47 protein-coding genes are annotated in these 52123 nt (G+C 71.4%); 11 read left to right on the top strand and 36 right to left on the bottom strand.

Annotated elements, in window-relative coordinates:
* Nucleotides 1-479 precede the first annotated feature (479 nt).
* The gene (locus tag AB0G32_RS32890; protein ID WP_361171801.1) at nucleotides 480-1682 is read left to right on the top strand and encodes an amino acid deaminase/aldolase; all 1203 of its coding nucleotides are present in this window, start codon (nucleotides 480-482) and stop codon (nucleotides 1680-1682) included.
* Between the two features lies 1 nt (nucleotide 1683).
* Here the strand turns inward: AB0G32_RS32890 and AB0G32_RS32885 are convergent, their stop codons facing one another.
* Genes AB0G32_RS32885 through AB0G32_RS32875 form a run of 3 tightly spaced genes read right to left on the bottom strand, consistent with a single transcriptional unit; the run spans nucleotide 1684 to nucleotide 5206 of the window.
* A complete protein-coding gene (locus AB0G32_RS32885; protein ID WP_361171798.1) occupies nucleotides 1684-2466 on the bottom strand; it encodes a 3-oxoacyl-ACP reductase in 783 nt (260 codons plus the stop codon).
* Nucleotides 2463-3836 carry an aldehyde dehydrogenase family protein gene (locus AB0G32_RS32880; RefSeq protein WP_361171795.1) on the bottom strand — a complete coding sequence of 458 codons (1374 nt, stop codon included), beginning with the start codon at nucleotides 3834-3836 and terminating at the stop codon, nucleotides 2463-2465. The genes AB0G32_RS32885 and AB0G32_RS32880 overlap by 4 nt, the downstream gene beginning before the upstream one ends.
* An 8-nt stretch (nucleotides 3837-3844) precedes the next feature.
* Nucleotides 3845-5206 (bottom strand): glutamine synthetase family protein, encoded by a 1362-nt coding sequence (locus tag AB0G32_RS32875; RefSeq protein WP_361171792.1) that lies wholly within the window; start codon nucleotides 5204-5206, stop codon nucleotides 3845-3847.
* 83 nt (nucleotides 5207-5289) lie between these two features.
* Between AB0G32_RS32875 and AB0G32_RS32870 the strand changes: the two genes are divergently transcribed.
* Together AB0G32_RS32870 and AB0G32_RS32865 are read left to right on the top strand one after the other, a co-directional pair.
* Nucleotides 5290-6024: an FCD domain-containing protein gene (locus AB0G32_RS32870; RefSeq protein WP_361171789.1), complete on the top strand. Its 735-nt coding sequence runs from the start codon at nucleotides 5290-5292 to the stop codon at nucleotides 6022-6024.
* 139 nt (nucleotides 6025-6163) lie between these two features.
* Entirely contained in the window at nucleotides 6164-6802 is a 639-nt protein-coding gene (locus tag AB0G32_RS32865; protein WP_361171786.1) for a gamma-glutamyl-gamma-aminobutyrate hydrolase family protein, read from the top strand.
* A 289-nt stretch (nucleotides 6803-7091) separates the two neighbouring features.
* Here the strand turns inward: AB0G32_RS32865 and AB0G32_RS32860 are convergent, their stop codons facing one another.
* On the bottom strand, nucleotides 7092-8003 hold the full coding sequence (locus AB0G32_RS32860) for a LysR family transcriptional regulator (RefSeq protein ID WP_361171783.1): 912 nt from the start codon (nucleotides 8001-8003) through the stop codon (nucleotides 7092-7094).
* 103 nt (nucleotides 8004-8106) lie between these two features.
* Between AB0G32_RS32860 and AB0G32_RS32855 the strand changes: the two genes are divergently transcribed.
* The gene (locus AB0G32_RS32855; RefSeq protein ID WP_361171780.1) at nucleotides 8107-9210 is read left to right on the top strand and encodes a TDT family transporter; all 1104 of its coding nucleotides are present in this window, start codon (nucleotides 8107-8109) and stop codon (nucleotides 9208-9210) included.
* Between the two features lie 29 nt (nucleotides 9211-9239).
* Here the strand turns inward: AB0G32_RS32855 and AB0G32_RS32850 are convergent, their stop codons facing one another.
* The 3 genes from AB0G32_RS32850 to AB0G32_RS32840 all read right to left on the bottom strand — a co-directional run bounded on the left by AB0G32_RS32850 (nucleotide 9240) and on the right by AB0G32_RS32840 (nucleotide 13901).
* Nucleotides 9240-9809 (bottom strand): XRE family transcriptional regulator, encoded by a 570-nt coding sequence (locus AB0G32_RS32850; protein WP_361171778.1) that lies wholly within the window; start codon nucleotides 9807-9809, stop codon nucleotides 9240-9242.
* 395 nt (nucleotides 9810-10204) lie between these two features.
* Complete coding sequence (locus AB0G32_RS32845; RefSeq protein WP_361171775.1) at nucleotides 10205-12820, bottom strand: ABC transporter permease/substrate binding protein; 2616 nt, start codon at nucleotides 12818-12820, stop codon at nucleotides 10205-10207.
* Entirely contained in the window at nucleotides 12813-13901 is a 1089-nt protein-coding gene (locus AB0G32_RS32840; RefSeq protein ID WP_361171772.1) for a glycine betaine/L-proline ABC transporter ATP-binding protein, read from the bottom strand. The genes AB0G32_RS32845 and AB0G32_RS32840 overlap by 8 nt, the downstream gene beginning before the upstream one ends.
* Nucleotides 13902-14115: 214 nt before the next feature.
* Here AB0G32_RS32840 and AB0G32_RS32835 point away from each other — a divergent pair, with 214 nt between their 5' ends.
* Both AB0G32_RS32835 and AB0G32_RS32830 read left to right on the top strand, forming a co-directional pair.
* Entirely contained in the window at nucleotides 14116-15048 is a 933-nt protein-coding gene (locus AB0G32_RS32835) for a 5'-3' exonuclease (protein WP_361171769.1), read from the top strand.
* Between the two features lie 80 nt (nucleotides 15049-15128).
* Nucleotides 15129-15980, top strand: a complete 852-nt coding sequence (locus tag AB0G32_RS32830) for a siderophore-interacting protein (protein WP_361171766.1) — start codon at nucleotides 15129-15131, stop codon at nucleotides 15978-15980.
* Nucleotides 15981-16317: 337 nt separating this feature from the next.
* Here the strand turns inward: AB0G32_RS32830 and AB0G32_RS32825 are convergent, their stop codons facing one another.
* A complete protein-coding gene (locus tag AB0G32_RS32825; protein WP_361171763.1) occupies nucleotides 16318-16896 on the bottom strand; it encodes a GNAT family N-acetyltransferase in 579 nt (192 codons plus the stop codon).
* Nucleotides 16897-17078: 182 nt separating this feature from the next.
* Between AB0G32_RS32825 and AB0G32_RS32820 the strand changes: the two genes are divergently transcribed.
* The gene (locus AB0G32_RS32820; RefSeq protein WP_361171760.1) at nucleotides 17079-18185 is read left to right on the top strand and encodes an RluA family pseudouridine synthase; all 1107 of its coding nucleotides are present in this window, start codon (nucleotides 17079-17081) and stop codon (nucleotides 18183-18185) included.
* On the opposite strand, the gene AB0G32_RS32815 is transcribed toward AB0G32_RS32820, so the two are convergent.
* From AB0G32_RS32815 to AB0G32_RS32740, 16 genes are all read right to left on the bottom strand, one after another.
* On the bottom strand, nucleotides 18179-19675 hold the full coding sequence (locus AB0G32_RS32815; RefSeq protein WP_361171757.1) for a cytochrome P450: 1497 nt from the start codon (nucleotides 19673-19675) through the stop codon (nucleotides 18179-18181). The genes AB0G32_RS32820 and AB0G32_RS32815 overlap by 7 nt on opposite strands.
* Nucleotides 19676-19732: 57 nt before the next feature.
* A complete protein-coding gene (locus tag AB0G32_RS32810; protein ID WP_361171754.1) occupies nucleotides 19733-20353 on the bottom strand; it encodes an ATP/GTP-binding protein in 621 nt (206 codons plus the stop codon).
* Nucleotides 20334-20753, bottom strand: coding sequence for a DUF742 domain-containing protein (locus tag AB0G32_RS32805; RefSeq protein ID WP_361171751.1), 420 nt, complete (start codon nucleotides 20751-20753; stop codon nucleotides 20334-20336). Before AB0G32_RS32805 ends, AB0G32_RS32810 begins: the two co-directional genes overlap by 20 nt.
* Nucleotides 20750-21157 (bottom strand): roadblock/LC7 domain-containing protein, encoded by a 408-nt coding sequence (locus tag AB0G32_RS32800; protein WP_361171748.1) that lies wholly within the window; start codon nucleotides 21155-21157, stop codon nucleotides 20750-20752. The genes AB0G32_RS32805 and AB0G32_RS32800 overlap by 4 nt, the downstream gene beginning before the upstream one ends.
* Nucleotides 21154-22782 carry an ATP-binding protein gene (locus AB0G32_RS32795; protein WP_361171745.1) on the bottom strand — a complete coding sequence of 543 codons (1629 nt, stop codon included), beginning with the start codon at nucleotides 22780-22782 and terminating at the stop codon, nucleotides 21154-21156. The genes AB0G32_RS32800 and AB0G32_RS32795 overlap by 4 nt, the downstream gene beginning before the upstream one ends.
* Nucleotides 22783-23142: 360 nt before the next feature.
* Nucleotides 23143-25995: a DEAD/DEAH box helicase gene (locus AB0G32_RS32790; RefSeq protein ID WP_361171742.1), complete on the bottom strand. Its 2853-nt coding sequence runs from the start codon at nucleotides 25993-25995 to the stop codon at nucleotides 23143-23145.
* Nucleotides 25996-26092: 97 nt separating this feature from the next.
* On the bottom strand, nucleotides 26093-27040 hold the full coding sequence (gene tatC / locus AB0G32_RS32785) for a twin-arginine translocase subunit TatC (RefSeq protein ID WP_361171739.1): 948 nt from the start codon (nucleotides 27038-27040) through the stop codon (nucleotides 26093-26095).
* Between the two features lie 48 nt (nucleotides 27041-27088).
* On the bottom strand, nucleotides 27089-27373 hold the full coding sequence (tatA, locus tag AB0G32_RS32780) for a Sec-independent protein translocase subunit TatA (protein WP_361171736.1): 285 nt from the start codon (nucleotides 27371-27373) through the stop codon (nucleotides 27089-27091).
* A 291-nt stretch (nucleotides 27374-27664) separates the two neighbouring features.
* Entirely contained in the window at nucleotides 27665-27859 is a 195-nt protein-coding gene (locus tag AB0G32_RS32775) for a hypothetical protein (protein ID WP_361171734.1), read from the bottom strand.
* 10 nt (nucleotides 27860-27869) lie between these two features.
* The gene (locus AB0G32_RS32770; RefSeq protein WP_361171731.1) at nucleotides 27870-28163 is read right to left on the bottom strand and encodes a hypothetical protein; all 294 of its coding nucleotides are present in this window, start codon (nucleotides 28161-28163) and stop codon (nucleotides 27870-27872) included.
* Nucleotides 28160-29350, bottom strand: a complete 1191-nt coding sequence (locus tag AB0G32_RS32765; RefSeq protein WP_361171728.1) for a WYL domain-containing protein — start codon at nucleotides 29348-29350, stop codon at nucleotides 28160-28162. Before AB0G32_RS32765 ends, AB0G32_RS32770 begins: the two co-directional genes overlap by 4 nt.
* Before the next feature lie 18 nt (nucleotides 29351-29368).
* Nucleotides 29369-30346, bottom strand: a complete 978-nt coding sequence (locus tag AB0G32_RS32760; protein ID WP_361171725.1) for a WYL domain-containing protein — start codon at nucleotides 30344-30346, stop codon at nucleotides 29369-29371.
* 214 nt (nucleotides 30347-30560) lie between these two features.
* Complete coding sequence (locus AB0G32_RS32755) at nucleotides 30561-30932, bottom strand: FKBP-type peptidyl-prolyl cis-trans isomerase (protein WP_189418682.1); 372 nt, start codon at nucleotides 30930-30932, stop codon at nucleotides 30561-30563.
* A 60-nt stretch (nucleotides 30933-30992) separates the two neighbouring features.
* A complete protein-coding gene (locus AB0G32_RS32750) occupies nucleotides 30993-31988 on the bottom strand; it encodes an FKBP-type peptidyl-prolyl cis-trans isomerase (RefSeq protein ID WP_361171722.1) in 996 nt (331 codons plus the stop codon).
* A gap of 126 nt (nucleotides 31989-32114) precedes the next feature.
* Nucleotides 32115-33476: a Pup--protein ligase gene (pafA, locus tag AB0G32_RS32745; RefSeq protein ID WP_361171719.1), complete on the bottom strand. Its 1362-nt coding sequence runs from the start codon at nucleotides 33474-33476 to the stop codon at nucleotides 32115-32117.
* Nucleotides 33477-33485: 9 nt separating this feature from the next.
* Nucleotides 33486-34745 (bottom strand): MFS transporter, encoded by a 1260-nt coding sequence (locus tag AB0G32_RS32740; RefSeq protein WP_361171716.1) that lies wholly within the window; start codon nucleotides 34743-34745, stop codon nucleotides 33486-33488.
* 63 nt (nucleotides 34746-34808) lie between these two features.
* Here AB0G32_RS32740 and AB0G32_RS32735 point away from each other — a divergent pair, with 63 nt between their 5' ends.
* Nucleotides 34809-35861 (top strand): LacI family DNA-binding transcriptional regulator, encoded by a 1053-nt coding sequence (locus AB0G32_RS32735; protein WP_361171713.1) that lies wholly within the window; start codon nucleotides 34809-34811, stop codon nucleotides 35859-35861.
* Nucleotides 35862-36150: 289 nt separating this feature from the next.
* Here the strand turns inward: AB0G32_RS32735 and prcA are convergent, their stop codons facing one another.
* The 6 genes from prcA to arc all read right to left on the bottom strand — a co-directional run bounded on the left by prcA (nucleotide 36151) and on the right by arc (nucleotide 42300).
* Nucleotides 36151-36885 (bottom strand): proteasome subunit alpha, encoded by a 735-nt coding sequence (gene prcA, locus AB0G32_RS32730; protein WP_361171710.1) that lies wholly within the window; start codon nucleotides 36883-36885, stop codon nucleotides 36151-36153.
* 71 nt (nucleotides 36886-36956) lie between these two features.
* Complete coding sequence (prcB, locus tag AB0G32_RS32725) at nucleotides 36957-37802, bottom strand: proteasome subunit beta (protein WP_361171707.1); 846 nt, start codon at nucleotides 37800-37802, stop codon at nucleotides 36957-36959.
* Nucleotides 37754-38371 carry an endonuclease VII domain-containing protein gene (locus tag AB0G32_RS32720; protein ID WP_361171704.1) on the bottom strand — a complete coding sequence of 206 codons (618 nt, stop codon included), beginning with the start codon at nucleotides 38369-38371 and terminating at the stop codon, nucleotides 37754-37756. Before AB0G32_RS32720 ends, prcB begins: the two co-directional genes overlap by 49 nt.
* A gap of 8 nt (nucleotides 38372-38379) precedes the next feature.
* Nucleotides 38380-38598, bottom strand: a complete 219-nt coding sequence (locus tag AB0G32_RS32715; protein ID WP_361171701.1) for a ubiquitin-like protein Pup — start codon at nucleotides 38596-38598, stop codon at nucleotides 38380-38382.
* A 185-nt stretch (nucleotides 38599-38783) separates the two neighbouring features.
* Complete coding sequence (dop, locus tag AB0G32_RS32710) at nucleotides 38784-40295, bottom strand: depupylase/deamidase Dop (RefSeq protein ID WP_361171698.1); 1512 nt, start codon at nucleotides 40293-40295, stop codon at nucleotides 38784-38786.
* Between the two features lie 238 nt (nucleotides 40296-40533).
* Entirely contained in the window at nucleotides 40534-42300 is a 1767-nt protein-coding gene (arc, locus tag AB0G32_RS32705; protein WP_361171695.1) for a proteasome ATPase, read from the bottom strand.
* A 242-nt stretch (nucleotides 42301-42542) separates the two neighbouring features.
* On the opposite strand from arc, the gene AB0G32_RS32700 reads away from it, so the two are divergent.
* On the top strand, nucleotides 42543-42848 hold the full coding sequence (locus tag AB0G32_RS32700; RefSeq protein ID WP_361171692.1) for a ferredoxin: 306 nt from the start codon (nucleotides 42543-42545) through the stop codon (nucleotides 42846-42848).
* A gap of 86 nt (nucleotides 42849-42934) precedes the next feature.
* Here the strand turns inward: AB0G32_RS32700 and AB0G32_RS32695 are convergent, their stop codons facing one another.
* The 3 genes from AB0G32_RS32695 to AB0G32_RS32685 all read right to left on the bottom strand — a co-directional run bounded on the left by AB0G32_RS32695 (nucleotide 42935) and on the right by AB0G32_RS32685 (nucleotide 46299).
* Nucleotides 42935-43510, bottom strand: coding sequence for a hypothetical protein (locus AB0G32_RS32695; protein WP_361171689.1), 576 nt, complete (start codon nucleotides 43508-43510; stop codon nucleotides 42935-42937).
* Nucleotides 43511-43727: 217 nt separating this feature from the next.
* Nucleotides 43728-44630: a tRNA (adenine-N1)-methyltransferase gene (locus AB0G32_RS32690; RefSeq protein WP_361171686.1), complete on the bottom strand. Its 903-nt coding sequence runs from the start codon at nucleotides 44628-44630 to the stop codon at nucleotides 43728-43730.
* Between the two features lie 43 nt (nucleotides 44631-44673).
* Entirely contained in the window at nucleotides 44674-46299 is a 1626-nt protein-coding gene (locus tag AB0G32_RS32685; RefSeq protein ID WP_361171683.1) for a site-2 protease family protein, read from the bottom strand.
* Between the two features lie 172 nt (nucleotides 46300-46471).
* Between AB0G32_RS32685 and AB0G32_RS32680 the strand changes: the two genes are divergently transcribed.
* Together AB0G32_RS32680 and AB0G32_RS32675 are read left to right on the top strand one after the other, a co-directional pair.
* On the top strand, nucleotides 46472-47419 hold the full coding sequence (locus AB0G32_RS32680) for a RecB family exonuclease (protein ID WP_361171680.1): 948 nt from the start codon (nucleotides 46472-46474) through the stop codon (nucleotides 47417-47419).
* Nucleotides 47420-47486: 67 nt separating this feature from the next.
* The gene (locus tag AB0G32_RS32675; protein ID WP_361171677.1) at nucleotides 47487-48158 is read left to right on the top strand and encodes a response regulator transcription factor; all 672 of its coding nucleotides are present in this window, start codon (nucleotides 47487-47489) and stop codon (nucleotides 48156-48158) included.
* 94 nt (nucleotides 48159-48252) lie between these two features.
* On the opposite strand, the gene AB0G32_RS32670 is transcribed toward AB0G32_RS32675, so the two are convergent.
* The 3 genes from AB0G32_RS32670 to AB0G32_RS32660 all read right to left on the bottom strand — a co-directional run.
* Nucleotides 48253-49857 carry an ABC transporter substrate-binding protein gene (locus tag AB0G32_RS32670; protein ID WP_361171674.1) on the bottom strand — a complete coding sequence of 535 codons (1605 nt, stop codon included), beginning with the start codon at nucleotides 49855-49857 and terminating at the stop codon, nucleotides 48253-48255.
* A gap of 463 nt (nucleotides 49858-50320) precedes the next feature.
* Nucleotides 50321-51022, bottom strand: coding sequence for an HAD family phosphatase (locus tag AB0G32_RS32665; RefSeq protein ID WP_361171671.1), 702 nt, complete (start codon nucleotides 51020-51022; stop codon nucleotides 50321-50323).
* Between the two features lie 105 nt (nucleotides 51023-51127).
* The coding region (locus AB0G32_RS32660) for a vitamin B12 dependent-methionine synthase activation domain-containing protein (RefSeq protein ID WP_361171668.1) at nucleotides 51128-52123 on the bottom strand (996 nt) is incomplete at its 5' end.

Here is a 52123-nt window from a genome sequence, read left to right as displayed (position 1 = left end):
CCGCGGGCGTCGGCGGCGGGGTGGGCTGCGGTGGGGTGGGGGGAGGGGGCGGCACGGTTCCGGTGCTGGTCGGCGGGACGGTGGGCGGGAGGGGGCCCGGCTGTGGTCCCGGCGTCCGGCGCTGGGCCGGCGCGGCGGGCGGAATGGGGGGACGGGACGGTGGCGGGGGAACGGAGGCACGTCGCGCTTCCGTGCTCATGCACCCCCCGTTTCCTCGTGCCCGTGCCGTCCTCGTCGGCGGGCCGTGTCCTGCTGCCCTGGCCCGGCCCGGACACCTCGCGTCCGTCCCGGGTATGTACCCGCACGGCCGGAAGAACCCTCCCGGTGGCGGCGCCGGACCCGTGCCCGAACGCCTGAGACGTGCGTGCGCGTCACTCTACGGCGTGACCCCGTACCGCGGGGAACCAGTCCACGCGCTCGCGGCATTGGCCCGGAACGTCCCCCTACCCTGCGGTAATCCGGTCTGGCAGGCTGCCTTTATGACCCCTCGCTCCGCCGACCGGGCCCGTTACGACCGGGCCACCGCCGAGCTCGACGCCCCGCTCGCGATCGTGGACCTGGCGGCGTTCGACGCCAATGCCGAGGACCTGGTGCGCCGGGCCGGCGGCAAGCCGGTCCGGGTCGCCAGCAAGTCCGTCCGCTGCCGCGCGCTGCTCGAACGCGTGCTGGCCCGGGACGGGTTCGCCGGCCTGATGTCGTTCACCCTGGCCGAGTCGCTGTGGCTGGCCCGCTCCGGTTTCGAGGACGTACTGCTCGCCTACCCGTCGGCGGACCGCGCCGGGTACGCCGAGCTGACCGCCGATCCAAAACTGGCCGCCGCGGTGACCGTGCTGATCGACGACCCCGCGCAGCTGAACCTGATCGACGCGGCCCGCGACGGCGGCCGCGAAGTCGTACGGGTCTGCCTGGAGTTGGACACCTCGCTGAAGCTGTTCGGCGGGCGGGTGCGGGTCGGTGCCCGGCGCTCCCCGCTGCACTCCCCCGCCCAGCTCGCCGACCTGGCCCGGGCGGTGGCCCGGCGGCCCGGGTTCCGGGTGGTGGGGATCATGGCGTACGAGGGTCATGTGGCCGGCGTCGGGGACGCGGTCGCCGGGCGTCCGCTGCGGTCCCGGGCGGTGCGGCTGATGCAGGCCGCCGCCCGCCGCGAACTGGCCGAGCGGCGCGCCGAGGCGGTGCGCGCGGTGCGGGCCGTCGTACCGGATCTGGAGTTCGTCAACGGCGGCGGCACCGGCAGTGTGCAGCACACGGCGGCGGAGGACGCGGTCACCGAGATAGCCGCCGGGTCGGGGCTGTACGTGCCGCGGCTGTTCGACAACTACACGTCGTTCCGGGGCCGTCCGGCGGCGCTGTTCGCCCAGCCGGTGGTCCGGCGGCCGGGGGTGGGCGTGGTGACCGTGCTCGGCGGCGGTTACCCGGCCTCCGGCGCGGCCGGCGCCGACCGGCTGCCGGTGCCGTATCTGCCCGAGGGGCTGCGCTACGACGGTCAGGAGGGGCCCGGCGAGGTGCAGACGCCGCTGCTCGGCTCCGCCGCCGACGACCTGCTCATCGGCGACAAGGTGTGGTTCCGGCACGCCAAGGCCGGGGAGCTGTGCGAGCGGTTCGACGCGCTGCACCTCGTCGAGGGGGACCGGGTGACGGCGACGGTGCCGACGTACCGGGGCGAGGGGCACACCTTCCTGTGATCTACAGGGGTGTGACGTACGCGCCCGAGATCCCGCCGTCCACCAGGAAGTCGGTGGCGTTGACGAAGGAGGAGTCGTCGCTGGCCAGGAAGGCCACCGCGGCGGCGATCTCCGCGGCCTCGGCGAACCGGCCGACGGGGATGTGCACCAGCCGGCGCGCGGCCCGCTCGGGGTCCTTGGCGAACAGCTCCTGGAGCAGCGGGGTGTTGACCGGGCCGGGGCAGAGCGCGTTGACCCGGATGCCCTCCCGGGCGAACTGCACGCCCAGTTCCCGGGACATGGCCAGGACGCCGCCCTTGGAAGCGGTGTAGGAGATCTGCGAGGTGGCCGCGCCCATCCGGGCCACGAAGGACGCCGTGTTGATGATGGAGCCCTTGCCCTGGCGCCGCATGTAGGGGATCGCCGCCTTGCAGCACAGGTAGACGGAGGTGAGATTGACCTCCTGGACGCGCCTCCAGGCCTGAAGCCCGGTCTCCAGGATCGAGTCGTCGTCGGGCGGCGAGATACCGGCGTTGTTGAAGGCGACGTCGACGCTGCCGTAGGTGTCGTACGCCGTCTGGAACAGCGCCTCGACCTGCTCGGGATCGGTGACGTCGGTCCGCGCGAAGAGGCCGCCGGTCGCCTCGGCCGCCGCCTTGCCGCGCTCCTCGTCGACGTCGGCGCAGACCACGTGCGCGCCCTCGGCGGCGAGCCGGCGGGCGGTGGCCAGTCCGATGCCGCTGCCGGCTCCGGTGACGACGGCGGTACGGCCGACCAGGCGGCGGCAGACAGGGGTGTCGGTCACTTGGGGGAACCCTCCGTGCTGAGGAAGACGTTCTTGGTCTCGGTGAAGGCGGTCAGCGCGTCCGGGCCGAGTTCGCGGCCGATGCCGGACTGTTTGAAGCCGCCGAACGGGGTCCAGTAGCGGACGCTGGAGTGCGAGTTGACGGACAGGTTCCCGGCCCGGACTGCGGCCGAGACGCGCAGGGCGCGGCCCACGTCCCGGGTCCAGATGGAGCCGGACAGGCCGTGGTCGATGTCGTTGGCGAGGGTCACGGCCTCGGTCTCGTCCGCGAAGGGCAGCACGACGGCGACCGGTCCGAAGACCTCCTCGACGGCCACCCGGGCGTGCGGGTCGACGCCGGTGAGGACGGTCGGCGGGTACCAGAAGCCGGGGCCGGCCGGGGCCTTGCCGCGGATGCCGGCGGCGCCCTCGGGGACGTAGGAGCGGACCCGGTCGCGCTGGGCGGCGGAGATCAGCGGGCCCATCTCGGTGCGCTCGTCGGCCGGGTCGCCGACGACGACCGACTCGACGGCGGGGGCGAGCAGGTCCAGGAAGCGGTCGTACACCCGGCGCTGGACGAGGATGCGGGTGCGGGCGCAGCAGTCCTGGCCGGCGTTGTCCAGGAAGGACATGGGGGCGGCGGCCGCGGCGGCCTCGAGGTCGGCGTCGGCGAAGACGATGTTGGGGCTCTTGCCGCCCAGTTCGAGGGTGACGCGTTTGAGGTGGGCGGCGCTGCGGGCCAGGACCGCCTTGCCGACCGCCGTGGAACCGGTGAAGACGATCTTCGCCACGTCCGGGTGCTCGACCAGCGCGTGGCCGGTGATCGGGCCGTGGCCGGGCAGGACCTGGAAGAGGTGCTCCGGGAGACCGGCCGCCAGGGCGAGTTCGGCCAGCCGCAGGGCGGTCAGCGGGGTGGTCTCGGCTGGCTTGAGGAGGACGGCGTTGCCGGCCGCGAGCGCGGGAGCGGTGCCCCAGGCGGCGATCGGCATCGGGAAGTTCCAGGGGGCGATGACGCCGACCACGCCCAGTGGTTCGAGGATGGTGACGTCGAGGCCGCCCGGCACCGGGATCTGCCGCCCGGTCAGCCGCTCCACTCCGCCTGCCGCGTAGTCGAGCAGGTCACGGACGTTGCCGGCCTCCCAGCGGGCGTTGCCAAGAGTGTGTCCGGCCTCGCGGACCTCCAGGCGGGCCAGTTCCTCCAGGTGCTCGTCGACGGCGCCGGCGAACCGGCGCAGCAGCCGGGCGCGGTCGCCGGGGGCCAGCGCCGCCCAGGCGGTCTGGGCGCGGGCGGCCCGGGCGACGGCCGCGTCGACGTCGGCGGGGGTGGTGGCCGGGACGGTCGCGACCAGTTCCTCGGTGGCGGGGTTGAGTACCTGCAACTCGTCGGTCACGGCGGGCCTCACATGCGTTCGAAGGAGCGGCGCAGCTCCCAGTCGGTGACGGCGGCGTCGAAGGCGTCCAGCTCGACGCGCGCCATGTTGCGGTAGTGGTCGACCACCTCGTCGCCGAAGGCGGCCCGGGCCGGCGGGCTGTTCTCCCAGCGCGCGGCGGCCTCGCGCAGGGTGGTGGGGACGTTGGCGTAGCCGGCCGTGTAGGCGTTGCCCGCGCAGGGCTCGGGCAGTTCGAGCCGCTGTTCCACACCGTGCAGGCCGGCGGCGACCATGCCGGCGACCGCGAGGTAGGGGTTGACGTCGCCGCCGGGGAGCCGGTTCTCGAAGCGCAGGGAGCGGCCGTGGCCGACCACGCGCAGCGCGCAGGTGCGGTTGTCGTGCCCCCAGGCGACGGCGGTCGGGGCGAAGGAGCCGGGCTGGAACCGCTTGTAGGAGTTGATGTGCGGGGCGTAGAGGAGGGCGAAGTCGCGCAGGACGGCGAGTTGTCCGGCGAGGAAGTGCCGCATGAGCGGGGACATGCCGCCGTCGGGGCCGGGCATCGCGGCGGCGCCGTCCGCGTCGGTGAGCGAGAGGTGGATGTGACAGGAGTTGCCCTCGCGCTGGTCGTACTTGGCCATGAAGGTCAGCGAGACGCCCTCCTGCGCGGCGATCTCCTTGGCGCCGGTCTTGTACAGGGCGTGCTGGTCGCAGGTGACCAGGGCCTCGTCGTAGCGGAAGGCGATCTCGTGCTGGCCCGGGTTGCACTCGCCCTTGGCGGACTCGACGGTCAGGCCGGCGCCGGCCATCTCGTTGCGGATGCGGCGCAGCAGGGGCTCGACGCGGCCGGTGCCGAGGACGGAGTAGTCGACGTTGTACTGGTTGACCGGGGTGAGGCCGCGGTAGTTCGCGTCCCACGCCTGCTCGTAGGTGTCCTTGAAGACGATGAACTCCAGCTCGGTGCCGACCTGGGCGGTCAGGCCGTGTTCCGCGAGGCGGTCGAGCTGGCGGCGCAGGATCTGGCGGGGCGCGGCGCGGACCGGGGAGCCGTCCGCCCAGGCGAGGTCGGCGTGCACGAACGCGGTGCCGGGGTGCCAGGGGACGCGGCGCAGGGTGGTCAGGTCCGGGCGCATGGCGAAGTCGCCGTAGCCGCGGTCCCAGGAGGACATGGCGTAGCCGTCGACGGTGTTCATCTCGGCGTCGACGGCGAGGAGGTAGTTGCAGCCCTCGGTGCCGTGGTGCAGTACCTCGTCGAGGAAGAACCGGGCGGCGAACCGCTTGCCCTGGAGCCGCCCCTGCATGTCCGGGAAGGCCAGCACGACGGTGTCGATCTCGCCGCCCGCGACGAGGGCGTGCAGTTCCTCGACACCGAGCGGGGGTGTGCGGTCTGCCACGGAGGACTCCTCGGGCTTCCTTGTCGGGCCGGGAGCCATAAGGTATTGCCCACGACCATTGGTTGGGAAGGGGGCACGGCCGCATGCCGGGAACGACCGGGGGCGCGGGGGCGGACCGGCTGGCGGCGGTGCTCCGGCCGGTGCGCGCGGGCAACGGCTTCGAGGAGGCGCTGGAGCAGATCCTCCAGGTGGTCCGGCTCGGGCTGGTGCCGGCCGGTGAGCGGCTGCCGGCCGAGCGGGAGCTGGCGGAGCGGCTGGGGATCAGCCGGGTGACGCTGCGCGAGGTGCTGCGGGTGCTTCAGGACGAGGGGCTGGTGACGGCCCGGCGCGGGCGGTACGGCGGCACGTTCGTGCTGCCCCGCGCGGCCACCGGCGGCGCGGACGAGCTGCGGCGCCGGGTCGCCGAGGTCGACCTGGAGGACGTCCTGCGGTTCCGGGAGGTGCTGGAGGTGGGCGCGGCCGGGCTGTGCGCGGCGCACGGGGTGGCCGGGGAGCGGGCGGCGCGGCTGCGGGCGGCGCTGGCCCGCACGCGCGACGCGCCGCTGACGGAGTACCGCCGGGTGGACACGCTGCTGCACCTCACCGTGGCCGAGCTGTCCGGTTCGCCGTCGCTGAGCGCGCAGTACGCGGCGGTGCGGGCGAGTGTGAACGGGCTGCTGGACTGCATCCCGCTGCTGGTGCGCAACCTGGAGCACTCGCAGCGCCAGCACACCGCGCTGGTGACCGCGGTGCTCGACGGCGACCCGGCCGGGGCGCGGGCGGTGATGCGGGAGCACTGCGCGGGCACGGCGGCGCTGCTGCGGGGGTTCTTGACGTGAGGTCCGTCCCGCGAGCACCGCGTTCAAAGGCTCGACACGAGTCCTTTGGACAGAGTCCGTCCTTCACGTCCTTCACACGAGTACACGAGTACGCGGGTCCTTGCACGAGTCCTTTGACGATCTTTACGGGAGGCACCGGATGCCGGACAGGCCGCTGATCGGGGTCAGTACGTATCTGGAGGCGGGGGTGCGCTGGGGGGTGTGGGAGCTGCCGGCGGCGCTGCTGCCGCCGGACGCGCCGGAGCACGCCGCGGCGGTCGTCGCCCGGCTGGACGGACTGGTGATCGCGGGCGGCCCGGACGTGGACCCGGCCCGCTACGGCGCCGAGCGCGACCCGCGCACCGGCCCGCCCGCCGCGGCCCGGGACGCCTGGGAGCTGGCGCTGATCGAGGCGGCGCTCGCCGCCCGGCTGCCGCTGCTGGGCATCTGCCGCGGCATGCAGCTGCTGAACGTGGCCCTGGGCGGCACTCTCGTCCAGCATCTGGCCGGGCACGCCGAGGTGGTCGGTGTCTTCGGCGGCCACCCGGTCGAACCGGTGCCGGGCACCCGCTACGCCGGGATCGTCCCGGAGACGGCGCCGGTGCCGACGTACCACCACCAGGCGGTCGACCGGCTCGGCGCCGGTCTGGTGCCGTCGGCGCACGCGGCGGACGGCACGGTGGAGGCGGTGGAGCTGCCGGCCGCCGACGGCTGGGTGCTGGGCGTGCAGTGGCACCCGGAGATGGGCGAGGACGTGCGGGTGATGCGGGCACTGGTGACGGCGGCCGCCGCCGGCTGAGGTCAGCGGGGGTCGAACCGGACCCAGGTGGTGAGCAGGGCGCTCGGGTCGGGCCCGGTGGGGAGTCCTCGGGGTCCGCGCCGCGCCCGGTCCGTGCCGTGCCGGAACAGGGCGCCGCGGCGCGGGTCTCGCCCAGGTGGCTGCGGTCGGCCGGGGCGTCGGCGTCCTGGTAGTGCGGGTTGATCTGGCACGGCAGCAGGCGCAGGGTCGGGCACGCCAGGTTGGCGCCCGCGCCGGACCCGAGGCAGACGGTGCCGGCGGCGACCCCGGCCCCTTGAGGCCCCCCGCCTCACCCCCGCGTCAGCGACAACAACTGCCGGGCCGGTCCGGCGGGCCGGTGCCCCGTCGGCCAGACCGCCTTCAGGTCCCGGGCGAGCGAGACGTCCTCGACCGGCACCCGGACCAGGCGCCGCAGCGCCAGTTCGTCGCCGAGGGCGAGTTCGCTGAGGACCGCCGGGCCGGCGCCGCCGACGGCCGCGGCCTTCACCGCGGTGGTCGACGACAGCTCGATCAGCGGCCGGGCCAGCCCGCCCAGCGCGGCGTCCAGCACCTGCCGGGTGCCGGACCCCTTCTCCCGCAGGATCAGCGGTGTCGCGGCCAGCTCGCGCGCGGCCAGCGGACGCCGGCGGCGGGCCCAGGGATGGCCGGGCGCGGTGACCACGATCAGCCGGTCGTGGCCGATGACCGCCGAGTCCAGGCCGCCCGGCACGCTCACCCCCTCCACGAACCCCAGGTCGGCCTCGCCGGCCAGCAGCCGCTCGGCCACCACCGACGAGTTCCCGGCCAGCAGCGACACCGCCGTGTCCGGGCGCTGGCCGCGCAGCGCGACCAGCCAGCCGGGCAGCAGGTACTCCGCGATGGTCATGCTCGCCGCCACCCGCAGCCGCGAGTCCCGCCGGTCGCGCAGCGCCTGCGCCCCCGCGTCGAACGCCTCCGCCGCCTCCACGATCAGCCGCGCCCAGTCGGTGACCAGCGCACCGGCGTCGGTGAGCCGGGAGCCGCGCGGCGACCGGTCCACCAGGGCGACGCCGAGCTGGCGTTCCATGGACCGGACCCGGCTGCTGGCGGCCGGCTGGCTGATGCCCAGTTCCCGCGCCGCCCCGCCGAGGCTGCCCAGCTTGGCCACCGCCAGCAGCAGCTCCAGGGCGCCCAGATCGGGCACCCGGTGCGCCAGTCCCGCCGTGTGCGGCCACCCGGACATGTCCTCACCACCCCGACTCTCCGCACCGCTCATAACTCCAGCTTATGCCCTCATAGGGAAGTGCTCCCTGGTCAGCGTGGTCCGCCCCGGCGACCGTGGGGTCATGGTCACCGCGATCCGTCCCCTTCGTCCGCACCCCGGTCCCCTTGCGTCCGCGCCCCGCTGCCCCGCCGTCCGCGGGCTCGGCCCCAACTGGTACTCCTGCGTCATGGGCACCGCCATGGTCGCCTCCGCCGGGGCCGGGCTCCCCTGGCAGCCGCCGGGGCTGCGCACCGGGTGCGCCGCCGTCTGGACGCTCTCCCTGGCGCTGCTGGTGACCCTGCTCGCCGCCCGGGCGCTGCACTGGCGCCACCATCGCGACCGGGCCCGTGCCCAGCTCCGGGACCCGGCGTCGGCCCCGTTCTACGGCTGCCTGGCGATGGCGCTGCTGTCCGTCGGCGGCGGCGCGCTCACCGTCGGCCGGGACTGGATCGGTCTGCCCGCCGCGGTGGCCCTGGACACCGTGCTGTTCGGCGCCGGTACGGCCGTCGGGCTGGCGGCGGCCGTCGCCGTCCCGTACCTGATGGCCACCGGCCGCCGGACCGGCCCCGGGCAGGCGGCGCCCGCGTGGCTGCTGCCGCTGGTGGCGCCGATGGTGTCGGCGGCGCTCGGGCCGCTGCTGGTGCCGCACCTGCCGGCCGGGCAGCCGCGCGAGACGCTGCTCGCGGCCTGTCTGGCGCTGTTCGGAGCGAGTCTGCTCGCGACCCTGCTGACGCTGCCGCTGATCCTCGCCCGGCTGCTCACCGGCGACCCGCTGCCGCCCGCCCTGACCCCGACCCTGTTCCTGGTCCTCGGCCCGCTCGGCCAGTCCACCACCGCCGTCGGCAACTTCGCGGACGCCGCGCCCGGCCGGGGCACCGCCCTGCTGGCCGTCCTCTACGGCGTCCCGGTGATGGGCTTCGCCCTGCTGTGGCTCGCGTCGGCCACCGCGCACGTGGTCCGGGCCCGCCGGCACGGCATGCGGTTCTCGCTGACCTGGTGGTCGTTCACCTTCCCGGTGGGCACCTGCGTCACCGGCGCCGGCGCCCTGGCCCGGCACACCGGTCTCGCCGGCTGCGCGGCCCTCGCCCTGCTCCTGTACGCGGTGCTGGTCGTCGCGTGGTCGGTGGCGGCCGTGGGGACAGTGCGCGGGATCGCCGGCGGGGGGCTGCTCGCGGCGCCCAGGTGACCCGCCGGCGCGGCGCCGGGACCGCTCGCTCAGCGGTGCGGCCGGTCCCGTACCGCCTCGATGTGTTCGGCGACCGCCACCACGATCAGCCGGGTGTCGGGGACGGTGGCCCGCCAGCGGTGCCGGACCCCGCCGGTGAGGTACAGCGTGTCGCCGCGGCCCAGGCGATAGGCGCGGCCCTCCGCCTCGATCTCGACGGCGCCCTCGGCGACGTACATCAACTGGTCGTTGCGGTACTGGAGTTCCCGGCCGGCGTCGTGGTCGCCGGTGAACTCCGAGGCGTGCATCTGGTGGTGGCCGCGCACCAGCGAGCGCACCCGGGGCTCGGGCTCCGGTCCGCCGTCCTCGGCCCGGACCACGTCCACACTGCACGCGGGGTCGGCGGCGGCCAGCAGTTCCACGGCGGTGGTGCGCAGCGCGTCGGCGACCTTCTCCAGGGAGCCGGTGCTGGGCCGGGCCCGGTCGTTCTCGATCTGGCTGAGGAAGGGCACCGACAGGCCGCTGCGCGCGGCCACGACGGCGAGGGTGAGGTCCAGCGCGCGGCGCCGGCGGCGGACCGCGGCGCCCACCCGAAGGGGCTGTTCTTTGTGGTCGCCCATCGCTCCGGCTCCCTCCTTCACCCGTCGTGTCGGTGTCGTTGTTCCAGTGTCCTTGATGAGTTCTCTGCACCCTACGCATGTTCGGCAAACCGTTTCATGCCGCCGTCACATCGCTGTCATGTCCCCGTGGCACGAACCCACCGGTTCACGCCAGCTATTCCGTCCGGCCCGGGAGCACCTCCGTGCCTCGCCGGCGGATTCCCGTCCCGTATCCCCCGTCCCGGGTCCGGCCCGGATCCGGGACGGGGGAGGCTCGGGCGCGGGCATGGCGCTCCGTGGTTGGCCAAATCCTTACCGTGCCGGCGCCGCCGGGCGCGGGACGGCCCGAGGGGCGGGCCGTCCCGCGCGGTCGATGCGCGGGCGGCCCGCCCCTCGGGCGGCGGTCACCTGGTCGGTTACGCGGCGGTCATCCGCTGCGCGACCTCCGGGTTCTCCTTCAGCCAGGCGGCCACCGCTTCCTCCTCGTGGCCCTGGCCCCGGTCCTTGATCTCGCTCTCCAGGCTGCCGAGCTCGGCCTCGCTCATCTTGAAGTTCTTGATCCACTTCGTGAGCTGCGGGTACTGCTCGGGGAACGACTTGCTGGCGATCGTGTGGATCGTGTTGTTGTCGCCCCAGAGCTTCTTCGGGTCCGCGAGCTTGGTCAGCTCGTAGTCGCTGTACGCCCAGTGCGGCGACCACAGGACGACCGCGACCGGCTCCTCCTTGGCGATGGCCCGCTTCAGCTCGGCCAGCATGGCCGGCGTGGAGCCGTCGACGACGTCGTACTCCTTGTCCAGGCCGTAGCCGGGCAGGACGTCGTTCTTGAGCAGGTTCATCTCACCGGTGCCCGGCTCGATACCGATGATCTTCCCGTCGAAGAGATCGGCCTTGCCCTTGAGGTCCGCCATGGACTTGACGTCCTTGACGTAACTGGGCACCGCGACCTCCAGCGAGGTCGGTGAGTACCAGGTGCCCAGGTCCGTGAGGTCGTCCTTGCTCTTCTCCCAGAAGTTGGCCTGGGCGTGCGGCAGCCACGCGTCGAAGTTGAGGTCCAGGTCACCGGTGGCGAGGCCGGTGTAGACCGGGCCGACGTCCATCTGCTTGGTGTTGACCTGGTAGCCGCGCTTCTCCAGGACGTTCTTCCAGAGGTAGGTGACGGCGACGTCCTCGTCCCACGGGAACCAGGCCACGTCCAGCGCGCGCTTGGCCTCCGCCGGGTTCGAGCCGGCGCCGGACTCGACCGGGGCCATCTTGTCCACGAACCCGGGGTTGTCCTTCAGCCAGGTCTTGACGGCGTCCTGCTGCTTGCCCTTGCCGGACTTGTTGATCTCGGCCTCGAGGCTGGTGAGCTGGTCCTCCGTCATCTTGAAGCTCTTCAGCCACTTGGCGACCGTCGGGTCGTCGGCGGCGAAGCCCTTGCGGGACAGCGTGTGCACCCCGTCGCCCGAGCCCCAGGCGCCCTTGGGGTCCTTCAGCTTCTTGAGGTCGTAGTCGTTGTACGCCCAGTGCGGCGACCACAGCGGTACGACGATCGGCTCCTGCTTGCTGATGGCCCGCTTCAGCTCGGCCAGCATCGCCGGGGTGGAGCTGTCGACGACCTTGTACTCCTTGTCCAGGCCGTACGCCTTGAGGACCTTGCTCTTCAGCAGGCCCGTCTCACCGGCGCTGGACTCGATGCCGGTGATCTTGCCGCCGAACAGGTCGCCCTTGCCCTTGAGGTCGGCGAGGGTGTTGATGTCCTTCATGTACGCCGGGACGGTCAGCTCCAGCGACGTCTTGTCGTACCAGGCGCCGAGGTCGTCGAGCTTGCTGCCGTACTTCTTCCAGTACTGCGCGTGGGTGGTCGGCAGCCAGGAATTGGTGGCGAAGTCGATGTCGCCCTGCGCGAGGGAGGTGTAGAGCGGCCCGGCGTCGAACTGCTTGGCCTCGACCTCGTAGCCGCGCTCCTCCAGGATCTCCTTCCACAGGAAGGTGGAGGCGACGCCCTCGTCCCAGGGGACGTAGCCGAGGGTGATCTTCTTGCCCTGGCCGACGTTGTCGCCGCTCGCGACCGACTCGGAGTCGCCGGAGCCGCCGAACACGCCCATGCCGCCGGCCACCAGGGCCAGGATCACGACACCGACGACGGCGATCTGCGGGCGCGGCCGGTAGGACCAGATCTTCATGCCGTGCAGGGACCGGGCCCGGGCCACGGCGCGCCGGCCGAGCGGCGAGACCTGGGTGCCCAGCGCGCTGGTCATCCGGTCGAGGTAGATCGCCAGGATCACGATGGCGACGCCGGCCTCGGAGCCGAGGCCCACGTTGAGCTGGCCGATGGCCTCGTTGACATCGCCGCCGAGGCCGCCGGTGCCGACCATGCCGGCGATCGCGGCCATCGACAGGCCGAGCATGATGACCTGGTTGACGCCCGCCATCACGGTGGGCAGCGCCAGCGGGAGCTGGACCCGCAGCAGGGTGTTGCGGGGCGTGGTGCCGAATGCCTCGGCCGCCTCGACCAGTTCCTTGTCGACCTGCCGGATGCCCAGCTCGGTCATGCGCACACCGGGGGCGAGCGCGAAGATCAGGGTGGCGACGATGCCCGCGGAGGCGCCGGTGCCGAAGAACAGGATCGCCGGGATCAGGTAGATCATCGCGGGCAGCGTCTGCATGAAGTCCAGCACCGGCCGGACCACGGAGCTGACCCGGTCCGAGCGGGCCGCCCAGATGCCCACCGGCACGGCGATCACCAGCGCGATGATGGTGGCGACGAGCACCAGCGAGAGGGTGATCATCGCGTTCTCCCACAGTTCGAGGGAGTCGATGAACGCGAATCCGACGAAGGTGAGAACACCGGCGAGCGTGCCGCGCAGCCAGAACGCGATCACCGCGAAGATGCCGGCCAGCAGGAGCGGTTCGGGCGCCTGGAGGACGGCGTTGATGCCGTCGTAGGTGCCGGTGAAGACGGTCTTGAAGAAGTCGAAGAGCCAGGCCACGTGGTCGAGCAGCCAGTCGACCGCGTCGTTGACCCAGGTACCGAGCGGAATCCTAGGCACGGGCCATCACCTTCTCGCCGCCCTTGTCCCGCGGGGTGTCGCACACCCCGGGGTCGGCCTGCTCGTCGCCGAGGAAGCCGACGAGGCGCTGGCGCGGCACGACGCCGACGAGTTCGCCGTCGGCGTTCAGCACGGCCACCGGGTGCGGCACCCGGGCGCTGATCGCGCACAGGTCGGTGAACGACGTCTCGGGCGTGGCGGTCTCGCAGCCGCAGTCGGCCTCGTCGCCGCGCGTCTCGGTCTCCATCACCGCGCCGGCGGTGAGCACCCGGGAGCGGTCGACGTCCTGGGTGAAGGAGGCGACGTAGTCGTTGGCCGGGCGGATCAGGATGTCCTGCGCGGTACCGATCTGCACGATGCGGCCGTCGCGCATCATGGCGATGCGGTCGCCCAGCCGCATGGCCTCGTTGAGGTCGTGGGTGATGAAGACGATGGTCTTCTTCAGCGTCTTCTGAAGTTCGAGCAGCTGGTCCTGCATGTCGCGCCGGATCAGCGGGTCCAGGGCGCTGAAGGACTCGTCCATCAGCAGCAGGTCGGCGTCGGTGGCGAGCGCGCGGGCCAGCCCCACGCGCTGCTGCATACCGCCGGACAGCTCGTCGGGCCAGGACTTCTCCCAGCCGGCCAGGCCGCACAGGGCGAGCGCCTCGTCGGCGCGGCGTTCGCGCTCGGCGCGGGGCACGCCCTGCACTTCCAGGCCGTAGCCGGCGTTGTCGCGGACGCTGCGGTGCGGGAAGAGCGCGAAGTGCTGGAAGACCATGCTGATCTTCTGGGAGCGGACCTCGCGCAGCTTGCGGTCGCCGAGCTCGGTCAGGTCCTCGCCACCGAAGCGGACATGGCCGCCGGTCGGCTCCAGCAGGCCGTTGAGCATGCGCAGCAGCGTGGACTTGCCGGACCCGGACAGGCCCATGACGACGAAGATCTCGCCCGGTTCGACGGTGAAGGACGCGTCGATGACGGCTGCCGTGGTGCCGTCGGCGCGCAGTTCCTCCCTCTCGGCTCCCTGGCGCAGTCGTTCGACTGCCTGGTCGGGTTTTCTGCCGAACACCTTGTAGAGATGTTCGGCCTCAAGCCTGGCTGACACGCTTACCTCTTGGCTCGGGGACAGGGACAAGATCCGAAGACTGGCTAACAGTTGAAGTTTTCAACCAGCTTTGGTTCGGGTGCGCACCTGCCCTGTTCCTTATCGGACAAACACATATGTGATCTGCTTCACTTTCAGGACACGTGTCAGTCACGGCCCGTACACCCCTGCCTCCGTCCGGCGACCCTCGCGTGCGCCCGTCCCGCCCTGCGGCATGATGCGGTGCGTGACCGGACGACTCATGCTCCTCGACACCGCCTCCCTCTACTTCCGGGCCTACTTCGGGGTCCCCGACTCCGTGAAGGCCCCCGACGGCTCGCCGGTGAACGCCGTGCGCGGACTGCTCGACTTCATCGACCGGCTGGTGAAGGACCACCGGCCGGATCACCTGGTGGCCTGCATGGACGCCGACTGGCGCCCGGCCTGGCGGGTGGAGCTGATCCCCTCCTACAAGGCCCACCGCGTCGCCACCGAGCGCCCGGCGGGACCGGACGAGGAGGAGGTCCCCGACACCCTCTCGCCACAGGTCCCGGTGATCGAGGCGGTCCTGGACGCGGTGGGCATCGCCCGCGTCGGCGTCCCGGAGTACGAGGCGGACGACGTGATCGGCACCTACACCGCCCGCGCGGCCGGCCCGGTCGACATCGTCACCGGCGACCGCGACCTCTACCAGCTCGTCGACGACACCCGCGGCGTCCGCGTGCTCTATCCGCTCAAGGGCGTCGGCACCCTCCAGCTGACCGACGAGGCATGGCTGCGCGAGAAGTACGGCGTCGACGGCCGCGGCTACGCCGACCTGGCCCTGCTGCGCGGCGACCCGAGCGACGGCCTGCCCGGGGTGCCCGGCGTCGGCGAGAAGACCGCGGCCAAGCTGCTGGCCCAGTTCGGCGACCTGCCCGGCATCCTGGCCGCGGTCGACGACCCGGCGGCCGGGCTCACCCCGGCCCAGCGCCGGCGGCTGGACGAGGCCCGGCCCTATCTCGCGGTGGCCCCGAAGGTGGTCCGGGTCGCGGACGACGTCCCGCTGCCCGACGTCGACACCGCGCTGCCGCACACCGCCCGCGACCCGGAGTTCCTGAGCGAACTCGCGGCCCGCTGGGGCCTGGGCGGATCACTGCAACGCCTGCTGACCACGCTGGGTTCCTGAGCCCCGGCGGGTTGCTCAGGCGCGCACTGGGAAAGGGATGCTAACTTAGGCAAACCTAACTCATGCTTTGGGAGGCCGTCATGGCAGACCGACCGGGACGCAAGCCGCGGAAGCCGCACTCCGCACAGGTCGTCCGCACCGAACGGCTCACCCCGCACATGCAGCGGGTGGTCCTCGGTGGCGAGGGGCTCGCCGCCTTCTCGGCGGACACCTGCACCGACCACTACGTGAAACTGCTCTTCCCGTCCGGCGGCGCGACCTACCCCAAGCCGTTCGACATGGAGCGGATCCGCGCGGAGTTCCCCCGCGAGCAGTGGCCGGTGACCCGCACCTACACGGTGCGGCACTGGGACGCCGCCCTGCACGAGCTGACCCTGGACTTCGTCGTCCACGGCGACGAGGGCCTGGCCGGCCCCTGGGCGCGGGACGTCCGGCCCGGCGAGACCATCCGCTTCATGGGCCCCGGCGGCGCCTACGCCCCCGACCCCACCGCCGACTGGCACCTGCTGGCCGGTGACGAGAGCGCGCTGCCCGCGATCGCCCGCTCGCTGGAGGCGCTCCCGGACGGGGCGCGCGCCGTCGCCTTCGTGGAGGTCGCCGGCCCCGAGGAGGAGCAGAAGATCGACTCCGACGTGGAGGTCGTCTGGCTGCACCGCGGCGACCGGCCGGTCGGCGAGGCGCTGGTCGAGGCGGTACGGGCGCTGGAGTTCCCCGCGGGCCGGGTGCACGCCTTCGTGCACGGCGAGGCGGGCTGCGTGAAGGAACTGCGCAAACTGCTGCGGGTCGAGCGGCAGCTCCCCCGCGAGGACCTGTCCATCTCCGGCTACTGGCGGCTGGGCCACAACGAGGACGGCTGGCAGTCCTCCAAGCGCGAGTGGAACGCCCAGGTCGAGGCGGAACAGGAGGGCGGCTCCGCGGCTTCCGCGGGCTGACACCCACCCGCGCCGGGCACATCCGCGCCTCCACCACGCACACCGCGCTCGCGCCGGGCACATCCGCCTCCACCACGCACACCGCGCTCGCGCCGGGCACATCCGCCTCCACCACGCGCACCGCCCTCGCGCCGGCCGCCCGGCATCCACCACGGCCGGCCCGGGCGGGGCACTCGCGTCGCCGGCCCGATCGACGCCCAATCGCCACCCGGTCGCGACCTGGCGATACTCCGTCGGCGCCCGGCCTACGAGGCAGCCGTCCCACGCCACCGGACCGCTGCCCTCCCGCGGGGTAGGCACCGTCGCTCCACCGGCCGGCCCCGCCCGCTCAGCCGGCTCAGTCGTCGCTCAGGCGGGCGTGCAGATGCATGTCGTGCCACCCGTCCGCGTGCCGCAGCGCGCTGCGCTTGACCCCCTCCAGCGCGAACCCCGCACCTGCCGCGACCCGGCAGGAAGCCGGGTTGGCGACGGCATGGGTCAGCTCCAGCCGGTGCAGACCGACCTCGAAGGCCCAGCGGGCGAGCGCCACCGTGGCCCGCGTGGCGACTCCCCGCCCACGGGCCGCCGCCGTGGTCCAGTACGCCACCTCGGCCACCCCGTCACCGAGCAGCACATTGCGCAGGGCCACCCGGCCGAGCAGCCGGTCGTCGGCCGCGTCGGCGACCGCCCACTGCGCGTTCCGCTCCTCGGCCCAGGCCCGCCGCCACTCGGCCGTCCAGCCGCGCGCCTCCGCCACGGAGTCGGCGGCCCGGATGTGCCACTGGTGCATCAACGGGTCCTGGAACGCCTCGTAGACGGCGGGCGCGTCCTCCTCCCGCCAAGGACGCAGCAGGATTCCGTCACCGGTGGCGATCGTGGGCTGCGCGGTACGGGACAGCGTGCCGGCAGCGAGAACCGGGCTCGTCAGGTAGGGCATGATCCACATCCTCCCAGCGAGCCCACGCCACCCACCAGCGGTTTCCGACGCCCCGGCCCCGGGCCCCGGTCTCCTACCCGCGGGCTCGCGCTGAGCCGGCGCACACCTACGGCGGGCACAAGCCGCCCACCAGCGCCTTCGCCGCCGCCCCGAGGGCCCCGCCCCCGTACCCTTGGCCCACGATGAGACGCCGCACCCCTCCCCCGCCTTCCCCGCTCCCCCAGCGCGACGGGGTCGACCCGGTGCGGCTGCGACTGCCCGCCGAGGGACCGTGGGCCACGGTCCGCGACCACCTCGTCGAACGCCTCTCCGGCGCGGTGCCCGGCGCAGTCGCCGAAATGTTCGACGCGGGTCTGGTGGTCGGTGCCGACGGCCGCCCGGTCGCGGCCGACGCCCCCTACCGGCCGGGCATGTTCGTCTGGTTCCACCGCGATCTGCCGCCCGAAGTACCGGTCCCCTTCCCGCTGGTCGTCCACTACCGCGACGAGCACATCGTGGTCGCCGACAAACCGCACTTCCTCGCCACCACCCCACGCGGCAGCCACGTCACACAGACCGCCCTGGCCCGCCTGCGCCGCGAACTCGGCGTCCCCACGCTCAGCGCCGCGCACCGCCTCGACCGCCTCACCGCCGGACTGGTGCTGTTCACCGTGCGCCCCGAGGAACGCGGCGCCTACCAGACCCTGTTCCGCGACCGCCGGATCCACAAGACCTACGAGGCCGTCGCCCCGTACGCTCCCGCACTCGCCCTCCCCCGGACCGTACGGAGCCGGATCGTGAAGGAACGCGGAGTGCTGACCGCCCAGGAGACCGAGGGCGAGCCGAACGCCGTGAGCCACATCGAGCTGATCGACCGGCGCCGGTGGCCGACGACGGCACCGGCACCGGCACCGGCACCGTCGGCTGAACCAGAACCGGAACCCGGGCTGGCGCCGTCGCCGGGACCGGCCACAAGCCCGCCACCAACGCCCCCATCTCCCCCGACCGCGCCGACCACAGAGCTGGCCCGCTACCGCCTCACCCCCACCACCGGCCAGACCCACCAACTACGCGTCCACATGACCGCACTCGGCGTCCCGATCCTCGGTGACCCGCTCTACCCGGAGGTGACCGCCCCCGTCCCCGCGGACGACTTCCGGCGCCCGCTGCAACTGCTGGCCCGCGAGCTGGCCTTCACCGACCCGCTCACCGGACGCGAGCACCGCTTCCGCAGCGCCCGCACCCTCACCGCCTGGGCCTCGTACCCGGACTGGGCCGCCGGTGGCGGAGCCCGGCCCGCCGGTCAGTAACCGCGCCACCAGCGCACCAGGCGCCGCCACGCACCGAGCGGACGCTCCTGTTCCACAGGTGCCGTCGCCGCGACGTGGTCGGCGGCGGGCGGCGCCGGCCGGGTCACGACCGGCATGGGCCCCGACTCGCCCACCGGCCGCGGCAGCGGCGCACCCACGTGCCAAGGGGCTTGCTGCGGCGGGGCCGGGGCATGGCTGGGCGCCTGCGTCACATCCTGCGGCGGCTTCGGTTCGAACCGCACCGGCAGCTCCACCAGGTGCCGGGACGCGATCGAGGACCGCCAGCGCAGCTCGTCCTCGGCGCAGGCGAGCTGGACGTCCGGCAGCCGCATCAGCAGGGCGTCGACGCCGGAGTCGGCGATGGCCCGGCCGATGTCCTGGCCGGGACACTCGTGCGGCCCGCCGCCGAAGGCGAGGTGGGAACGGTTGCCCTGCATGCCGGCGGCCAGGTCGGGCCGGATGCGCGGGTCGACGTTGCCCGGCGCGATGCCGAGCAGCAGTCCGTCGCCCGAGCGGATCCGCTGGCCGCCCAGCTCGGTCTCCTGCTTGGCGAAGTAGGCGAAGATCGTGCTGAACGGCGGCTCGTCCCACAGGGACTGCTCGACCGCCTCGGGCACCGTCATCTGACCGCCGCTGAGCTGCGCGCGGAACCCCGGGTCGGTGAGGACCACACGCAGCACGTTGGAGATGAGGTTCGCCGTGTTCTCGTAGGCGGCGAAGAGGATCAGCCGCAGGTGCTCCCGGACCTCGTCGTCGGTGAGGTTCGCCGGATGGTTGATGAGGTGGGTGGTGAAGTCCTCGCCGGGCTCGGCACGGCGGCGCTCGGTGAGGCGGCTCAGTACCTCCATCACATGGGTGTGGCTGGCGAGCGAGGTGTCGGTGCCCTTGAGGGCGTCCCGGGCGGCCTCCACCAGCCGGTCGTCGTACTCGTCCGCCATGCCGAGGAGTTCGCACATCACGGCCATCGGCAGATGTTCGGCGAACTGGCCGACCAGGTCGGCCCGGCCCTCCTCGCAGAACCGGTTGACCAGCCGCTGGGTGTGCCGCCTGATGTGCCGGCGCAGACCGCGGAAGTCGATCGTGGACATGGCCCCGGAGACGGCGCCGCGCAGCCGCTTGTGCTCGTCGCCCTCGACGTGGGAGGCGATGGGCTGCCAGGCGATGTGCGGCATGAGGGGGTGGTCGGGCTTGACCATGCCCTCCTTCAGCGGGGTCCAGATCCGGCTGTCCCGGCAGAACTGCGCGGGCGTGCTCACCATGTGCAGGTTCTCGGAGTGCCCGAGCACCACCCACACGGGCACGTCGTCGTGGATCAGCGCGGGCGCCACCGCCCCGTGCTGTTCCCGCAGCTGTTCGTACAGCTCGTCCAGGTCCTCGGCCTCGTGCAGCCGGTGCAGCCCGCCGGGTCCGAGGCCGTGCGCGGGGCAGCCGGGGGGCGGGCCGGCGGCGGTATCGCCCGTTCCGGTCAGGGAGTGGGTTTCAGACGTCACAGTGGTCGCTCCGGAGCTGAAGTAAGTCAGGTGTCAGGGCTGGGCGGCGGGCGGCGGTCAGGTGAGCGCGCCCGTCATGGCCAGGGAGTGCAGGAAGCGCATCAGGGTCATCAGGACGTCCCGGCTGGAGGCCCGGCGGCGCACGTCGCACTCCATGATCGGGATGTCTTCGGACAGGTCGAGGGCCGTGCGCAGCTCGGCGAGGGGGTAACTGGGCGCGTCCGGGAAGGAGTTGACGGCGACCACGAACGGCACACCGCGCTCCTCCAGTCGCCCCATGACGTCGAAGCTGACCTCCAGCCGGCGGGTGTCCACCAGCACGACCGCGCCGAGCGCACCCTCGAACAGCCCGTTCCAGAGGAACCAGAAGCGTTCCTGGCCGGGGGTGCCGAAGAGGTAGAGCACCAGTTGGTCGGTGATGCTGATGCGGCCGAAGTCCATGGCGACGGTGGTCGCCGTCTTGGAGGCGGAGCCGAAGTTGTCGTCGACCCCGATGCCGGCCTGGGTCATGGTCTCTTCGGTGGTCAGCGGTCTGATCTCGCTGACCGATCCGACCATGGTGGTCTTGCCGACGCCGAAACCGCCCACGATGACGATCTTCACGGCGGCCTCGGCCGTGTGCGGCAGCCGGTCCTCCGTCCGCGGGCCGGGAATGGTGTCAGAGTTTTTGAAGTCCATGCATCACCGCTTCGAGGAGGGACCGGTCGGCGACCTTCTGCCGGACGATCGGGGCGCGGGCCTGTACCAGTTCCGCTGCCAGCATCTCGGTGAGCAGTACGGTCACCACGCTGAACGGCAGGCTCAGGTAGGCCGAGAGTTCCGCCACGGACAGGGGCGCGACGCACAACCGGAGCAGGGCGGCCTGCTCGGGCGTCGCCGACGCCGGCGGTTCGGTGCGCGCCACGATCAGTGTCACCAGGTCGATGTCCGCGCGCTCCCCGCCCGCGTCACCGCCGATGACGAACAGCCGCTCGGGATTGCCCGTGACGTTCCCCGTGGAAGATGTGCCCTCCGCGGGGGGCCGGGCGGCGGACGGCTCTTGCGCGGGGAATCGCCTCTGGCGCTGGGGAGGAGTCATACGGTCTGCCCGTTGCGCCGGGCGGGACTGGTCAGGTGGGGGCCGATGCGGGCGACCAGGTCCTGCATGCGGTTGCTCATCCGGCCGGGCTCGCAGGTGACGTCGGAGAGCACCGCCAGATAGGCGTTGGGGCCGGCGGCCATCAGATAGAAGTAGCCGCCGTCGATCTCGATGACGACCAGCTTCATCCGGCCGTCGCTGTTCGGGATCTCGTGGGCCACCGCGCCGGCCAGACTCTGCAGTCCGGCGCAGGCGGCGGCCACCCGGTCGGCGGCGTCCGGGTCACCGGAGTAGCGGGCGATGCGCAGTCCGTCGGCGGAGAGCACCACGATCATCTCGATGCCCGGGACGCCGTCGTAGAGATCCCTGAGCATCCAGTCGAACTTGCCTTGCTGCTCGATCACTTGAGGTCTCCCTCGTCGTCGGCCGGGGCGTGGGCCGGCTCATGGGGCGGCTGGGTGAACGCGTCGGGGGCCGGTGCCGGGTCGCCCTTGAGGCCCTCCCAGAAGGCCTCGACCCACTGCCCCGGCAGCGGCTCGTCGTCCGGCTTCCGCTCCGGCTCCGGGGCCGGGGCGGGGGTCGACCAGCGGGCGTTGCGGGCGCGTTCGGCGGCCTCGCGGGCCTCGCGCTCGGCCTCGGCCCGCTCGTAGGCGGCCTGTTCGGCGTAGCGCTGGGTGAGCGGCATCTTGACCCGGCTGCGGCGCTGCGGCAGGCCGCCCGCCGTCCACTCGGTGACCTCGGGGACGTCGTCCTCCAGGGACACCGTGTCCGGGATCCGCGGGCTGGTGGGGCGGCGCTTCTTGGGCTTGCGCTCGGGGCCGGGGAGCGCGTCCGGGCCGGGCAGCGGGATGGAGGTGGCGCCGATGCCGTGGGCGAGTCCGACGCCGGGCTCGGTGGTCATCATGTTGCTCGGCACGACCAGGATGGCGCGGACCCCGCCGTAGGCGGAGGCGCGCAGCGAGACCTGCATGTCGTACGTCGTGCACAGGCGGCCGACGACGGACAGGCCGAGGCGCGGGTTGCCCGCGAGGTCCTGGAGGTCGGTGCCGCGCTTGGCGGCCTCCAGCATGCCCTCGATGCGCAGCCGGGACTCCTCGCTGAGGTTGACGCCGGCGTCCTCGATCTCGATGGCGACGCCGGTCTGCACCTCGGTCGCGGTGACGTTGACCTTGGTGTTCGGCGGGGAGTAGCGGGTGGCGTTGTCGAGCAGCTCGGCCGCGGCGTGGATGACCGGCTCGACCGCGGTGCCCTTGATGTTGACCTTGGCGATGGAGGCCAGGTGGATGCGGCGGTACTCCAGGATCCGGGACATGGCGCCGCGCAGCACGCTGTACAGCGCCACCGGCTGGGGCCACTGGCGGCCGGGGCGGCCGCCGCCGAGCACGGAGACGGAGTCGGCGAGGCGGCCGATCAGCGCGGTGCCGTGGTCGATGCGCAGCAGGTCGTCGAAGACCTCGGGGTTGCGGCCGTGGTCCTCCTCCATCTCCCGCAGTTCCTTGTTCTGCTGGTGGACGATGGCCTGGACGCGCCGGGCGACGTCGACGAAGGAGCGCGCGGCCGAGTCCCGCAGCGCCTCCTCGTGGTCGATGGTCTCGACCACCGTGCGGATCAGCTTGCGCTGCGGCTCGTGCAGGTGGGCGTAGGACGGGTCGAGGTCTCCGAGGTGGAGCATCACCTCGCGCGGGGTGTTGCCGCGCCGCATGTAGTGCAGCGCGGCCGGGAGGACCTCGTCGACGAGCCGGGCCATGTCCTGGTCGTGGCCGGCGATCCGGCGTTCCAGATACTCCGTGTGACGGGCGTGCTCGGCGCGCAGGGCTCGCAGGAAACGGCCCCGGCGGACCGCTTCGGCGCCCGTCACGATCACCAGCAGGGTGGCCAGGCCACCGCACAGGCCGACCGCGGCCCGGGCCGGGTCCGTCACCACGGCGACGGCGGCCCCGGTCGCCGCCGCCATCAGTATGGCGGGCAGCAACAGGACGCGTGCGTAGGGAAGTTCGCGGTGACCAGGAGGGGATTCGACACTCACCATGTAGGCCCTCTGAAACGAATCGGCTGGGATGGGGAAGCGTGCAGGGGGGTATGTCATGCGGTTGTGGGCTACTTCTACACTTTGGGAACAAACGCGCGGATACACCTCAACTCGGCGCGCTGCGGGCGAGCTTAGTCCGAGCGGATCAACGCCGTGTCATATTCGGCAAGCACCTGAAACGGACACCGGGGCAGGAGTAGCCTCTGTTCCATTTGTACGCTGCGGAGCCATTCGAATACGTAAAGTATCGAAGGACGGACGTGCGATTGTCACTCACCGTAACGAGTGAACCGGCGGGCCGGGACATGACGAGGGCGCCCGAGCGACAACGCTCGGGCGCCCTGAGTTCGTGCCCGGGAGCTACCCCACCGACGAGTAGGCGACCACTCCGCGCAGCAGTCCCTCGACCGCCTTGCGCGCGTTCTTCGGCACGGTCGAGCCGTCGGCGGGCGCGGCGGCCGAGATCTGGCCGAGCACGTCGATGACCTGCTTGCACCAGCGCACGAAGTCGCCGGCGGGCATCTCCGCCTCCCGCAGCACCTCGTCGAGGCCCTTGCCGGAGGCCCACATGTACGCCGCCCAGGCGAAGCCGAGGTCCGGCTCGCGCTGGCCGACCCCCTCGGTCTGGCTGATCCGGAAGTCCTCCTCCAGGGCGTCCAGCCGCCCCCAGATCCGGACGGTCTCGGCGAGCGCGGCCTTCGCCCGGCCCGAGGGCACCTTGGGGGCCATCGCGTCGTCGGCGGCCCGGGACTCGAACACCAGGGCCGAGACACAGGCGGCCAGCTCGGCCGGGCCGAGGCCCTCCCAGACGCCTTCCCTGAGGCACTCGCTGGCCAGCAGGTCCAGCTCGCCGTAGAGCCGGGCCAGCCGCTTGCCGTGCTCGGTGACCTCGTCGCCGCGCAGATAGTCCAGCTCGGTCAGCAGTGCCACGATCCGGTCGAAGGTGCGGGCGATGGTGTTGGTGCGGCCCTCGATCCGGTGCTCCAGCTGCGAGGTGTCCCGCAGCAGCCGGTGGTAGCGCTCCGCCCAGCGGGCGTGGTCCTCGCGGTCGTCGCAGCCGTGGCAGGGATGGGCCCGGATCGCCTTGCGCAGCTGCGCGATCTGCCGGTCGTCGGCCGCCTCGGACCGCTTCTTGCGGGCCCGCTCCGGCGGGATGTGCCCGGCCTTGGTACGCAGCGCGGAGGCGAGATCCCGGCGGGACTGCGGCGAGCGCGGATTGAACGACTTCGGGATCCGCATCCGCTCCAGCGCCTCCACCGGCACCGGGAAGTCCATCGACGCCAGCCGCTTGACCTGGCGCTCCGCGGTCAGCACCAGCGGGCGCGGCCCGTCGTGGTGCTCGAAGCCGCGGTGCCCGTTGGACCGCCCGGCGGGCAGGCCCGGGTCCAGCACCAGGGCCAGGCCCGCGTACTTGCCGGTGGGCACGTGGATGACGTCACCGGGCTTCAGCTTCTCCAGCGCGACGGCGGCCTCGGCGCGCCGCTGCGCCACGCCCTGCCGGGCCAGCTCGGTCTCCCGGTCCTTGAGCTCGCGGCGCAGCCGCGCGTACTCCTCGAAGTCGCCGAGATGGCAGGTCATGGAGGCCCGGTAGCCCTCAAGGCCCTCCTCGTTGCGCTGCACCTGCCGGGAGATCCCGACCACCGACTTGTCGGCCTGGAACTGGGCGAAGGAGGTCTCCAGCAGCTCCCGCGAGCGGTGCCGGCCGAACTGCTCGACCAGGTTGACCGCCATGTTGTACGACGGCTTGAAGCTGGAGCGCAGCGGGTAGGTGCGGGTGCCCGCGAGGCCGGCGAGGTGCTCGGGATTCATGCCGCGCTGCCACAGCACCACGGCGTGGCCCTCGACGTCGATGCCCCGGCGGCCGGCCCGGCCGGTGAGCTGGGTGAACTCACCCGGGGTGATGTCGGCGTGCTGCTCGCCGTTCCACTTGACGAGCTTCTCCAGCACCACCGAGCGAGCGGGCATGTTGATGCCCAGGGCGAGCGTCTCGGTGGCGAAGACGGCCTTGACCAGTCCCCGTACGAACAGTTCCTCGACGACCTCCTTGAAGGTCGGCAGCATGCCCGCGTGGTGGGCGGCGATGCCGCGCTCCAGGCCCTCCAGCCACTCGTAGTAGCCCAGGACGTGCAGGTCCTCGGTGGGGATGGCGGCCGTGCGCTCCTCGACCAGGGCGCGCACCTGTTCCCGCGCCTCCTCGTCGTTGAGCCGCAGCCCCGCGTGCAGGCACTGCTGGACCGCGGACTCGCAGCCGGCGCGGCTGAAGATGAAGGTGATCGCGGGCAGCAGGCCCGCGCTGTCCAGCCGCTCGATGACCTCGGGCCGGCCCGGCGTCCAGATCCGGGAACGCTGTCTGCGCTCCCGCTCGCGGTCGGCCTCACGCATGTGCCGGCCGCGCCTGCGGTCCTGGTAGGACGGCCGGCTGGCCTCCATGCGGGCCATCCGCGTCAAGTCCGGGTTGACAGCCCGCTTGCGGCCCTCGCCCTCCTCGAATAGGTCGTACATCCGGCGTCCGGCCAGCACATGCTGGAACAGCGGGACCGGCCGGTGCTCGGAGACGATCACTTCGGTGGAGCCGCGGACGGTGTCCAGCCAGTCACCGAACTCCTCGGCGTTGGACACGGTCGCCGACAGCGACACGAGCGTCACCGATTCTGGGAGGTGGATGATCACTTCCTCCCAGACGGCGCCGCGGAAGCGGTCGGAGAGGTAGTGCACCTCGTCCATGACCACGTACCCGAGGCCGGTGAGGGTCTGGGAGCCGGCGTACAGCATGTTCCGCAGCACCTCGGTGGTCATCACGACCACCGGGGCGCCCGAGTTCACGCTGTTGTCGCCGGTGAGCAGGCCCACCTGGTCGGTGCCGTAGCGACGGCACAGATCGGCGTACTTCTGGTTCGACAGCGCCTTGATGGGGGTCGTGTAGAAACACTTCCTGCCCTGTTCCAGGGCGAGGTGGACGGCGAACTCGCCGACGATCGTCTTGCCCGAGCCGGTGGGCGCGGCCACCAGTACGCCCTTGCCCGCCTCCAGTGCCTGGCAGGCCTCGATCTGGAAGGGGTCGAGGCCGAAGTCGTACATCTCGCGGAAGGAGGCGAGCGCCGTGGCCTGCTCGGCGGCGCGTTTGCGGGCCGCCGCGTACCGCTCGGCCGGTGAGAGGTCCTCTGTCATCGTGCTTTCGAGCGTACCGGGCCGCACCGACAACAGGACGATCATTATCCGGATCGGTGCCCGGCGGACCGGGGAGCCGCCCAGGTCACGGACGTGCGCCGGGGGCGCCGCGCCCGCATCGGAGCGCGGCGCCGCTCCCGGCTCAGGTCACGTCGTCGTACCCGTTGACCCGGTCCGTGCGGGACTGCTCGGGCAGCGCGGGGCTGGTCGTCACGGGCTCGATCTCGCCGATGTCCTCGGGGGTGAGGTCGAGGTCGGAAGCCTCGTCGTCGGCGGGGCCCAGGGCCTGCCGGCGGTTCCTGCGGCGGTCGTTCAGCAGCGAGAAGGCGACCGCGCCGAAGTACAGCACCCAGATCGGCCCGGCCAGCATGATCATGGTCAGCGGGTCGGTGCTGGGAGTGGCGATGGCCGCGAAGAGGGTGATGCCCAGGATCATCGCGCGCCACCAGCCGAGCATCCGCTTGCCGGTGAGCGCGCCCGTGAGGTTGAGGAAGACCAGGAGCAGCGGGAGCTCGAAGGAGAGGCCGAAGACGAGCACCATGCGCAGGACGAGATCGAGCAGGTCGTCCAGCGGCAGCAGGTTGGTGGTGCCGCCCGGGGTGAAGTCGAGAAGTACCTTCGCGGTGGTGGGAAGGACCGAGTAGGCGAAGTACGCGCCGATGAGGAAGAGCGGGGCGCCGGTGCCGACGAACGCGTAGGCGTACTTCTTCTCGTGCCGGTGCAGCCCGGGCGCGACGAAGCCCCACAGCTGGTACAGCCAGACCGGGGAGGCCAGCACCACGCCGGCCATCAGCGACACCTTCAGCGCGAGCGTGAAGGGGGTGAGCAGACCGTTGATGGTGATCGACGCACAGGGGTCCTCGGACGTCGACCTCGCCAACTGCTCGAAGGTCTGGTCGCAGCCGACCGAGTCGAGGATCGGCTCGGTGAGGAGATTGATGATGTCGTTGTAGAAGAAGGCGGCGACGACGGTGACGGCGACGATCGCCAGCAGTGCCTTCGCGAGCCGGTTGCGCAGCTCACGAAGGTGCTCCGCGAGGGGCATCCGCCCCTCCGGATCCCTCTCCTGTTTGCGGGCGGACTTCAGCAACCCACGTTCCCATCTCGTGCGGGCGGGCCGGAGGTCACCGGCCCCGCGTCAGCGCTTGGTCGTGTCCGTCGGCTCGGTGACCGGGCGGGAACTCGTCACGTCCCCCGGGGCGGCCTGAATGGTGCGCTGCGACGCGGACTGCTCGCCGGTGGTGGGCGGGTCGGCGGGGGCGGCGGACTTGTTGTCGTCCTTCATCGCCTTGGCCTCGCTCTTGAGGATGCGCGCGGACTTGCCGAGCGAACGCGCCATGTCCGGAAGCTTCTTCGCGCCGAACAGCAGGATGATGACGACGAGGATGAGAATGATCTCGGGGGCGCCGAGCCTTCCGAACATAAGTCTTTACCTTCTCACCGAGGCGGCTGGGTGGGGGTGCTGTCCGACCGGTCGGACATGTGTCTGAACGGCCGCGTTGTGCAGCGATCGTAACGCTCAGGGGTAAACGCGAGGCAATCCCTGTGCGTACTCCCGTCCGCGGCCGGGCCTCGTTTTCCGGACCGCGACCAGCAGCGTACCTGTCCCGGCGAGCCGGACGACAGGGCGAAGCGGCCCAAAACGCAAGTCACAGCAGACCACTGCGTCACTCACAGGCGTCTCACAAAGCCCCGGGGACGCCCTCCGGGCCCCTTACAGCGCCTCTGCGGAACGGCCCGCCCGCGCGGCGGCGTGCTCCAGATCCTCCGCCGCCGAACTGATCCGGCGGGTGGATTCGGCCACCTGCCGGCCCAGCCGCCGCGCCTCCACGAACACCCGCACGGCGAGCACCCCGAGGACGGCGAGACCCAGGAACCCCATGGCAACCGCGAACATCGGCCAGAACATGCGGCCGAGCCTAGACGGTCGGGTGCAGCCGCAGGGTGCGGACCCCGCCGCCGGTGAGCAGCTCCACGATCCGCTCCCCGGCCGGCTTGCGCACGGTGACCTGGCAGTCCGGGCAGGTGAACGAGTAGAAGGTGGTGCGGCTGCTGCCGCCGATGGCGAGCCGCAGGGCGCTCGCGGTCAGCTCGAAGTGCCCCCGGCAGTCCGGACAGCCCGCCCGGAACACCACCGGCGCCACGCTTCTCATCCCGGCGAACGCGGACGCCACCGTCATGCCCGCCGCACCGGACCCCGCCGACTCGCTCAAAGCCCTCGCTCCTGCCCGTCACGCACCGCGTCCGCCGCCACCGCGGCCGGTGTCCCGGTCCCGTCGTCATGCACCGCCGACGCGGCCGGGGGTCCGGTCCCGTCGTCGTCCGCCGCCACCGCGGCCGGTGTCCCGGACCCGTCGCCATACGCCGCCGGTGGCCCGGACCCCTCCTCGTACACCGCCGACGCGGCCGGTGTCCCGGTCCCGTCCTCGTACGCCATCAGTGCCCTTCGTGCCGCCTGCCGGGCGCTGTCGGCCAGTTCGAGCGGCGTCACGATCCGGCCGTCCCGTCCCAGGCGCAGCGCCAGGCGCCGGAGCGACGCCGGGTCGGGAGTGCGCAGCGTGATGCGCAGGCCGCCGTCCGGGAGCTCGTCGGCGCTGTCGTGCGGGTAGTACTCGGCGACCCAGCGCCCGCCCGGGCCGACCTCCACCACCACCTCGGGGTCCTCGGCGGCCGGCTGCACCAGCGCCTGGGACAGGTCGCGCGGCTCGATCTCGGGCGGCGCGGACGGCTCGTCGAGGATCTTGATCTCGGCGACCCGGTCGAGCCGGAAGGTACGCCGCGCCTCGGAGCGGCGGCACCACGCCTCGACATAGGTGTGCCCGACGCTGACCAGGCGGATGGGGTCGATCTCGCGTTCGGTGACCTCGTCGCGGGCCGGTGAGTAGTAGCGGATCCACAGCCGGCGGCGCTCGGAGATGGCCCGGTCGACGTCGGCGAAGACGCCGCCCTCGGCCTCGAAGGTGACCGACAGCCGGGAGCTGGCGCCGGCCGCCTCGCCCGCCGCCGCCTCCACCTTGGCGGTCGCCCGCAGCAGCGCCTGCCGGTCGCTCTCGCGCAGGCCGGGCAGGGTGGCCACCGCGCGGGCGGCGACCAGCAGCGCGGTGGCCTCGTCGGCGGCCAGCCGCAGCGGCTCGGCCGCGTCCGCGCCGAGCGCGGCCGGGTTGTGCCACCAGATCCGCTCGCCGTCGGTGTCGATGTCGAGCAGATCGCCGCCGCGGAAGCTGGTGCCGCACATGGGCAGCACATCGAGGTCGGAGACCAGCTCGTCCTCGGTGATGCCGAAGGCGCGCGCGACGTCCTCGATGCGGGCGCCGGGGCGCTCGCGCAGATACGTCACCAGCGACAGCATCCGCCGCGTCTGGTCGATGGCGTTGACGGGCCTGACCGGTTTGCCTGCCACTGTGTTGTCCGTTCCCCCTCAGCCCTTGGCGACGGCACGCAGCCGGTCCACCACGTCGGCCCGCAGCTCGGCGGGTTCCAGGACCACCACGTCCGGTCCGAACTCCACCAGCCAGGCGTCCAGGCCGTGCCCGTACGGAATCTCCAACTCGTCCCAGCCGTCGCCGAGTTCCCGGACCGCCGTGGCTTTCGCCCGAAGGGGGTAGCCGGCGGCCGCCCGCAGCCGGATCAGCGCGGAGCGGTCCGCGGTCTCCCCCGCCCAGCTCGCCACGGTCTCGCGGACGGTGACGACGTCCGGCACGGGGGCGGTGTACCGGGCCCCGCGCGAGCGGACCTTGCCGGTGATCCGGGACAGCCGGAAGACCCGCTCGGCACCGCGGTCCCGGTCGAAGCCCGCCAGGTACCAGTGCCCGCGCCAGCACTCCAGCGCCCACGGCTCGACATGCCGGGTCTCGGGGCGGGCGGCGGTGGCCTTGCGGTAGTCGAAGACGACCGGGCGGCGGTCCCGGCAGGCCAGCATCAGCGGCTCGAACGCGGCCTCGTGCACCGGGATGCGGGGTTCCAGGGCGCTGTGCGCCTCATAGGGGTCGACGTCCTCGGGCAGCCCGGCGGCGCGCAGCTTCTGGAGGGCGCCGCTGGCCGCGCCGGCCAGCCGGGCCTGCTGCCAGACCTTGGCGGCCAGCCCCAGCGCGGCGGCCTCCTCGGCGTCCAGGGTGATGGCCGGCAGGCGGTTGCTGTCGCGGCGGGCGAGGTAGCCGATCTCGCCGTCCAGGCTCTCCACGGTCTCGATGACCAGGCCCAGCTCGCGCAGGTCGTCCTTGTCCCGCTCGAACATCCGGTTGAAGGCGTCGTCGGAGCCCGGCGCGGTCTGCTCGGGCCCGAACGTCTCGACGTAGGCCTCGATGGACTCGCGCAGCTCGCGCTTGCTGAGCGGCCGGCGGGTGCCGAGCAGACACAGCGCCAGGTTCATCAGCCGCTCGGCCTTGGCAATGGCCATCGACGCCCTTCGCCTCCTTGTGCTGCATACGACGTGCTGCCTACGACGTGCCGCATTCGACAACATGCTGCCTACGACGTGCTGCCTACGACCGATGACCGTACCGCCCCGCGGTGGCCTGGCAAAAGCCGAGGGCCCATGCCCGGACAGGCATGGGCCCCGAGGCGGTCACGTCCGATCGCATCCGTGCCGATCGGACCCCGGCCAGGTCGGATCAGACGCCGAGCAGGTCGACGACGAAGATCAGCGTCTCGCCGGGCTTGATCGCCGGGGTCGGGCTCTGGTTGCCGTAGGCGAGGTGGGCCGGGATGGTCAGCTGGCGACGGCCGCCGACCTTCATGCCCTGCACGCCCTGGTCCCAGCCCTTGATGACCCGGCCGCCGCCCAGCGGGAAGCGGAACGGGGCGCCGCGGTTCCAGCTGGCGTCGAACTCCTCACCGGTGGAGAAGGCGACACCCACGTAGTGCACGGTGACGGTCTGACCCGCCTGCGCGACGGGTCCGTCGCCCTCCCAGATGTCCTTGATCTCGAGGTCCGCCGGGGGCTCGCCGCCCGGGAAGTCGATCTCGGGCTTGTCGATGCTCACGTCTCTAGCTCCTGCTTGTCTGCGGAAAGGCAACGGGCCCAGTCTTTCATCCCCGCCGCGTCACAGCTTCGCGAGGATGTCGACCGAGAAGACCAGCGTCGAGTCCTTCTTGATGCCGCTGCCGTCCGGCGGGCTGTCGCCGTACCCGAGGCTCGGCGGGACGACGATGAGGACCCGGCTGCCGACCTTCTTGCCGGTCAGCCCCTGCGACCAGCCCTTGACGACCTGCTGGAGCGAGAACGACGTCAGCTGCTTGCGGCTGTAGGTCGAGTCGAACTCCTTGCCGCCGTCCCACAGCACGCCCTTGTACTGCACCAGCACGCTGTCCTCGGCCGCGACCTCGGCGCCGTCGCCCTCGATGACGTAGTTCGCCACGAGCTTGGTGGGCGCCTTCGCGTCGGGCACCTTGATGGAGGGCGCCTTGCCGTCGGTGTTGGTGCCCACCTTGGGCAGCGCGGTGTCGTCCTGGGCGACCTCCTCGCCCTTGGCGGAGCTCTTGGCGTTGTAGCTGTCCTTGAGGTCGAACACGAACACCAGGGTGTCGTCCTTCTTCACCCCGAGCTGCTCATTGCCCTGGTCGCCGTAGGCCCAGGTCGGCGGGACCGCGAACAGGACCCGGCTGCCGGTCTTCTTGCCGGTCAGCGCGTACCGCCAGCCGTCGATGACACTGCCCTGGGCGAGCTGGAAGACCAGCGGGCTCTTGGTGTCGTAGGAGTTGCCCAGCACCTTGGCCGACGACCAGATCTGGCCCAGGTAGTCGGCCACCACGAAGTCGTTCTCGGCGACCGTCTTGCCGTTGCCGGCGACGGTCGTCTTCACCGCGAGCTGCCCGGACGGGTCGCCGCTGCCCTTGGCGACCGTCGGCTTCTCGCCGAACTTCGCACCCGCCGTGATGGCCGGCAGCGGACCGTCGACGATCTTCGGGGCCGGCGCCGACGACGTGGCCGACGCCGACGGCGCCTCACTGGCGTTGCTCGCATCGCCCCCGTCGTCACCGCACGCGGCAAGGGTGGTCAGTCCAACGGGTACGGCGATGAGAAGTGAGCGTCGGCGCACAGCGGGGGCCTCGTAATCGGTCGATCTCGGTTGATGGCGTGCGCGCGCAACTCTACGACGTAAGACGGGCGCCGTACGGGAAAACGTACGGCGCCCGTGTGGCGTTCCGAGCATCCATTCGGAGCCCTACATACCCGCGATCAGCTTCTCCACCCGGTCGTCCACGGAACGGAACGGGTCCTTGCACAAGACGGTGCGCTGCGCCTGGTCGTTGAGCTTGAGATGGACCCAGTCGACCGTGAAGTCACGGCGCTGTTCCTGAGCCCGCCGGATGAAGTCGCCGCGCAGCCTGGCCCGAGTGGTCTGCGGCGGAACGGACTTGCCCTCGAAGATCTTCAAGTCGTTGCAGATCCGGGTGGCCTGACCCTTCTTCTCCAGCAGGTAGTACAGGCCACGACGGCGGTGGATGTCGTGGTAGGCGAGGTCTATCTGCGCGACCCGCGGATGCGACATGGTCATGTTGTGCTTGGCCCGGTACCGCTCGATGAGCTTGTACTTCATGACCCAGTCGATCTCGGTGCCGATGCGGTCGAGGTCCTCGGCCTCGATCGCGTCCAGCGTGCGGCCCCACAGCTCCAGGACCCGCTCCACCGTCCCGGTGCGGATGCCGCGCCGCTCGCAGAAGTCCACGGCCTTCTCGTAGTACTCCCGCTGCACCTCGAGGGCGGACGCCTCCCGGCCACTGGCCAGGCGCACCTTCCGCCGTCCGGTGATGTCGTGGCTGACCTCGCGGATCGCCCGGATCGGGTTCTCCAGGGTCAGGTCCCGCATCACCGTGCCGGCCTCGATCATGCGCAGTACCAGGTCGGTGGCGCCGACCTTGAGCAGCATGGTCGTCTCCGACATGTTCGAGTCGCCCACGATAACGTGCAGCCGGCGGTAGCGCTCGGCGTCCGCGTGCGGCTCGTCGCGGGTGTTGATGATCGGCCGGGAGCGGGTCGTCGCGGAGGAGACGCCCTCCCAGATGTGCTCGGCACGCTGGCTGACGCAGTACACCGCACCGCGCGGCGTCTGGAGCACCTTGCCCGCACCGCACAGCAGCTGCCTCGTCACCAGGAACGGGATGAGGATGTCCGCGAGCCGGGAGAACTCCCCGTGCCGGGCCACCAGATAGTTCTCGTGGCAGCCGTAGGAGTTGCCGGCCGAATCGGTGTTGTTCTTGAAGAGGTAGACGTCGCCCGCGATTCCCTCCTCGTGCAGGCGTCGTTCGGCGTCCACCAGGAGTCCCTCGAGAATGCGCTCGCCCGCCTTGTCGTGAGTGACGAGCTCGGTCACGTTGTCACATTCGGGGGTGGCGTATTCCGGATGTGACCCGACATCGAGATAGAGGCGGGCGCCGTTGCGCAGAAAGACATTGCTGCTACGGCCCCATGACACGACACGGCGGAAGAGGTACCGCGCCACCTCGTCAGGCGACAGGCGGCGCTGTCCCCTGAACGTGCACGTGACGCCGTACTCGTTCTCCAGCCCGAAAATGCGGCGGTCCATGACTGAACATTACGCCCGATCCCCTGAACTGAAACGGGGTTCGACGGCACGGTTTGGATCATTTTCCGATGAAGCCGCAACCACCGCTTGCCCGGCGGGAGCTGCGAGGACCCGTCCGGTGGCCGTCAGCACCAGCAGCGAGACGGCCCCTGCGGCGCCCGGCAGGGCGAAGCCCCACAGCGTCCCGCCCGCCTCGACGACCGGCCCGGCGATCCCGGTCCCGACCGACGCGCCCACCGTGAACGTCGTCACCAGCCAGGAGAACGCCTCGGTGACCGTGCCCCTGGGCGCGTGCCGGTCCACCAGCACGAAGGCGCAGGCGATGGCCGGCGCCAGGAAGACACCCGCCAGCGCGGTCAGCAGCACCATGCCGGCCGTGCCCGGCAGCAGCATCAGCGGCAGATAACACACCGCCAGGAGAGCCACCAGCACCCGCAGTCTCGGCGCGGGGTCGCCGCCCCACCGCCGTGCCCCGTACCCGGCCCCGCCGACCAGCGCACCGAGCCCCAGCGCGGCCATCAGCCAGCCGTACACGGCATCCCCGCCGTGCCCGTCCGCGTACGACATCGCCGCGACCGTTATCGACCCGAGCGCCATCCCGACGAACAGGAACGCGCCGAGCAGCGCCAGCAGCCCCGGCGAGCGCAGCGCGCCCAGCCAGTGCGCCTCGCGCGGCGCCGACCGCCACGCCCGCGAGGGCGGCGACAGCACGACCGACAGCGCCCCCAGCACCCCGATCACGTTGAGCACCAGCAGCCCGGCCTGCGCCGACCACAGGGACGCGCACAGCGTCACCAGCAGCGGTCCGGCGGTGAACATCACCTCCTGGGCCACGGCGTCCATCGCGTACGCCGTGTGCACCTGCCCCTCCTTGCCCAGCACACTGGGCCACAGCGCCCGCAGCCCGCCCTCCAGCGGCGGCGTGAACAGCCCCGAGCCCGCCACCGCCGCATAGGCGACAACGACCGGATCGGTACCGGCGAAGGCGAACACGGCCATCGCCGCACCCGACAGCACGGCGGCGGGCAGCTGCACCCTCGGCTGCCCGAACAGGTCCACCAGCCGCCCGAGCACCGGCTGCCCCACCGCGTTGGCCACCCCGTACACGGCCGCGAGCGCCCCGGCGAGGCTGTAGGACCCGCCCTCGGCCCGCACGAACAGCACGACGGCGATCGCCGCGGTGGCGTTGGGCAGCCGCCCCACCAGCGTGCCGGCCAGCAACCGCACGGCATGCCGCGCACGAAGAATCTCCAGATACCCCGCACCCACGACCGGCTCCCTTCCCCCACCACCGCACGTTTTACGTATAACTAGGCCACGCTCATACGTACCATGACCGCTGTTCGGCAGTCCAGACGAAGGAGCGGGCCCACGGTGGCACGAGGCAGCACACGCCCGACGAGCCGGGACGTCGCCCGGGCCGCCGGCGTCTCCCAGGCCGCGGTCTCCCTGGTGCTGGGCGGCAAATGGCGCGGACGGGTCTCGGAGACGACCGCCGAACGCGTGCGCCGGGCCGCCCACGACCTCGGCTACCGTCCCAACCTGGCGGCCCGCAACCTCCGCCTCGGCCGCACCCGTACGGTCCTCCTCGTGGTGCCGGCCCTGACCGCGGAGTTCTTCGCCGGCGTCTACACCGGAGCCGCCCGGGTCGCCGCCGAGCACGGCTTCGGAGTCGTCCTCTACCCCTCCCCCGAGGGCATCGGCCCGGCCCCGGACCCCTTCGCCTCCGCCCAGGCGGCCCTGGACGGCGTCATCGCCTCCTCCATGGCCGCCGACGCCCTCACCGCCATCCGGGGCGACCAGCTCCCCCTGGTGATGCTGGACAGCGACCCGGAGGGCAGCACGGGCGCCGCCACCGTCAACCTGGACATCGCCGACGGCGTCCGCCAGGTCGCCGACCATCTGCTGGCCCTGGGCCACCGCCGCTTCCTGCACCTGGCAGCGGGCGTGGCCTCCTGGACGTTCGAGCTACGGGCCCGGGAACTGGCCGCACGGCTGGCCACCGTCCCCGGCACCGAACTCCGCACCACCCACGCGCCGCTCTCGATCGAGGACGCCCGGACCGCCACCGAAGCGGCACTGACCGGACCCGGCCCCCGCCCCACCGCCCTGGTCTGCGACGACGACAAACTCGCCGCGGGCGCCTACAAGGCGCTGCGCCGCCTGGGCCTGCGCATCCCCGAGGACCTCTCCGTCACCGGCCTGGACGACCTCGCCCTGGCCACGGCGATCGACCCCGAACTCACCACGGTCCGCCTGGACGCGGAACTCTTCGGCGAACGGGGCATGCGGGCGCTGCTGGACGTCCTGGACGGCCGGGAGCCCCAGCGCGACGACATCCCGGTGGAACTGGTCGTACGGGGCTCAACGGCACCGCCGCGGTGAGCGGGCGGGTGGCGCAGCCGGCACAACGGGGTGTGCCGCCGCGCCCGCCCGTGCCGCCCTGGGCCCCTCTGCGGGGCACGAATGCCCGGGGGCTGGGCAGGCGGTGCATACCCGCAGTCACCCAGCGCGAGAAGGGGACGGGTGGGGGTGTGCGCCCGCAGCGGTTGGCGCGTCGACCCGGTTCACACCCGTAACAGACCGGTTCAGCACTGTTCCGAGGCCGGACGCCCCCGCACCCCCACCGGGCCCGGGCAGGCCGCCGCAGGCGTCACCCGCTACTCGTCGTCCGCTACTCGTCGTCCGCCTCATCGGAGGCAGCGCCCGACGACTCGTCCAGGAGCCGCGACAGCTGGCCCCCCACGATCCGCCGGAACTTCCGCTGCTGCGGCCGCGTACGGTCCAGCACCGCCACCTCCAGCCGCTCCGCCGGAATCTCCCGCTCGCTGCCGTTGGTGTCCCGCGACAGCGCCTGCACGGCCAGCCGCAGCGCCTCCGCCAGCGTCATACCCTCCCGGTGCCGCTGGTCCAGGTACGAGCTGATCTGTTCGGCGTTGCCGCCGACCGCCACCGAGCCGTGCTCGTCCACGATCGACCCGTCGTGCGGCAGCCGGTAGATCTGATCGCCCTCCGGCGTCTCCCCGACCTCCGCGACGACCAGCTCCACCTCGTACGGCTTCTCCGCCGCGCTGGAGAAGATCGTGCCCAGCGTCTGGGCATAGACGTTCGCCAGCCCCCGCGCCGTCACGTCGTCCCGGTCATAGGTGTAACCCCGCAGGTCGGCGTAGCGCACCCCGCCGATCCGCAGATTCTCGTACTCGTTGTACTTGCCGGCGGCCGCGAAACCGATCCGGTCGTAGATCTCGCTGAACTTGTGCAGCGCACGGGACGGGTTCTCACCGACGAACACGATGCCGTCGGCATACTGAAGCACGACCAGGCTGCGACCACGGGCAATGCCCTTGCGGGCGTACTCGGCCCGATCGGCCATGGCCTGCTGGGGTGAGACATAGAACGGCGTCGACACCGGTTAACCGTCCCCTTCTGTCGAAGTCGAAGTCACTGGACCACCTGACAACAAAGCAACCGTGCCCGCCGCTACAGCAGCGCCGCCCGCGGACCGTCGGGCTGCTCCAGCCGCCGCTCCAGCACGGAGCGGGCGATGCCGGACGACTCGTCCTCGGTCAGCCGGCGGAAGCCGTCCTCGGTGATCACGGTGACGATCGGGAAGATCCGGCGGGCGACATCGGGGCCACCGGTCGCCGAGTCGTCGTCGGCCGCGTCGTACAGCGCCTGCACCACCAGCGTGGTGGCGTCGTCCTCGCTCAGGTCACCCCGGAAGAGCTTCTTCATCGCGCCCCGCGCGAAGACCGACCCCGACCCGGTGGCGGCGAAGTTGTGCTCCTCGGACCGGCCGCCCGTCACGTCGTACGAGAAGATGCGGCCCCGGCCGCGGTCGACGTCGTAACCGGCGAACAGCGGCACCACGGCCAGCCCCTGCATCGCCATGCCGAGGTTGGAGCGGATCATCGTGGAGAGCCGGTTCGCCTTGCCCTCCAGGGAGAGCTGCGCGCCCTCGACCTTCTCGAAGTGCTCCAGCTCCAGCTGGAACAGCTTCACCATCTCCACGGCCAGACCCGCCGTACCGGCGATGCCCACCGCCGAGTACTCGTCGGCGGGGAACACCTTTTCGATGTCCCGTTGCGCGATGACGTTGCCCATGGTGGCGCGCCGGTCGCCGGCGAGCACCACGCCGCCGGGGAACGTCACGGCCACGATCGTCGTGCCGTGCGGGGCCTCGATGACGCCCTGGGTCGGTGGGAGCTGCCGGTTGCCCGGGAGGATCTCCGGCTGGTGCTCCGACAGGAAGTCCATGAAGGAGGACGATCCAGGCGTCAGGAAGGCAGCTGGTAGACGCCCGGTGCTACGAGTGTTGGCTTCCACGCGATTCCTTCCACGTATGCGGCAGCCCGCCTTATGGCATCGGGCCGGTCCTTGAACTGCCCCAGCGCCGCGTTGCAGCTGAAGCACAGTACGCCACGGACCCTACCCGTCTCGTGGCAGTGATCCACATGTGCGGCGGGCGCCGCCAGACATACGCAGCAGACGCCTCCCTGAGAAGCGATCAGCTCGTCGCGCTCCGCTTCGGTGATGCCGTACTGACGCTTCAGATGACCGGCGCGGCCCTGCGCCGCTTTGCAAGACTTGCAGAGCGTCGCCAGACCATCAGAAGCTGTGCGATTCCGGGTCCACTCACTGTGGGGTTTGATCTCCCCGCACGTCCGGCAGCGCTTGTGCCCGTCGGGCACCTCCACACGCGGACGGACGTTGCGCCCCTTGGCCACCTGGCGTTCTTGGTGATAGGCCGCAGCACACTCTCGGCAATAAGCCTGCAACCCGTCACGCATCGCCTTGTTCCGCGCAAACGCTGCCCGCGGCTTGTGGTCCTTACACCGCGAGCAACGCCTACCAGATTCTTCGATCGTCAAGCGCACCCCCGCTGAAACCTTCATTTCGAAGGCTACTCTCCGCCCTTCTGAACGAACGAGCGAACGAAATCCTCTGCGTTCTCTTCCAAGACATCATCGATCTCGTCCAGCACCGAGTCGACGTCGTCGCTCAGCTTCTCCTGTCGTTCCTTGAGGTCCTCCGACGCCTGCGCGTCCTCGGTCTGCTCCTCGACCTCCTCGGTGGAACGCGTGGCCTTCTGCTGCCCGCCGCCGGTGTCCTTGGTCGCCATAACCCTCACCCCGCTCGGTTCGCCCGACACTTCGCTCAAGATCCGACCCTACAAGCCGGGTCCGACATCGGCCCCGCGGAATACAGAACGCGCGGGGACCACCTCGATGATTCCCGGGCCGGGGTCTTTCACCCCGGCCCGGCTGACTTCCACCGGGTACCCAGCACTCCCGGCCATCCTCCCGCTCACCCTCCGGACAACACCCTGACCAGGTCCTCCGCCGTGCGGCAGCGGTCCAGGAGCTCCTTGACGTGATTACGCGTTCCGCGAAGCGGTTCCAGGGTTGGCACCCGCTGCAACGAGTCCCGGCCCGGCAGATCGAAGATCACCGAGTCCCAGGAGGCCGCCGCCACGTCGTCCGCGTACTGCTCCAGACAGCGCCCGCGGAAGTAGGCCCGGGTGTCCTCGGGCGGCTTGGTACGGGCCCGCTCGACCTCCGCGTCGTCCAGCAGCCGCTTCATCCGGCCACGGGCCGCCAGGCGGTTGTACAGGCCCTTCTCGGGGCGTACGTCCGCGTACTGGAGGTCGACCAGGTGCAGCCGGGGCGCGTCCCAGTCCACGCCGTCACGCCGCCGGTAGCCCTCCATGAGCTCCCGCTTGGCGACCCAGTCCAGCTCGCCGGCCAGACTCATCGGGTCGTTCTCCAGGCGGTTGAGGGTGTCCTCCCAGCGGGCCAGGACGTCCTTGGTCTGGTCGTCCGCGTCGGCCCCGTACCGCTCCTCCACGTACTTGCGCGACAGCTCGAAGTACTCCATCTGGAGCTGGACCGCCGTGAGCGTCCGGCCGCTGCGGAGCGTGACGAGCTGCTTGAGGGCCGGGTCGTGCGAGACCTGGTGCAGAGTGCGGACCGGCTGGTCGACCGCCAGGTCCACCGCGATGAAGCCGTCCTCGATCATGGACAGCACCAGCGCGGTCGTGCCCAGCTTCAGGTACGTCGAGATCTCGGACAGGTTGGCGTCGCCGATGATCACGTGCAGCCGGCGGTACTTCTCGGCGTCCGCGTGCGGCTCGTCGCGGGTGTTGATGATCGGGCGCTTCAGCGTGGTCTCCAGGCCGACCTCGACCTCGAAGTAGTCCGCGCGCTGACTGAGCTGGAAGCCGTGCTCGTGGCCGTCCTGGCCGAGGCCGACCCGGCCGGCGCCGGTGACGACCTGGCGGGAGACGAAGAACGGCGTCAGGTGGCGCACGATGTCCGAGAACGGGGTCTCCCGCTTCATCAGGTAGTTCTCGTGCGTGCCGTAGGAGGCGCCCTTGTTGTCGGTGTTGTTCTTGTAGAGGTGGATCGGCTGGGCCCCGGGCAGCTGGGCGGCCCGCTCCGCCGCCTCGGCCATGATCCGCTCGCCGGCCTTGTCCCAGAGCACGGCGTCCCGCGGATTGGTGACCTCGGGGGCGCTGTACTCCGGGTGCGCGTGGTCGACGTAGAGCCGGGCGCCGTTGGTGAGGATCACGTTGGCCAGGCCGATGTCCTCGTCGGTGAGCTGGCTGGAGTCGGCGGCCTCGCGGGCGAGGTCGAAGCCTCGGGCGTCCCGCAGCGGGTTCTCCTCCTCGAAGTCCCAGCGGGCCCGGCGGGCCCGGTGCATCGCCGCCGCGTAGGCGTTGACGATCTGGGACGAGGTGAGCATGGCATTGGCGTTGGGGTGACCGGGGACGGAGATCCCGTACTCCGTCTCGATGCCCATTACTCGCCGTACGGTCATGCGGCCCTCCTTGCCCGGCGGCGCCCTAGGTCGTGGACGCCGCTCACGTACCGCTGGCGCTCCGGTGCGTGTGCGGTGCCCGTCCCCGCACTGCGCGACTCGGCGGTATGGAAGAGCCTAGAACGCCTTTGCGCTGGTGGGGAGATCATTTGCGTCATTGCCTTGCTCCAGCCGTGGCCCTGGAAAAACAGTCGGCTGCGGGTACCCGCTGAGGGACACCCGCAGCCGTCCGGTTTTTTTACAGGTACTGGCCGGTGTTCGCCACCGTGTCGATGGAGCGTCCGGTGTCCGCGCCCTGCTTTCCGGTGACGAGCGTACGGATGTACACGATCCGCTCGCCCTTCTTTCCGGAGATCCGGGCCCAGTCGTCCGGGTTGGTGGTGTTGGGCAGGTCCTCGTTCTCCTTGAACTCGTCCACGCAGGCCTGGAGGAGGTGGGAGACGCGCAGGCCCTTCTGGTTCTTCTCGAGGAAGTCCTTGATCGCCATCTTCTTGGCGCGGCCCACGATGTTCTCGATCATGGCGCCGGAATTGAAGTCCTTGAAGTACAGGACTTCCTTGTCGCCGTTGGCGTAGGTGACCTCCAGGAAGCGGTTCTCCTCGGATTCGGCGTACATGTGTTCCACCGCCGTCTGGATCATGCTCTGGACGGTGGCCGCCTTGTCCTTCTCGTGCTCCTTGAGGTCGTCCTCGTGCAGCGGGAGGCGCTCGGTGAGGTACTTGCCGAAGATGTCCTTGGCCGCCTCGGCGTCCGGACGCTCGATCTTGATCTTCACGTCGAGCCGGCCGGGCCGCAGGATGGCGGGGTCGATCATGTCCTCACGGTTGGAGGCGCCGATCACCACCACGTTCTGGAGGCCCTCCACACCGTCGATCTCGGCGAGCAGCTGCGGGACGATGGTGTTCTCCACGTCCGAGCTGACACCGGAGCCGCGGGTGCGGAAGAGGGATTCCATCTCGTCGAAGAAGACGATGACGGGGGTGCCCTCGCTGGCCTTCTCCCGGGCCCGCTGGAAGACCAGGCGGATCTGCCGCTCGGTCTCACCGACGTACTTGTTGAGCAGCTCGGGGCCCTTGATGTTGAGGAAGAAGCTCTTGCCGGCGGCCTGGCCGGTCACCTCGGCGACCTTCTTGGCCAGCGAGTTGGCCACCGCCTTGGCGATCAGCGTCTTGCCGCATCCGGGCGGCCCGTAGAGCAGTACGCCCTTGGGCGGCCGCAGCTCGTGCTCCCGGAACAGGTCGGGGTAGAGATACGGGAGCTCGACCGCGTCGCGGATGGCCTCGATCTGGCCGCCGAGGCCGCCGATCTGCTCGTAGCCGATGTCGGGGACCTCTTCGAGGACGAGTTCCTCGACCTCGCTCTTGGGCACGACCTCGTAGACGTAGCCGGAGCGGGGTTCGAGCAGCAGGGCGTCGCCGGCGCGGATGGTGATGCCGCGCAGGGGCTCGGCGAGCCGTACCACGCGTTCCTCGTCGGTGTGCCCCAGTACCAGGGCGCGCTCGCCGTCCTCGAGGATCTCCTTGAGGGTGACGATGTCGCCGACGCTCTCGAACTCCATGGCCTCGACCACGTTGAGCGCCTCGTTGAGCATCACTTCCTGGCCGCGCCTGAGCTCGTCCAGTTCGACGCCGGGGCTGACGTTCACCCGGAGCTTGCGGCCCCCGGTGAAGATGTCGGCCGTACCGTCCTCGTTCGCCTGAAGGAAGACACCGAAGCCGGCCGGCGGCTGCGCCAACCGGTCGACCTCTTCCTTGAGAGCCACGATCTGGTCGCGGGCCTCGCGGAGTGTATTGGCCAGTCGCTCGTTCTGCGCGGATACGCCGGCCAGATTGGTCTGCAGCTCGACGATCCGCTCTTCGAGAATTCTCGTGTGCCGCGGAGAGTCGGCGAGCTTGCGTCGCAGGACGGCGATCTCCTGCTCAAGATAGGCAATCTGTCCGGTCGGGTCGTCGGACCCGCGTCCCGGGCGGATGCCGCGGTTCATGTCGTCGTCGTGGGCTGCCACGGTCCTCACCTCCTCCAAGGGGAGCTGGACGCTTCCAGACCCTACCTGGGTGGGTGTCGATTGAAACCCCTAGATCACAAAGACGGTCGGGGTGTGTCCGATCTTCACCCTTGCGCTCTCCCTCACGCCAGGGGAATACCCACGGAACGCGAGGGGAAAGCAGGCGGCGGTAGGCTCGAACCGTTCAACACCCGTCAGAGCTGGCCGGATTCCCGCCGCTCGACGCAGAAACGGCAGGAGCGATGAGCGTGCAGCAGGAGGCCGGAGTCGGTGGTGCGGCACTGGAGGTCTGGATCGACCAGGACCTGTGTACCGGCGACGGTATCTGTGCCCAGTACGCGCCGGAGGTGTTCGAGCTGGACATCGACGGTCTGGCCTATGTGAAGGGCCCGGACGACGAACTGCTCCAGGCCGCGGGGGCGGCAACGCCCGTGCCGTTGCCGCTTCTCACCGATGTGGTCGACTCGGCGAAGGAGTGTCCGGGCGAGTGCATCCACGTACGTCGGGTTTCGGACAGCGTGGAGGTGTACGGACCGGACGCAGAGTGACCAAATCGCAACCTTTTGCGCACAGTCCGTGACCGATGTCTGATGTCTCACATAGGTGGATCACTCGTGGCCGGGGCCGGCCGCGGTCACACCGAGTGGGACTCGGCTGGGGTGGAACGGACGAACGCGCCGTTGTTCCAGCGCCACTTCGCGTCTTCCTCGACGTCCGGGCAGCAACTGGGTACGTCGGCCGACGAGTAGCCGAGGTAGGTGGCGAGGACGGAGCCGTCGGTCACGGAGAGGTCGGTGACCGTACGCCGCTCCTTGGCGTCGATCAGGGTCGCCACCACCCGGGGCCGGCCGTCGTCGCCCCGGGTCAGGACGTAGACGCTGTCCGGCGGGGTGCCCATGGGGGCGTCGCAGTGCACCACGGCGACCGTCTCCGGTCTGCCGTCGCCGTCCAGGTCGCCGGACGCCTTCTTCTGCACCAGCGCCCGCACCGGGCCGCAGTCCAGCGGGAAGGTGACGTCGGCGGGGTCGGGCGCCGCGACCTGCGCCTGGGCCGGCTTGGTCTTGGGACCCGCCGCCTGGGCGGCGGTCGCGGCATCGGGTTGCAGGACCGAGGAGAGGGCCACCACGGCGGCGACGGCGGTTGCGGTGGCGACCCAGTGGATCGGGCGGGTGCGGGTGTGCGCCAGTTCCGGGACGGCGGGGTGCTGCACGAGGAGTGTCTCCTGTGAGGGCTGTGCCGGTGGGGTGTCCAGCATGGTGCCACACGTCACAGTGCGGGGGAACAGCGGGGTGGGTACCCACGTTGGTCGCTTGGCGCGGCCGGCCCGGCGGCGGTGCCCGGTCAATGCGGAGACGCCGTGGCGGAGTTCCCTGGTGCGTTCGGGAACTCCGCCACGGCGTCGGCGCGTTGTGTCGGTGACGGGCCGGTCAGCGGCCGCTGCCTCCATCGGCGTTGGGGCCGGTGTAGTCCTCGCCGTAGGCGCCCTTGGCGGGGCGGCGGCGGCGCATGGGCGGCTCGACGCCGTCGGCGAGGCGACGGGCGGTGAGCAGGAAGCCGGTGTGGCCGATCATCCGGTGGTCCGGGCGGACGGCCAGGCCCTCGACGTGCCAGTTGCGGATCATGGTCTCCCAGGAGGTCGGCTCGTTGAAGGAGCCGATCTCGCGGATGGACTCCACGGTCCGGGCGAGCTGGGTGGTGGTGGCGACGTAGCAGCACAGGATGCCGCCGGGGACGAGCGCCTTGGAGACGGCCTCCAGGCACTCCCAGGGGGCGAGCATGTCCAGGATGACGCGGTCGACGTCGGTGTCGGACAGGTTGTCCTGGAGGTCGCCGACGGTGAGCTGCCAGGCGGGGTGCGGGCCGCCGAAGTAGCGCTCCACGTTGCCGCGGGCGATGTCGGCGAAGTCCTCGCGGCGCTCGTAGGAGTGCAGCATGCCCTGGTCGCCGATGGCGCGCAGCAGGAAGCTGCTGAGCGAGCCGGAGCCGACGCCGGCCTCGACGACGCGGGCGCCGGGGAAGATGTCGGCGAAGGCGAGGATCTGCCCCGCGTCCTTGGGGTAGACCACGGCGGCGCCGCGGGGCATGGACAGGACATAGTCGGGGAGCAGGGGGCGCAGCGCGAGGTAGGCGACGTTCCCGGTGGTACGGACAACGCTGCCCTCGGGAGCACCGATCAGTTCGTCGTGCGGGAAGGAACCCTTGTGGGTGTGGAAGTTCTTCCCGGCCTCGAGTGTGAACGTGTAGTGGCGGCCCTTGGGGTCGGTCAGCTGAACCTGGTCCCCGACCTTGAAGGGCCCGCGCCTGCGGGCGGCACCGGTCGGTTCGGACATGTGACCAGCCTACCGGCGTTTCGGATACCCACCGACCAGTGTCTCAGCTGGGCCGGGCCATCGCCTTCACGAACGCGCGTTCCACGTCGGCGGCGGACAGGACGCCGTAGATCTCGCCGGTCTCCTCGGTCACCAGGTACTCGGTGGCGGGGGTGGCGCGCAGGGCGTCGAGGAGTTCCTCGCCGGCCAGCTCGGCCGAGACGCGCATGCCGTCGGTGAGGTCCTGGGCCAGGCCGCTGACGGCGACCCAGGGGCGGCGGTGCTCGGGTACGCCGACGATGGCGGCCTCGCGGACCAGGGAGAGGGGGGTGCCCTCGGGGTCGACGACGACCAGGGCGCGGGCACCGGCCGCGTTGGCCCGGCGCAGCGCCTCGGAGAGCGGGGTGTCGGTCTCGACCGGGACGGCGCGCCGGGTGAGGTTGCGGGCGCGCAGTTCGGGGAGGTGTTCCCGCAGCCGGGCCATGCGCAGGCTGTTGCCGGCGCCGGTCCAGATGATCGCGGCGAGGATGGCGGCCAGCAGGGCGTCCATGACGGTGTCCATGCCGACGTTGTCCACCGCGTCGGAGCCGAGGGCGCCGGCCTGGGTGAGCAGCGGCAGGCCGATCAGGACGGCGATGGCGAGGGCACGGCCGACCCAGGCGGCGGCGACGGTACCGCTCATCGGCTTGCCGGTGATCTTCCAGACCACGGCGCGGAGCATCCGGCCGCCGTCCAGGGGGAGGCCGGGGAGCAGGTTGAAGACGGCCACGATGAGGTTGGAGATCATCAGGCCGGCCAGCAGGACGCCGGGGACGGTGCCGGGCTCGACGGGCAGCAGGGCGAGGTAGAAGACGCCGGCCAGGACGAGGGAGAGCAGCGGGCCGACGAAGGCCAGGATGAACTCGCGGCCGGGGGTCTCGGCCTCCTTCTCGATCTCGGAGACGCCGCCGAAGAACTGGAGCTGGATGCGGCGGACCGGGAGCTTGAAGCGCAGGGCGGCGACGGTGTGGGCGAGTTCGTGGACGAGGACGGAGGCGTAGAAGGCGACCGCGAAGAAGAGGGAGACCAGGTAGCGGGCGGCGCCCAGCTCGGGCAGGACACGGTCGAGCTGGCCGCCGAACACCCAGGTGATCAGGGCGGCGACCAGGAACCAGCTGGGGGCGACGTAGACGGGGACGCCGAACGGCCGTCCCATCAGCAGGCCGCCGCCGGGTTCGCGGGGGCGGCGCGGTGGGCGGTCGGGGCCGCCGCCGTCCGACCGCGCGGACGTGCGGTGGTCCGGGCCGGGGTGGTGGGGGGCCGGCGGGGGCGGGGGGTTTTCGGGTGCGGGTGCCGGGGGGTTTCCGGGTGCGGGTGCCGGGGGTGGGGGGTCGTCGGTGCCGGTGCCGGTGCCGGTGCCTGAGTCGTGCGGCCCGTTGTCCGTGTCGGTGCCGGGCGCGTACGGTCCCGTCTCGGTACCGGTGCCGGAGTCGTGCGGTCCCTTGTCCGTGCTGCCGTTGCCCGGGGCCGCCGGGTCCTGTTCCGTACCGTCGGGGCCCGGTGCTTGCTGGGCGTGGGGGTCGGGGTGGCCGGTGCCGCCGTTCGGGGGCCCGCCGGGGGGCGCGGAGCCGGGGGCCCCGGGCCCCGCGTGGGGCTCGGCCGACTCGTCGCTGCCGGACCGCGGCTGCCCGCTCCCGCCGCTCACGTCCACGGTTTCCCCTCGCTCGAAGCGTCTCCCGCTCCTGCCGGGCGGAAGGGTCTCACGTCGATGGTATGCGGCCCCGGCGCCCCGGCCCGCCCCGGCACCCCTGTGCTCGTCCCGCGTCCCGGGCGTCACCGCCGCGGCTGGGTCACTGTCAGTGGCGGGCCGTAGGGTCTGGGGCATGGAGACGAGCATCGAGGGTGCGGTGGAGGGCGTCGCGGGACCGACGGCGCCCGTGGCGGACGGGGCAGTGACGGTCGCGGCGGGCCCGGTCCCCGGGTCCGGGACCGCGCCGCGGGCCGCCATAGCGCCTGCCTCCCTGTCGCCCTCGCGGGCCGGTGACTTCATGCAGTGCCCGCTGTTGTACCGGTTCCGGGTGATCGACCGGCTCCCGGAGAAGCCGAGCGAGGCGGCGACCCGGGGCACGCTGGTGCACGCGGTGCTGGAGCGGCTCTTCGACGCCCCGGCGGCCGAGCGCACCCCGCCGCGGGCCAAGGCGCTGGTGCCCGGCCAGTGGGACCGGCTGCGCGAGACCAGGCCCGAGGTGGTGGAGCTGTTCGCCGACGACCCGGAGGGCGAGCGGCTGGCCCGCTGGCTGGCCGAGGCGGAGCGGCTGGTGGAGCGCTGGTTCACGCTGGAGGACCCGAGCCGGCTGGAGCCCGCCGAGCGGGAGCTGTTCGTCGAGACGGAGCTGGAGTCGGGGCTGCGGCTGCGCGGCATCATCGACCGGGTCGACGTGGCGCCCACCGGTGAGGTGCGGATCGTCGACTACAAGACGGGCAAGGCGCCCCGGCCCGAGTACTCGGAGGGCGCGCTGTTCCAGATGAAGTTCTACGCCCTGGTGGTGTGGCGGCTGAAGAAGGTGGTTCCCCGGCGGCTGCAGCTGGTCTACCTGGGCAGCGGTGATGTGCTGACGTACGACCCGGTCGTCGCCGACCTGGAGCGGGTCGAGCGCAAGCTGCTGGCGCTGTGGGACGCGATCCGGCTGGCGACCGAGACGGGCCAGTGGCGGCCGCGGCCCACCAAGCTGTGCGGCTGGTGCGACCACCAGGCGCACTGCCCGGAGTTCGGCGGTACTCCCCCGCCGTATCCGCTCCCGGTGGTGGCGGCGCGGGGCGAGGCCCTCTGACGCCCCGGCCTCCTTGGGTGCCACGGGCGCAGGGCAGAATGGGGCCGGACTAGCGAAGGAGACTCACGTGGCCATCCGTGTCCTACTGGTCGACGACCAGCCGCTGCTGCGTACGGGCTTCCGGATGATTCTGGAAGCGGAGCAGGACCTCGCGGTCGTCGGCGAGGCCGGGGACGGCCTCCAGGCGCTGGACCAGGTGCGGGCCTTGCAGCCCGACGTGGTCCTGATGGACATCCGTATGCCGCGGATGGACGGCGTGGAGGCGACCCGGCAGATCACCGGCCCCGGTCGGGACGGCCCGGCGAAGGTGCTGGTGCTGACCACCTTCGACCTCGACGAGTACGTGGTGGAGGCGTTGCGGGCGGGGGCCAGCGGTTTCCTGCTGAAGGACGCTCCGGCCAATGAGCTGGTGCAGGCGATCCGGGTGGTGGCGGACGGTGAGGCGATGCTGGCGCCGAGCATCACCAAGCGGCTGCTCGACAAGTACGCGACCCATCTGCCCTCGGGCGAGGAGCCGGTGCCGGACACCCTGCACACGCTGACCGAGCGTGAGGTGGAGGTGCTGAAGCTGGTGGCGCGGGGGCTGTCCAACGCGGAGATCGCCGCGGATCTGTTCGTCAGCGAGACGACCGTCAAGACCCATGTCGGGCATGTGCTGACCAAGCTGGGGCTGCGCGACCGGGTGCAGGCCGCGGTGTACGCGTACGAGAGCGGGCTGGTGCGGCCCGGCGCGCAGTAGCCCGCGCCGGCCTCGCGGCACGGCAGCGCGAAGGGCGCCCCACTCCTCGCGGAGTGGGGCGCCCTTTCGTGTGCGGCCGCGGTGCGGGCCGGGCTCAGTTGCTGACGCCGCGGCCCAGTTCCCAGAGCTGGAGGGAGGAGGCGGAGTTGAGGACGTAGGCGGTGCCGGTGATGTCGTCGCGGGTGGCGACGTACTGCTTGCCCTGCCACAGCGGCAGCAGCGGTACGTCGTCGGCGACGATGTCCTGGATCTCCGTCAGGCTGTCGGCGGCGGACAGCCGGTCGGCCTCGCGGCGGGACTCCGGGATCAGCGTGTTGATGATCCGGCTGTTGCTGTACGGCAGGTAGAGGGTGTTCCCCTTGTCGAGGAACGGTGCGATGAAGCTGTCCGCGTCCGGGAAGTCGGGGAACCAGCCCATGCCGAACACGTCGTAGGCGTGCTTCTGCTGCGCCGGGCGGTACTCCTCCCAGGGCGTGCCCTTGATGTCGACGTCGAACAGGCCGCTGTCGTTGAGCTGCTTCTGGAGCTGCTCGAACTCCGGCTTGGCGGCGGCACCGTAGTGGTCGGTGGTGTAGTTCAGCGTCAGCTTCACCGGTGTGGTGATGTTGGCCTGCTCCAGCAGGTCCTTCGCCTTGTCGACGCTCGGGTCGCCGTACTTGTTGAAGAACGAGTTGGAGTGGCCGGTGATGGTGGCCGGAACCATCGAGTACAGCGGCTCGGCCTGGGAGCCGTAGACCTTGGAGACCAGTTCGCTGCGGTTGATCAGCTGGGCCATCGCCTGGCGGACGGCCTTGTTCTTGACGGACGCGGCGTCGGTGTTGAAGGCCAGGTAGCGGATCTCCAGGCCGGACACCTCGACCAGGTCGACGTCACTGTCGGTGCTCTCGGACAGCTTGTCGATCTGCTCGGGCGTCATCGCGCGCGTCATCACGTCGATGTCGCCCTTTTCGATGTCGGCGCCCATCGTCTCGGCGTCGGCGTAGGAGACCATCTCGACCTTGTCGTTGTTCACCGTGAGACTCCCCTTGTAGTTGGGGTTCTTGGTGAACACGCCCTTGGTCAGTTCGTCGCCCTTGGTCTCCGCCTTGAAGGTGTAGGGACCGGAGCCGGAGACCTCGAAGCCGTCGCGCAGCTTGCCCTTCTCGTAGTCGTCGGAGTCGACGATGCCGGCGACGGGGGTCGACAGCTTGTACGGGAAGGTGGCGTCGGCGGTGTTGAGGTGGAAGATCACCTCTCGGTCGCCCTGTGTCTCGACGGTGTCGACGGTGGACAGCAGCGAGGAGACCCCGCTGTCGGCCTTGAGGGAGATGGCCCGCTCGATGGAGAACTTCACATCGGCGGCGGTGATGGGGTCGCCGTTGGCGAACTTCAGGCCGTCGCGCAGGGTGCAGGAGTACCGCTCGTTGCCCGTGTCGGTGAAGCCGCACTCCTCGGCCGCCTCGGGCACCGGCTCGCCGTCGCCGCGCGGCTGGATCATCAGGGTCTGCTGGGTCTGGCGCAGGACGTTCCAGCTGCCGACGTCGTAGGCGTACGCCGGGTCGAGGGGCGCGGGCACGTCCTTCGAGGCGGTGAACCGGTCCGTGGTGCCGACGACGATCGCGTCTCCGCCGCCACTGCCACCGTCGGAACCGCCGCACGCGGCGAGCACCGGCGCGAGCAGGCCGACCACGGCCGGCAGCACCAAAGTCTTACGGTTCATGCTCGGGTTTCTCCAGGGCTGTCGATTCCGTGTATCCGACATGCAGGGGTGTCGCGGCGGATCACGGGGGTAGGGGCGAGGTTCTCGCGACGAGATTAGTCCGCGTCCGCACGACAGTTCGCAGCTACCGGAGTTGAGTCCCCATCACGCAGTGAAACCGGGCGTGGACGCACCGAAAACCCGACAGCGGAAGGATTAGTGCGAGGTTTCATCAATCGGGACACAAGGGCACCACGCCACCCCCGAACGCGCCGCGAACAGCACACGCACAGACTTCTGTCGACCCCCGGGGGCGTGGGGAACGTCACATGGTCAAGAAGGCTGGTGACGCACTCAATTCGGCCGTCCCGAGGCGGGGAATTACTCTTCGGGACTCTTCGGGACCTCTCCGCCACGCGTTCCGCGAATCCGCCACGCGTTCCGCGAAATTGCCCGCATTCGCCGGTGCACGCTGGGTGAAGTGCTAGTGCGTGTGTGTCATCAGTCCGCGCAGGAATGCCAGGTCCACCTGTTCCAACGAGGGCACGACGGTGCGTCTGGGGGCCGGTGCGATGGGGGCGACGGACGGGACGACGACGACCTGGCAGCCCGCCGCCTCGGCGGCGGCGACACCGGTCGCGGTGTCCTCGACGACGGCGCACCGGTGCGGATCGGCACCGAGACCGGCGGCGGCGGCCAGGTAGGGGTCCGGGTAGGGCTTGGTGCGCGGCACCTCGTCGCCCGCGACCGTCAGGGCGAAGTGGTGGGCGCCGAGCGCGGTGAGGACCCGGTCGATGACGCGCCGGTGGGAGGCGGAGACCAGGGCGGTGGGCATCTCGTGCTCGGACAGCTCGGCCAGCAGCCGCTTGGCGCCCGGCATCAGCGGCAGGGACCGGCCGATGCGCTCCTCGAAGCCGTCGTTGAGCAGCACGGTCAGCTCGGCGAGCGTGATGTCGGCGCCGGTGGCCTCGATCAGGAAGCCCGCGCTGCGGGTCATGGGGCCGCCGACCACGACATGGCGCCAGGAGTCGTCCAGGGTGTGCCCGAGGCCCGCGAAGACCTCGATCTCGATGTCCCACCAGAAACCCTCGGTGTCCACCAGGGTGCCGTCCATGTCCAGGAGTACGGCCTGGAGGGCGGACCCTTCGGCCGTACGGGTACCGAGTGCGGGGACGGTACTGGTCATCCACTTGCCTCCTTGAGGGACGATCAGGCCGGTTCCGAAAAGGGAACCGGCCTGCGGTGGACCGACCAGTGTACGTCGCCCGGGAGCCAAGCGCCCGGTGGAGCCTCAGCGGGCGTTGAAGTACTTCGCCTCCGGGTGGTGGATCACGATGGCGTCGGTGGACTGTTCGGGGTGCAGCTGGAACTCCTCGGAGAGGTGGACGCCGATCCGCTCCGGCTCCAGCAGGGCGGCGATCTTGGCCCGGTCCTCCAGGTCCGGGCAGGCGCCGTAGCCCAGCGAGAAGCGGGCGCCCCGGTACTTCAGCTCGAACATGCCCTGCATCGCGTCCGGGTCCTCACCGGCGAAGCCCAGTTCGGAGCGGACCCGGGCGTGCCAGTACTCGGCGAGGGCCTCGGCGAGCTGGACGGACAGGCCGTGCAGTTCGAGGTAGTCGCGGTAGGCGTTGGCCTCGAACATCCGGGCGGTCTCGGTCCCGATGCGGGAGCCGACGGTGACGACCTGGAAGCCGACGACATCGGTCTCGCCGGACTCCTCCGGGCGGAAGAAGTCGGCCAGGCACAGCCGCCGGCCGCGCCGCTGCCGGGGGAAGGTGAACCGGGTGCGCTCGTTGCCTGCGTCGTCCAGCACGATCAGGTCGTCGTCCTTGGAGACGCACGGGAAGTAGCCGTAGACCACGGCGGCTTCGAGCAGGTTCTCCGTCTGGAGCCGGTCCAGCAGCCCGCGCAGCCGGGGCCGGCCCTCACTCTCGACCAGTTCCTCGTAGGAGGGTCCGTCGCCGGTGCGGGCCTGCTTCAGCCCCCACTGGCCCTTGAACAGGGCGCCCTCGTCCAGCCAGGAGGCGTACTCCTTGAGCTGGATGCCCTTGACGACCCGGGTGCCCCAGAACGGCGGCTCGGGGACCGGGTTGTCGACGGCGACGTCGGAGCGGACGTGGCCGGCCTCCGGGCGCTCCTCGACCTCCACGGTGGCGGCCCGCACCCGGCGTTGCTTCAGTTCGGGGAGGGCTGCGCCGGGCACGCCGCGCTTGATGCCGATCAGCGCGTCCATCAGCCGCAGCCCCTCGAACGCGTCCCGGGCGTAGCGGACCTCGCCCTCGTAGAC

Source organism: Streptomyces sp. NPDC023723, from assembly GCF_040639815.1.
Lineage (GTDB): Bacteria > Actinomycetota > Actinomycetes > Streptomycetales > Streptomycetaceae > Streptomyces.
This window is presented reverse-complemented; position numbering and strand designations above follow the sequence as displayed.

Coding starts and splice junctions, on each gene's coding strand:
- AB0G32_RS32760 (WP_361171725.1), bottom strand. CDS start 30,346: ATGGCCATTGCCAAGGCCGAGCGGCTGATGAACCTGGCGCTGTGTCTG.
- pafA (WP_361171719.1), bottom strand. CDS start 33,476: ATGGACCGCCGCATTTTCGGGCTGGAGAACGAGTACGGCGTCACGTGC.
- AB0G32_RS32830 (WP_361171766.1), top strand. CDS start 15,129: ATGGCAGACCGACCGGGACGCAAGCCGCGGAAGCCGCACTCCGCACAG.
- AB0G32_RS32855 (WP_361171780.1), top strand. CDS start 8,107: ATGGTCACCGCGATCCGTCCCCTTCGTCCGCACCCCGGTCCCCTTGCG.
- AB0G32_RS32820 (WP_361171760.1), top strand. CDS start 17,079: ATGAGACGCCGCACCCCTCCCCCGCCTTCCCCGCTCCCCCAGCGCGAC.
- AB0G32_RS32680 (WP_361171680.1), top strand. CDS start 46,472: ATGGAGACGAGCATCGAGGGTGCGGTGGAGGGCGTCGCGGGACCGACG.
- AB0G32_RS32825 (WP_361171763.1), bottom strand. CDS start 16,896: ATGCCCTACCTGACGAGCCCGGTTCTCGCTGCCGGCACGCTGTCCCGT.
- AB0G32_RS32670 (WP_361171674.1), bottom strand. CDS start 49,857: ATGAACCGTAAGACTTTGGTGCTGCCGGCCGTGGTCGGCCTGCTCGCG.
- AB0G32_RS32835 (WP_361171769.1), top strand. CDS start 14,116: ATGATGCGGTGCGTGACCGGACGACTCATGCTCCTCGACACCGCCTCC.
- AB0G32_RS32850 (WP_361171778.1), bottom strand. CDS start 9,809: ATGGGCGACCACAAAGAACAGCCCCTTCGGGTGGGCGCCGCGGTCCGC.
- AB0G32_RS32870 (WP_361171789.1), top strand. CDS start 5,290: ATGCCGGGAACGACCGGGGGCGCGGGGGCGGACCGGCTGGCGGCGGTG.
- AB0G32_RS32805 (WP_361171751.1), bottom strand. CDS start 20,753: ATGACTCCTCCCCAGCGCCAGAGGCGATTCCCCGCGCAAGAGCCGTCC.
- AB0G32_RS32700 (WP_361171692.1), top strand. CDS start 42,543: ATGAGCGTGCAGCAGGAGGCCGGAGTCGGTGGTGCGGCACTGGAGGTC.
- tatA (WP_361171736.1), bottom strand. CDS start 27,373: ATGTTCGGAAGGCTCGGCGCCCCCGAGATCATTCTCATCCTCGTCGTC.
- dop (WP_361171698.1), bottom strand. CDS start 40,295: ATGACCGTACGGCGAGTAATGGGCATCGAGACGGAGTACGGGATCTCC.
- AB0G32_RS32810 (WP_361171754.1), bottom strand. CDS start 20,353: ATGGACTTCAAAAACTCTGACACCATTCCCGGCCCGCGGACGGAGGAC.
- AB0G32_RS32715 (WP_361171701.1), bottom strand. CDS start 38,598: ATGGCGACCAAGGACACCGGCGGCGGGCAGCAGAAGGCCACGCGTTCC.
- AB0G32_RS32775 (WP_361171734.1), bottom strand. CDS start 27,859: ATGTTCTGGCCGATGTTCGCGGTTGCCATGGGGTTCCTGGGTCTCGCC.
- AB0G32_RS32720 (WP_361171704.1), bottom strand. CDS start 38,371: ATGAAGGTTTCAGCGGGGGTGCGCTTGACGATCGAAGAATCTGGTAGG.
- AB0G32_RS32865 (WP_361171786.1), top strand. CDS start 6,164: ATGCCGGACAGGCCGCTGATCGGGGTCAGTACGTATCTGGAGGCGGGG.
- AB0G32_RS32690 (WP_361171686.1), bottom strand. CDS start 44,630: ATGTCCGAACCGACCGGTGCCGCCCGCAGGCGCGGGCCCTTCAAGGTC.
- AB0G32_RS32665 (WP_361171671.1), bottom strand. CDS start 51,022: ATGACCAGTACCGTCCCCGCACTCGGTACCCGTACGGCCGAAGGGTCC.
- AB0G32_RS32890 (WP_361171801.1), top strand. CDS start 480: ATGACCCCTCGCTCCGCCGACCGGGCCCGTTACGACCGGGCCACCGCC.
- AB0G32_RS32860 (WP_361171783.1), bottom strand. CDS start 8,003: ATGTCCGGGTGGCCGCACACGGCGGGACTGGCGCACCGGGTGCCCGAT.
- AB0G32_RS32790 (WP_361171742.1), bottom strand. CDS start 25,995: ATGATCGTCCTGTTGTCGGTGCGGCCCGGTACGCTCGAAAGCACGATG.
- AB0G32_RS32795 (WP_361171745.1), bottom strand. CDS start 22,782: ATGGTGAGTGTCGAATCCCCTCCTGGTCACCGCGAACTTCCCTACGCA.
- AB0G32_RS32735 (WP_361171713.1), top strand. CDS start 34,809: ATGACCGCTGTTCGGCAGTCCAGACGAAGGAGCGGGCCCACGGTGGCA.